This window comes from Halobacillus sp. BAB-2008 (assembly GCF_000328325.1).
Taxonomy (GTDB): domain Bacteria; phylum Bacillota; class Bacilli; order Bacillales; family Halobacillaceae; genus Halobacillus.
Genome location: NZ_ANPF01000015.1, coordinates 1 through 43,388 on the forward strand (window position 1 = coordinate 1; position 43,388 = coordinate 43,388).

The 43,388-nt window shown below is 46.3% G+C and carries 41 protein-coding genes and 2 pseudogenes; 35 read left to right on the forward strand and 8 right to left on the reverse strand.

What is annotated here, in order from left to right; translation table 11 throughout:
* Positions 1-30: 30 nt before the first annotated feature.
* Both D479_RS04480 and D479_RS04485 read right to left on the reverse strand, forming a co-directional pair.
* A complete protein-coding gene (locus D479_RS04480) occupies positions 31-336 on the reverse strand; it encodes a DUF3870 domain-containing protein (RefSeq protein ID WP_008634146.1) in 306 nt (101 codons plus the stop codon).
* A gap of 18 nt (positions 337-354) precedes the next feature.
* Positions 355-1,371, reverse strand: coding sequence for a DctP family TRAP transporter solute-binding subunit (locus D479_RS04485; RefSeq protein WP_008634147.1), 1,017 nt, complete (start codon positions 1,369-1,371; stop codon positions 355-357).
* Between the two features lie 96 nt (positions 1,372-1,467).
* Here D479_RS04485 and D479_RS04490 point away from each other — a divergent pair, with 96 nt between their 5' ends.
* The 9 genes and pseudogenes from D479_RS04490 to D479_RS04525 all read left to right on the forward strand — a co-directional run.
* The gene (locus D479_RS04490) at positions 1,468-3,060 is read left to right on the forward strand and encodes a sensor histidine kinase (RefSeq protein ID WP_008634148.1); all 1,593 of its coding nucleotides are present in this window, start codon (positions 1,468-1,470) and stop codon (positions 3,058-3,060) included.
* Positions 3,057-3,739, forward strand: a pseudogene (locus tag D479_RS04495) (response regulator). The gene D479_RS04490 and the pseudogene D479_RS04495 overlap by 4 nt, the downstream one beginning before the upstream one ends.
* Positions 3,740-3,755: 16 nt before the next feature.
* A complete protein-coding gene (locus D479_RS04500; RefSeq protein WP_008634149.1) occupies positions 3,756-4,310 on the forward strand; it encodes a GNAT family protein in 555 nt (184 codons plus the stop codon).
* Positions 4,311-4,444: 134 nt separating this feature from the next.
* A complete protein-coding gene (locus tag D479_RS21005) occupies positions 4,445-4,612 on the forward strand; it encodes a hypothetical protein (RefSeq protein ID WP_241210912.1) in 168 nt (55 codons plus the stop codon).
* Between the two features lie 8 nt (positions 4,613-4,620).
* The gene (locus D479_RS04505; RefSeq protein ID WP_241210911.1) at positions 4,621-5,433 is read left to right on the forward strand and encodes a TAXI family TRAP transporter solute-binding subunit; all 813 of its coding nucleotides are present in this window, start codon (positions 4,621-4,623) and stop codon (positions 5,431-5,433) included.
* Positions 5,430-5,945: a DUF1850 domain-containing protein gene (locus D479_RS19800; RefSeq protein WP_008634151.1), complete on the forward strand. Its 516-nt coding sequence runs from the start codon at positions 5,430-5,432 to the stop codon at positions 5,943-5,945. Before D479_RS04505 ends, D479_RS19800 begins: the two co-directional genes overlap by 4 nt.
* Before the next feature lie 15 nt (positions 5,946-5,960).
* Positions 5,961-8,111, forward strand: coding sequence for a TRAP transporter permease (locus D479_RS04515; RefSeq protein ID WP_008634152.1), 2,151 nt, complete (start codon positions 5,961-5,963; stop codon positions 8,109-8,111).
* A gap of 19 nt (positions 8,112-8,130) precedes the next feature.
* Positions 8,131-8,922 carry an SDR family oxidoreductase gene (locus D479_RS04520; RefSeq protein ID WP_008634153.1) on the forward strand — a complete coding sequence of 264 codons (792 nt, stop codon included), beginning with the start codon at positions 8,131-8,133 and terminating at the stop codon, positions 8,920-8,922.
* 93 nt (positions 8,923-9,015) lie between these two features.
* Positions 9,016-9,540: pseudogene (locus D479_RS04525) on the forward strand (GNAT family protein); the annotation flags it as partial.
* Between the two features lie 63 nt (positions 9,541-9,603).
* On the opposite strand, the gene ald reads toward D479_RS04525, so the two are convergent.
* Positions 9,604-10,734: an alanine dehydrogenase gene (ald, locus tag D479_RS04530; protein WP_008634155.1), complete on the reverse strand. Its 1,131-nt coding sequence runs from the start codon at positions 10,732-10,734 to the stop codon at positions 9,604-9,606.
* 106 nt (positions 10,735-10,840) lie between these two features.
* A complete protein-coding gene (locus D479_RS04535) occupies positions 10,841-12,091 on the reverse strand; it encodes a helix-turn-helix domain-containing protein (protein ID WP_008634156.1) in 1,251 nt (416 codons plus the stop codon).
* A 239-nt stretch (positions 12,092-12,330) separates the two neighbouring features.
* Between D479_RS04535 and D479_RS04540 the strand changes: the two genes are divergently transcribed.
* The 13 genes from D479_RS04540 (at position 12,331) to D479_RS04600 (ending at position 25,631) form a co-directional block, all read left to right on the forward strand.
* Positions 12,331-13,404, forward strand: coding sequence for a hypothetical protein (locus D479_RS04540; protein WP_008634157.1), 1,074 nt, complete (start codon positions 12,331-12,333; stop codon positions 13,402-13,404).
* 143 nt (positions 13,405-13,547) lie between these two features.
* Positions 13,548-14,519: a BadF/BadG/BcrA/BcrD ATPase family protein gene (locus tag D479_RS04545; RefSeq protein ID WP_008634164.1), complete on the forward strand. Its 972-nt coding sequence runs from the start codon at positions 13,548-13,550 to the stop codon at positions 14,517-14,519.
* Positions 14,516-15,421, forward strand: a complete 906-nt coding sequence (murQ, locus tag D479_RS04550; protein ID WP_008634167.1) for an N-acetylmuramic acid 6-phosphate etherase — start codon at positions 14,516-14,518, stop codon at positions 15,419-15,421. Before D479_RS04545 ends, murQ begins: the two co-directional genes overlap by 4 nt.
* Before the next feature lie 90 nt (positions 15,422-15,511).
* Complete coding sequence (locus D479_RS04555) at positions 15,512-16,843, forward strand: extracellular solute-binding protein (RefSeq protein WP_039870803.1); 1,332 nt, start codon at positions 15,512-15,514, stop codon at positions 16,841-16,843.
* A gap of 93 nt (positions 16,844-16,936) precedes the next feature.
* A complete protein-coding gene (locus tag D479_RS04560; protein WP_008634172.1) occupies positions 16,937-17,830 on the forward strand; it encodes a sugar ABC transporter permease in 894 nt (297 codons plus the stop codon).
* 19 nt (positions 17,831-17,849) lie between these two features.
* Positions 17,850-18,686 (forward strand): carbohydrate ABC transporter permease, encoded by an 837-nt coding sequence (locus D479_RS04565; RefSeq protein ID WP_008634174.1) that lies wholly within the window; start codon positions 17,850-17,852, stop codon positions 18,684-18,686.
* A 14-nt stretch (positions 18,687-18,700) separates the two neighbouring features.
* Positions 18,701-19,600, forward strand: coding sequence for a MurR/RpiR family transcriptional regulator (locus tag D479_RS04570; protein ID WP_026578181.1), 900 nt, complete (start codon positions 18,701-18,703; stop codon positions 19,598-19,600).
* Between the two features lie 18 nt (positions 19,601-19,618).
* Positions 19,619-21,022, forward strand: coding sequence for an FAD-linked oxidase C-terminal domain-containing protein (locus tag D479_RS04575; protein ID WP_008634177.1), 1,404 nt, complete (start codon positions 19,619-19,621; stop codon positions 21,020-21,022).
* Positions 21,015-22,307 (forward strand): (Fe-S)-binding protein, encoded by a 1,293-nt coding sequence (locus D479_RS04580; protein WP_008634179.1) that lies wholly within the window; start codon positions 21,015-21,017, stop codon positions 22,305-22,307. Before D479_RS04575 ends, D479_RS04580 begins: the two co-directional genes overlap by 8 nt.
* A gap of 103 nt (positions 22,308-22,410) precedes the next feature.
* Entirely contained in the window at positions 22,411-23,097 is a 687-nt protein-coding gene (locus tag D479_RS04585) for a response regulator transcription factor (protein WP_008634181.1), read from the forward strand.
* Positions 23,094-24,446 (forward strand): HAMP domain-containing sensor histidine kinase, encoded by a 1,353-nt coding sequence (locus D479_RS04590; protein ID WP_008634183.1) that lies wholly within the window; start codon positions 23,094-23,096, stop codon positions 24,444-24,446. Before D479_RS04585 ends, D479_RS04590 begins: the two co-directional genes overlap by 4 nt.
* Positions 24,447-24,479: 33 nt before the next feature.
* Positions 24,480-25,022 carry a PepSY domain-containing protein gene (locus D479_RS04595; protein WP_008634184.1) on the forward strand — a complete coding sequence of 181 codons (543 nt, stop codon included), beginning with the start codon at positions 24,480-24,482 and terminating at the stop codon, positions 25,020-25,022.
* Between the two features lie 90 nt (positions 25,023-25,112).
* Entirely contained in the window at positions 25,113-25,631 is a 519-nt protein-coding gene (locus D479_RS04600) for a PepSY domain-containing protein (protein ID WP_008634185.1), read from the forward strand.
* A gap of 32 nt (positions 25,632-25,663) precedes the next feature.
* Here D479_RS04600 and D479_RS04605 read toward each other — a convergent pair whose 3' ends face one another.
* Complete coding sequence (locus D479_RS04605; protein WP_008634191.1) at positions 25,664-26,521, reverse strand: STAS domain-containing protein; 858 nt, start codon at positions 26,519-26,521, stop codon at positions 25,664-25,666.
* Positions 26,522-26,785: 264 nt separating this feature from the next.
* Here D479_RS04605 and D479_RS04610 point away from each other — a divergent pair, with 264 nt between their 5' ends.
* The 3 genes from D479_RS04610 to D479_RS04620 all read left to right on the forward strand — a co-directional run bounded on the left by D479_RS04610 (position 26,786) and on the right by D479_RS04620 (position 29,068).
* Complete coding sequence (locus tag D479_RS04610; protein ID WP_008634193.1) at positions 26,786-27,574, forward strand: glutamine ABC transporter substrate-binding protein; 789 nt, start codon at positions 26,786-26,788, stop codon at positions 27,572-27,574.
* A 115-nt stretch (positions 27,575-27,689) separates the two neighbouring features.
* Entirely contained in the window at positions 27,690-28,346 is a 657-nt protein-coding gene (locus D479_RS04615; RefSeq protein ID WP_008634195.1) for an amino acid ABC transporter permease, read from the forward strand.
* Positions 28,346-29,068: an amino acid ABC transporter ATP-binding protein gene (locus tag D479_RS04620; protein ID WP_008634196.1), complete on the forward strand. Its 723-nt coding sequence runs from the start codon at positions 28,346-28,348 to the stop codon at positions 29,066-29,068. Before D479_RS04615 ends, D479_RS04620 begins: the two co-directional genes overlap by 1 nt.
* Positions 29,069-29,192: 124 nt before the next feature.
* Here the strand turns inward: D479_RS04620 and D479_RS04625 are convergent, their stop codons facing one another.
* Entirely contained in the window at positions 29,193-30,164 is a 972-nt protein-coding gene (locus tag D479_RS04625) for a sodium:calcium antiporter (RefSeq protein ID WP_008634197.1), read from the reverse strand.
* A 295-nt stretch (positions 30,165-30,459) separates the two neighbouring features.
* Positions 30,460-31,671, reverse strand: coding sequence for a S8 family peptidase (locus D479_RS04630; RefSeq protein ID WP_008634198.1), 1,212 nt, complete (start codon positions 31,669-31,671; stop codon positions 30,460-30,462).
* Positions 31,672-31,918: 247 nt separating this feature from the next.
* Here D479_RS04630 and D479_RS04635 point away from each other — a divergent pair, with 247 nt between their 5' ends.
* The 4 genes from D479_RS04635 to D479_RS04650 all read left to right on the forward strand — a co-directional run bounded on the left by D479_RS04635 (position 31,919) and on the right by D479_RS04650 (position 36,765).
* Positions 31,919-33,655: a carbon starvation protein A gene (locus D479_RS04635; RefSeq protein WP_008634199.1), complete on the forward strand. Its 1,737-nt coding sequence runs from the start codon at positions 31,919-31,921 to the stop codon at positions 33,653-33,655.
* Between the two features lie 12 nt (positions 33,656-33,667).
* On the forward strand, positions 33,668-33,940 hold the full coding sequence (locus tag D479_RS04640; protein ID WP_035388322.1) for a cory-CC-star protein: 273 nt from the start codon (positions 33,668-33,670) through the stop codon (positions 33,938-33,940).
* An 11-nt stretch (positions 33,941-33,951) separates the two neighbouring features.
* Complete coding sequence (locus tag D479_RS04645; RefSeq protein ID WP_008634212.1) at positions 33,952-34,896, forward strand: ArsA family ATPase; 945 nt, start codon at positions 33,952-33,954, stop codon at positions 34,894-34,896.
* Positions 34,897-35,064: 168 nt separating this feature from the next.
* On the forward strand, positions 35,065-36,765 hold the full coding sequence (locus D479_RS04650; protein ID WP_008634214.1) for a methyl-accepting chemotaxis protein: 1,701 nt from the start codon (positions 35,065-35,067) through the stop codon (positions 36,763-36,765).
* A 31-nt stretch (positions 36,766-36,796) separates the two neighbouring features.
* Here D479_RS04650 and D479_RS04655 read toward each other — a convergent pair whose 3' ends face one another.
* Positions 36,797-38,182 (reverse strand): MATE family efflux transporter, encoded by a 1,386-nt coding sequence (locus D479_RS04655; protein ID WP_008634216.1) that lies wholly within the window; start codon positions 38,180-38,182, stop codon positions 36,797-36,799.
* A gap of 237 nt (positions 38,183-38,419) precedes the next feature.
* Between D479_RS04655 and D479_RS04660 the strand changes: the two genes are divergently transcribed.
* The 6 genes from D479_RS04660 to D479_RS04685 all read left to right on the forward strand — a co-directional run bounded on the left by D479_RS04660 (position 38,420) and on the right by D479_RS04685 (position 43,383).
* A complete protein-coding gene (locus D479_RS04660; RefSeq protein ID WP_008634218.1) occupies positions 38,420-39,310 on the forward strand; it encodes a cupin domain-containing protein in 891 nt (296 codons plus the stop codon).
* Between the two features lie 102 nt (positions 39,311-39,412).
* Positions 39,413-40,114, forward strand: coding sequence for an ABC transporter ATP-binding protein (locus tag D479_RS04665; protein ID WP_008634220.1), 702 nt, complete (start codon positions 39,413-39,415; stop codon positions 40,112-40,114).
* Positions 40,111-41,478 (forward strand): ABC transporter permease, encoded by a 1,368-nt coding sequence (locus tag D479_RS04670; RefSeq protein WP_008634223.1) that lies wholly within the window; start codon positions 40,111-40,113, stop codon positions 41,476-41,478. The genes D479_RS04665 and D479_RS04670 overlap by 4 nt, the downstream gene beginning before the upstream one ends.
* Positions 41,479-41,620: 142 nt before the next feature.
* Positions 41,621-42,646, forward strand: a complete 1,026-nt coding sequence (locus tag D479_RS04675) for an SEC-C metal-binding domain-containing protein (RefSeq protein WP_008634230.1) — start codon at positions 41,621-41,623, stop codon at positions 42,644-42,646.
* A 41-nt stretch (positions 42,647-42,687) separates the two neighbouring features.
* Entirely contained in the window at positions 42,688-42,903 is a 216-nt protein-coding gene (locus tag D479_RS04680) for a hypothetical protein (RefSeq protein ID WP_008634232.1), read from the forward strand.
* An 18-nt stretch (positions 42,904-42,921) separates the two neighbouring features.
* Positions 42,922-43,383, forward strand: a complete 462-nt coding sequence (locus D479_RS04685) for a hypothetical protein (protein ID WP_008634234.1) — start codon at positions 42,922-42,924, stop codon at positions 43,381-43,383.
* Positions 43,384-43,388: the final 5 nt, after the last annotated feature.

Below are 43,388 nucleotides of genomic sequence, written 5' to 3' on the forward strand. Positions count from 1 at the left end.
TTTACTATTGCCCGGGCAATGGTGCTTTTGTCAGTGATGGAGCTGATATTGTTTGTAAGAGTCTTTCAAGGCAGCTTCAAGAGCGTTGCCGGCTTTACCGAGGTATCCTTCTCTGAGGCTCGCAACAGGTTCTTCCGTGCCGTCTTTCAGGCTGTATCCTTTTAGGAGAGATTTTATATATTCCCTGCCATGATCGGTTGCCAGGGTACAGGAAGCATCAATAATTACCCCGTATTTCCTGTCAATCTCCAGTGTCAATGTCAACGACTCGGAGATGTGATTGGCAGCCATACCTCCGGGGAGCTTTGCGTGTCCCGCTACAAAAATGGTTTTCATTCTATTCCGCCTCTTTCTTCATTTGTTTTCGGTTAACGTGGAAGGACGTCTGTAAACAGCTTCCATCGCCTTCTGCCACTCTTCCCTTTCAGCGGGGGTCAAGTAATGAATCTCAATGGATTCGTCCCTTTTCATCTGCCTCAGATAAGCGTCATTCATTTCAATGGAATGACGTTCGATCCACGCCGTCGTTTCTTCCATAGTTTCGGTCAGTATTTGCTGATGGCTGTCCGTTAACTGTTCCCAAAAGTCTTCATTCATCAACACCACATATCCTAAATACCCATGGTTGCTGATGGTCATGTGTGCTTGTTCTATGTAAAGTTTCTTGGTGTAAATGTTGGAGATTGTATTTTCCTGTCCATCAATGAAGTCGACCTCCAGATTGTTGTAAGTTTCATTGAATGGGAGCTCGCTTGTGCTTGCTCCAAGCGCTTCGAACTGAGCTTTAAGTACTGGACTCGGCATGATCCGGAAGTGCATTTGCTCAAAATCTTCCGGCATGATTAGTGGATGCTTGTTGCTCGTTATCTGTTTAAACCCGTTATACCAGAAGGTCATTCCTTTTAAACCGTCCTCTTCTAACTCTCCGAGCAGTGCTTCACCGGTCGCTCCTTCATATATGGCTTTAACCTCGCTTACATTACGGAAAGCGAAAGGAAGATCGAGAATCTGCCAGCTTGGGAAGTGGATGGTCATTTTGGATGTTGCCGGCGCAATCATTTGGACGTGGCCGCTTTTTAATGCCTCATATTCATTCTTGTCATTGTACAGAGAGCCGTTGGAATATACATTTACTTTTATCTTGCCGGCAGAACGCTCCTCCACAAGCTCGGCGAACTTTCTTGCAGCCATTCCCTTCGGTGTGTTTTCTGCTGCAACATGACTGAAGTTGATAACAACCGCTTCCTTTAATTCTTCCTGTTCGTCGTCATATTCAAGCGACTGGGCAGTCTCACTGAAATCCCGGCCGAAGAATAATGCTGAAGCGATTCCGAGAAAGAGAAGCAGGGCAATCGCCAGAAATGATTTCAATGAGAATCCCCCTCTTGAAATCGTTTACAACAGTGTACCATAGATTTACTTTTAAGTGATACACTAGAAGAAGTGATGGAGTGAAGGAGCTTATGTATGCCAGTGAAACAAATGCCGATCCGGTGGAAGATTACCATTCTGTCTTTTGGGATTGTCCTGTTCTCCATCTTAATCGGAGGAATCGTCATTATCGGTAATGCCGTCAAGTCGCAGGAGGAGTCTTTAGGGGAACGGTCCCTTATGACAGGTAGAACGGTCGCTAACCTGCCGGCAATAGAAGATGGGTTGAGAGAATCAGAAGGGTGGAAAGTCATTAACCCGATTGTCGAACAAATCCGGATGGTCAATCAATCAGATTACATCGTCGTTTTGAACATGAATCGTATCCGCTACTCCCATCCCATGGTTTCCAAACTCGGGACAGCTTCTGCCGGGAAGGATGAAGGGCCTGCCTTCGCAGAACACAGCTATGTCTCCAAAGCCAAGGGTGATTCAGGGATTGCCGTACGAGGATTCGTCCCCGTCATGAATGAGAATCATGAACAGATCGGGGTAGTCATCGTCGGGAACCTGCTTCCTTCCTGGTTTGATATTCTTGGGGTGGTTAAAGGGGAGATATTGTTCGTATTACTTCTAACTTTGAGCTTCGGCATCGTCGGTTCCTGGATGCTCGCCCGCCATTTGAAAGAAGGGACCTATCGTCTTGAGCCTCATGAAATTGTTCAGCTGCTCGTAGAACGAACAGCTGCCTTTCAGGCGATGAATGAAGGGATCATTGCCATTGACAAGGAAGGCCGGATCACTATCATGAATGAGAAAGCAAAAGCCATCCTTTCTCTACAGGGAGATTACCTGAATCAGCATTGGAAGCGTGTTATTCCGGATGTAGGAATTGTCCATTCATTAGTGACCGGGGAGCAGGTAAGAAACAAAGAAGTTCGAATGGATCAGACAGTTATTCTAAGTACTTCCATACCGATTAGGATTGAGGAGGAAATCGTCGGAGCTGTCATGGTATTTCAAGACCGTACGGAAGTAAAAGAGCTCGCTGAAGAACTGACGGGAGTCAAAGCGTTTGTGGATGCGTTAAGAATACAGAACCATGAACACCTGAATAAACTACATACCATTGCAGGGTTGATTCAACTGGACAAGAGAGAAGAGGCGTTGGATTTTGTTTTTGATACATCGGAAAATCAGGAACGTTTATCCGGGTTCCTCATGCAGCGTTTTCCTCATTACAGCATTGCCGGTCTGCTTCTCAGTAAAATATCGAGAGGTCTGGAGCTTGGAATCGAGGTTACATTGGATGACTACAGTGAAATGCACGTTTTTCCTCCTTTATTGGATCAGCACGATTTCGTCATTATAATCGGCAACTTGATTGAGAACGCCTTCCAATCGTTTGACGGAATCTATAAAGAACAGAAATGGTTGGATATTTCTGTGATTCAGGGGCGATGTTCCTGTGTGATCTCAGTAGAAGACAACGGCAGAGGAATGACAGAAGAGGAACGGATTCGGATGTTCGACAAAGGGTTTACAACGAAGGAGACGGGATCCGGAATCGGTCTGTTTTTGGTGAAACAGATCGTGGAGAAGGGACGCGGGGACTGGGAGGTTGTTACCAAACCTGGAGAAGGAACGAGTGTCTTGTTAACCATACCGATGGAAGGAGAGGTATCATGAGTGTGAAGCCAGTAATTAATGTGTTGTTAATTGAGGATGATCCGATGGTGCAGGAAGTCAATCGCCAGTTCATTGAGCAGGTGACTCCCTTTCAAGTCATCGCGACAGCAGGGAATGGGAGAGAAGGAGTGGAACTGGCTGAGAAGTTGTCTCCGGATCTGATTGTACTGGATGTGTATATGCCGGAGAAAGATGGGAAGCAGACCATCAAGGAAATCAGGCGCATGCCTTTCCCTCCGATATCATTGTCATCTCAGCAGCGAAGGAGAAAGAGACGGTACGGGCTATGCTGCGGTACGGGGTGCATGATTACATTATGAAACCTTTCAAGTTTGAAAGGCTTCAGCAGGCATTGCTGTCTTACCATTCTTATTACAGCAAAACAACCGGTGAGGGGGACTTGGGTCAAGATCAGTTGGACACCTTTTTAAAAAGAGAAAAAAAGACTAGAAACGAAACACTGCCCAAAGGGTTGAATGAGAAGACGCTGGACCAAGTCCAGGAGTATATACAAAGTCGATTGGACGCTCTGTCTGCGGAAGAAGTTGCGGACGGACTGGGTATGGCACGCGTGACTGCTCGACGTTATTTGGAGTATCTTCAAAAGCAGGGCGTGGTTACTTTGGATCTTCAGTACGGAGGTGTGGGAAGACCAGTCAACCGCTATCGCTATAATTAGAAGGAGAGAGAATGATATGGGAGACTTCCCGAAGCTCGTAACAGAACGTTTGGTTTTAAGAGAAGTATCGGATGGAGACGCAGGAGATATGTTGGAATACCTGTCGGATGAAGAGGTGGTTGCACACCTCGGATTAGCTCCATCGATCACAGTTGCTGATGCCCGGAAGGAAGTGGCATGGTACCGAAAGATTAGAAAAGAAGGTACCGGCATCCGGTGGGGAGTGACAAGGAGAGAAGACGATAAGGTCATTGGTAGCTGTGGTTATCTCCATTGGAAGAAGGAGCATTATCGTGCCGAAATCGGCTTTGAATTAAGCAGATCTCATTGGAAAAAAGGAATTGCTTCAGAAGCACTGGAGGCCGTCCTTGATTATGGATTTGAAACGCTGGGTTTAGAACGGGTGGAGGCATTGATTGAACCGGATAATACTGCCTCCAGACAGATGGTCACCCGTCATGGTTTCATGAAGGAAGGAGTGCTCAGGAATTATGAATATACACTTGGGAAATTTGATGATCTTTGCATATATTCCATATTGAAAGGTGACAAAAGACTATATAAAAGATAAGGCGGTTCCAGAAAAGGAGTCGTCTATTTTTATGACCAAAAAGACCAAAATGTCCAATATGGTCAAAAGGTTCCCTTCCCTTAATGAAAGCGTTATCATAATTTTTAGAAAATTAAGAAACGGAGGATGGTTTGATGAAGAAATACATATGGTCTGCAGTCATGTTTTTATCGTTGGTACTTCTTGCTGCTTGCGGCGGGGGATCGGAAGGGGCTTCTGGAGAAGGTGGAGACGGTGCGGAATCGATTGTCTTTGGCACAGGTGTACATCGGGTTCCTATTATCCGATCGGAGGTGCTTTAAAGCCTGTCCTGGAAGAAAGTGAATTAATCAGCAACGTGACGGTCGAATCCACAGGAGCATCTGTGGCTAACATTCAGAATATCAAGGACAGCCTGAATCAAATGGCCACGATCATGAGTGATGTCGGCTATGACGCGATAGAAGGAATAGGGCAGTTTGAAGGGAATTCCGTCGACGTCCAAGCCATGGCAGGCATGTATCCGAACGTGGTACAGATTGTGGCTTTGAAAAGCAGCGGTATTTCCACGGTTGAAGATTTGAAGGGGAAGAAAGTCGGTGTCGGTAAGGTAGGATCCGGAGTAGAGCAAAGTGCGAAGAAGGTGCTGGAAGCGGTCGATCTTAGTTATGATGACTTATCCAAGGTCACCCATACCGGCTATGCGGACAGTGTGCAGGAAATGAAAAACGGCAACCTGGATGCCGCCTTCTTTACGTCCGGCGTACCCAACAGCAACATCACTGATTTAATGCAGCAGACGGATATTACTTTCGTCGAAATCAGTGGAGCGACGGCGGATGCATTGATGGAGAAGTATCCTTTCTATAAACCGTATACGATCGAAGCCGGCGACGAGGCTGTTTATGACTTGTCTGACGCAGTGGAAACGGTAGGCATCCAGAACATGATCATCGTTTCTAAGGATTTGAGCGAGGACGTCGTCTATGATATGACGAAGCGCTACTACGACTATCTTGGTTCAGAGGAAGTGTCCATTGGTGTACTGAAGCAGTTGGAACGTGAAGAAATCGCAAAAGGCTTGATTGCACCTCTTCATCCTGGGGCGAAAAAATTCTATGAAGAAGAAGGCATTCTGGAGTGAAGGGGAAGGGCATCAACAGGGTGCCCTTTTTTCCATCGATGACCGGATATGTCCGAGCAGTAAATGTCGCTGCTGTCTGTTTTCTTCTTCTGACATTACAAGTCCATACGCTTACCGTTTCTTCGGAAAGCATGGAGGAGTGTTTTTTTATAAAGGATGGTACGGAGCTGTCCATCCGGTGGACACATTCCGTAGAAAATGAAGATTGGGAAGAGACGTTTCTCATGGAACAGGATAAAATCCGATTGATTAATACAAGGTTTAAAACCTTCGGGGCGGGTGTGCCCAATGATATTGGTACAGAGACATATGTGAAGGACGGCTGGGTCTACATGGAAGGGATCTCCCGAAACATTGGTGAACAACTGATCGTCCGGACGGGGGATCGAACCAACCATCGTCTGCGCATAGGAAACCGGGAGCAGTTGGACTTAGCGTCGGGGGAAGCCTTTAAGATAGCAGGGAATGAGATCTCCCTCTTGTCCATGCTCGTTCGAAATACTATTAAATAAGTAGAGGTGAAAATCATGAACAAGCAGGAAGTAGATGGGAATTTCGATAGAGAAAGTACGACGAGGAGTGCCATTGCCAAACCGATCGCTTTGACGGTATCTGTATTGGCTGTCGCTTTATCTATTTTTCATTTATATACGTCTTATGCAGGGTCTCTGGTAGATATTAAACAGAGGAGCATTCATTTATACACGTTGATGACATTAGGGTTTCTGATGTATCCATTCATCAAGAAGAAAGGGAGCAGAGGGATTCCATTCTATGATTACATAACGGCTGGATTGTCTTTATTTGTAGCAGTATATATGTTGATGACAGCCGAGCGCATTATTCAAACAGGCGGCCAAATTAACGACGTTGATTTCTATGTCGGAATCCTGATCCTCCTGCTTTTGTTTGATATAACAAGAAGGGTGACAGGGTGGGGGCTTTCGCTTTTGGGGCTGGGTTTTCTCATTTATGGCTTTTACGTCAAGCTGTCCGTGTATCCAGAATGGAATCCTGTCGTCATTCAAAGCGTTGCGAAACAAATCATTTCTCAGCTGATCTTCATAACGGAGGGGGTACTGGGTACAGCCGTTGGTGTATCTGCCAGTTACATTATTCTGTTCATTTTGTTCGGAGCGTTCCTTGGTCGGTCCGGCATGGGACAGTTATTTAATGATCTGGCACTAGCTGTAGCGGGACATACGAAGGGAGGCCCCGCGAAAGTAGCGGTCATTGCAAGCGGGTTTCTTGGTTCGATCAACGGTTCTGCCATAGCGAACGTTGTAACGACCGGAACGTTCACCATTCCTTTGATGAAGAAGATTGGTTATAAAAAAGATTTTGCCGGGGCAGTAGAGTCGGCAGCAAGTGTGGGCGGGCAGATTCTGCCGCCGATCATGGGTGCAGCGGCCTTTATTATGGCCGAAAACTTGAATGTCGCCTATACAAAAATCATTTTGGCGGGAATCATACCAGCCCTTCTGTTTTATGTCGGCATTCTGCTGCAAGTCCATTTCCGTGCATCGAAACGAGGGTTGAAAGGAATCCCTAAAAGTGAACTTCCTTCATTACGAGCCGTGCTGGCAGAAAGAGGTCATTTAATTGTTCCGATGTTGACACTGCTGTATCTCCTTTTCTCAGGGAAAACACCGTTTTATGCAGCATTCTGGTCCATTATTGCAACGGTTGTCATTGCGGGATCGAAGCGGATGATTCCGGTTATCCTTGGAGTATCGCTGTTCTTGATTTTTCAGCCTCAGCTGTCTGCTCTCCTATCAGGCGGGTCTATGCCGAACGTACGGGGAGACTGGTGGGAGCTGCTTCTCATTCTTGCTGTCCCGCTCGTTATAAATCTTTGGAGAAAGTGGCTGAAGATCGAAGGCGATGAAGTCACCATCATCGATTGCCTGAAGGCTCTGGAAGATGGAGCGAAGACCACTGTTCCGGTAGCCATTGCATGTGGAGCCGTAGGAATTGTGGTGGGTATTGCGTCCCTCACCGGTGTGGCGCTTGAGATTGCCAACAGCATTGTCAGTATCGGAAGCGCCGTGAACAGTCCGCTTATCCAATTGCTGATAACCTTGGTCCTTACGATGATTACATCCATTGTCCTGGGAATGGGGCTTCCAAGTATTCCAACCTATATTATTACAAGTACGATGGCAGCACCAATCCTGCTTCAGCTTCCATTGTATCGGGAATTGGCGGGATCTCCGGAAACAGCTACGTTTGTCGCCCACATGTTCGTTTTTTATTTCGGGATCTTTGCGAATATTACGCCGCCGGTTGCCCTTGCTGCCTTTGCTGGAGCCGGAATCGCAGGAGGAAATCCGAACAAAACCGGGTTCCAGGCTATGAAACTCGCGATTGCTGGATTCATTGTCCCGTTTATGTTCGTATTCTCTCATGAAATGCTGATGATTGATGCAACGGCAGGAAATATTCTTTTAATTACGATTACATCGTTAGCCGGAGTGTTCCTTCTTTCTGTCATGACGGAAGGTCATTTCAGACAAAGAGTGCCGTTCTGGCTGCGAGCAGTCGCTGGTATAGGAGCATTACTTCTTATCTATCCGGGTATTGTAACAGACATCATGGGGGTCGCTGCTCTGGCGCTTCTGCTTATTACCAGTTCTAAAAAGGAAAAGGCGATCCCGGAACAGCGCTCCGCTTTGTAGTAGAAAGGAGAATGGGAAGATGGATTTGAATTTGGAAGGGAAATCTGTCGTTGTTTTGGCTGCGAGCAAAGGATTAGGGAAGGCTGTAGCAACTGTTTATGCACAGGAAGGTGCGCACGTAGTGATTTCCAGCAGACAGGAAAAAGAATTGAAAAGGACCGTAGAGGGACTGAAAGAAGCAACAGGAAATGAGCACGTCCATTACCATGTTTGTGATGTCACCAAACCGGAAGATATTCGTAGTTTGATGGAAAGAACAGTGGAGCTGAACGGGAAAGTGGATGTGTTAATTAACAATGCCGGCGGTCCGCCGGCAGGAACGTTCGATGATTTCCATGATGAAGATTGGCAGCAGGCCTTCGAATTGAATTTATTGAGTTTCACGAGAGCCATTCGTGCAGTACTCCCTTCGATGAGGAAAGAGGGCGGTGGACGCATCGTCAATATTGCTTCTTCCTCCATCAAGCAGTCTCTCGATCATCTCATTCTGTCCAACACATTTCGTGCCGGTATCGTAGGCCTGTCAAAAAGCCTCTCCCAAGAGCTTGCACCGGATAATATATTGATCAACACCGTCGGCCCTGGCAGGATTGCGACAGAACGCGTCGAGCAATTAGATCAGAAGCGGGCGGATGAATCAGGCGTGTCTGTGGAAGAGTTGAAACAAAAGGCAGAGGGAGCCATTCCTCTGCAGAGATACGGGACACCGGAGGAATTCGCGGCATCTGTTGCCTTTATCGGCTCGTTTGCCAATACGTACATGACAGGGCAGGCCCTGGTCGTCGATGGCGGTTTAGTGAAAGCCTATTGAATACGGAAAACGTCCGAAAGTTTATTCTTCGGACGTTTTTTTATCCTTTTCTTTATTATTATAGTAGTAGGTAAAAGAAGGGAAGGATGCCAGGTGATTACATTACATGATTTTAGAAAGGAAGATTTCACTCAGCTTATCCAGTGGGTGAAATCTCCGGAGTTTCTGATGCAGTGGGCGGGTCCGACTTTCGATTATCCTTTAGATCGAGAGCAGCTTGAAGTTTATAGGAGGGGATCGAACAAAAAGGGTTCAGAAGTGCTCATCTTTAAAGCGGTGGACATGGAGAATGAGCGGGTCATCGGACATATTTCTCTCGGGAGGATCGATCATCATAATAAGTCGGCACGGATCGGGAAAGTATTAATTGGTGAAGAATCATCCAGAGGGAAAGGCTATGCCGGTCAAATGATCGACAGAGTTCTTGCTGTCGCCTTCGATGAACTGGAATTACACCGGGTCAGCTTAGGGGTCTTTGACTTCAACAAAGCAGCCATCTCCTGTTATGAGAAGGCAGGATTCATTAAGGAAGGGTTACATAGAGACAAACAAAAAGTGGGAGAGGAATATTGGAGCTTATGGGAGATGAGTATGCTGGAATCTGAGTGGCGGAGCAGACAATCGGAGATATATATATATACTGAATGGAAAAGCCCCGTCGGGAAGGACGGGGCTTTTGTGTCAGGCTTCTATGGTTTGACGAATGGCTTCACGAGCCGGTTTATATTCATAACCGAGATCGTTTGCTACTGCTTCATAAGTCAAGTGGCCGTTCGCTGTATTTAAACCGTGCTCGATGGCTGTATTTTCTTCTACTGCTTTCACGACACCCTTCGATGCGATTTGGACCGCATAAGGAATCGTCACGTTTGTAAGGGCGATGGTGGACGTACGTGGAACAGCTCCAGGGATGTTTGCGACAGCATAATGGAGGACGCCATGTTTCTCATAGATCGGCTCATCATGTGTCGTGATATGATCGACTGTTTCAAAGTTACCACCCTGGTCGATGGCGACGTCAACGATAACAGAGCCTGCTTTCATTTCCTTCACCATGTCCTCGGTTACGAGTTTCGGTGCTTTCGCTCCAGGAATCAAAACCGCGCCAATTACTAGATCCGCATTTTTAACTGATTCCGCGATATTGAAAGGATTCGACATTAACGTCTGGACATCTCCCCCGAACTGATCATCCAATTCACGGAGACGAGTAGGGTTTAAATCAAGAATGGTTACGTGTGCACCGAGACCGACTGCGATTTTCGCCGCGTTTGTTCCGACGATACCGCCTCCGATGATCACGACATTCCCGCGGGATACACCCGGCACCCCACTCAATAGAATTCCTTTACCGCCGAAAGATTTTTCTAAGTACTGTGCGCCTACTTGTGTAGCCATACGTCCGGCTACTTCACTCATTGGAGTAAGCAATGGAAGCTTATTATCTGCACTTACCGTTTCATAAGCGATCGCTGTCACTTCGTTATCCACCAAGGCTTTTGTTAAGCCCGGCTCAGCAGCGAGGTGAAGGTAGGTGAAAAGGATCAACCCTTTGCGGAAATATCCATATTCTGCAGGCAGTGGTTCTTTCACCTTCATTACCATCTCGGCCTGCTCCCAAACGGATGAAGCGCTTTCAATAATGGTTGCTCCGGATGCAATATATTCTTCGTCCGTGAAGTTGCTGCCAAGTCCAGCTTCTGTCTCGATCAACACTTTGTGCCCGGCTTTCAGCAGGTGAATAACACCGGATGGAGTAATGGCTACGCGGTTCTCGTTGTTTTTAATTTCTTTTGGAATACCGATAATCATGGGATAGGTCCACCTTTCGTAATCGAATGTAAGAAAAGTATATCTCGTCTGACTATTTTTTTGTTTAGGGGAAAGTGAAAAAATGAAAGAGAGGATTTGTGAAAAATCACAAATCCTCTCTTTCGCTTTCCTGTATCAACAAATCTAAATAAAGCATTGTCTTCTGGTTAGTATCCTTAAAATCAATATGGCCAATTTCGCGGATCCGTTTCAAGCGGTAATTCAGCGTGTTTGTGTGTATGTGCATGTGGGAAGCGGCTTTGTGAACATTGCTGTTCATCTCGAGAAAGACCTTTAATGTTTCCAATAGGGAAGAACGGTTTTGTTCGTCGTAAGCCTTCAATCTCATCAAGGAATCATTTTTATAGTTTTCCCGCTTCTGTAAGGAGGCGAGTTCGTTAATGAATTGATAAATACCGAGATCCTGATAGTTATCGACCTCTGCGAGCTTCACAGGAAACTGCTCTTTCAGCTCCAATACCTTCAACGCTTGTTTATAACTGTCCTTAATAGACTGTGGATTATCATAGACCAGTCCGAAAGCACCTTTTAAATCTTCAAATCCAAGCCTTTCCTTCATCTTTTGTGTGAATTCACGAATGAAGGCCTGGCTCATTTTGTTCGCATCTTCTAAGTTGTCGGTTCTCACAAGCAGGATGAGCTGGCGGTCATCAAATATACGGCTGATAATCTTTGTCTGCTGCAGTGTCTCCGATAAATAATAGGCATGACGCTCGACGGACTGGCTCGTGTCTTCTGTAAATTCAAAGACCGCAACACAAAGCTGACCGTACAAATGAAGGCCAAACCGCTTTGCCTGTTTATGAATATCCTCTGAATTGGTGGCGGCTCCGGTCAATAACTGCCAGAAGAATTCTTTTTCGTTTTCTTCGGATTTCTGCTTCTTCGCCTGCTGGCGCTGGAGGTGCTGGGCTACCATTTGAGCTGCTTCGCGAATAGTGGACAAATGATCCGTCGTTACGGTGACCTTATCTGTCTGTGCCCAAATGAAACCAAGGATTTCCTTGTTGTTGCGAACAGACACAGCCAGTCGATTACCTAGCCCAATAGAGTCTATACTGTCGACAATAATAGGTTCGCCGCTTTCGAACAGCTGGGACATGATTCCGTGTTTCCAAAGCCCGTTGACAACATGCTCTGGAACTTTACGCCGCATAATCGTAGCCGTTCGCGCATCGTCGACGTTGGACTCATGCTTGCTGTAGGAAACAATGTGATGGTTTGCATCTTCGATAGTCACGGGACAGCCAAGATTGTCGGCAATTTGATCCGCCATCCCCTCTGGAGAATCCAACATATCTTTATAGGGGTGGTGCTGACGTGTCGAATGTTTCATAGCCGTTCTCCTTCTATAACAATGGTTAGTTCTATTTTATCATGCTTTCTCAGAACAGACATCCGCATTTTTACACTTGATTTATTTGTGTAAATAAACGAACATATATGTTATGGTTTGTTTAAAATGACAAACATAAGAAAACGCATTCATGATAAGCTGAGGTAGTTCAACCGGTTTGAAAGCCTTTACATTTTGTTGAATCACCAGGTGAAGACAGAGTTGGGAGGATGTATGTTTTGATTAGGGTATTGAAAATTGCTAGTGCATTCATTGGAATCATTGTGGGAGCAGGATTTGCTTCCGGTCAGGAAATTCTTCAATATTTCACGAGTTTTGGTACGATCGGTACGATAGGAGCGGTCATTTCAACCGCGCTCTTTGCTTACCTTGGAATGATGCTTACAAAAATAGGGACACGCTTAAAGGCAAAATCTCATAAAGAAGCGATCTACCGCGTAAGCGGAAAATACTTAGGGGTCGTCGTTGATTACGTTATCATTTTCACTTTGTTCGGTATCGGAGTCGTCATGATTGCTGGTGCTGGATCGATACCTAGTCAGCAGTTCGGTCTTTCCCCGTTATTCGGCGTCATTCTTATGAGTGTTATCGTTCTGGCGACGGTTATGTTAAATGTAGAGAAAGTCATTCGGATCATCGGCAGCGTCACCCCATTCCTGGTCGTTTCGGTGGTCGGTGTATCGATATACAGCTTAATCACCATGGACGGGACGTTCTCCGAGTGGAACTCGGTTGCTCAGGAGCAGCCATCGGCCGTTTCCAATTGGTTCATGTCCTCCATTAATTATGTATCTTTGAACTTGGCATTAGGAGCTTCCATGTCTCTATTGATGGGAGGAAATGAAGACGATGAGCGCATTTCTTCTCTTGGCGGTCTTGTAGGTGGACTGGTCCTCGGTCTGATGATCGTATTGAGTCATCTAGCTATGTTCGCTCAAATAGAGGTCGTGGGCACGTATGATATGCCGATGCTGAAGATGGTGGACGATCTCTCTCCTGCCCTCGGAATCCTATATTCCATTATTCTATTCGGGATGGTATTCAATACCGCAGTGAGTATGTTCTTCTCCCTTTCCGCAAGGTTTACGACGGTCGGCACACCTGCCCACCGTAAGTTCGTTACTGTTTCCATCATAGCCGCATTTATCTTAAGCTTTGCAGGGTTTACAAAGCTTGTCAGTATCTTTTATCCGGTAATCGGATACATGGGAATATTTTTAATTCTGGCATTGATTACGGCTCCGTTTCGTTTAAAGCAGGAGATGCACAATCAAGAACGTCGTTCAGCATAGAAACAGGGTAGCCGGGGAATTCGAGTTCCCCGGCTTTTTGCTTTGTTATTTTTGAAATAAAATAACGGAATATAAAAAGGTATATTGACATAAAAATTCAATAAATCTATAATATAGTCAATCATTCCCATTGGAGGTCGTCTATGGAATATGTAATTGGAATAGACGGAGGAGGAACGAAAACGGCGTGTCTATTTATGGAAGCAGGGAAAACAACCAGCTCTCCGGATCCTATGGTAGTGGTAGGACCTGGAACGAATCCACATATCATTGGCTTTGAAAAGGCGTGGGGCCGGATTCAGTCTTTAATTTCGGAAGGTATGGAGCAATTCAGCATTGATCCACAGGAAGTTGCAGGAGTGGGAGTCGGTCTTGCGGGAGTCGGAAGAGCAGAAGATAAGCAGCAAATGAAGGCAATAGCCCAAAAAAAATTTTCAAATCAAATTTTTTCTGAAAATTGCCACTTGTTTATCGGATCGGACAGTCATGCGGCTTTAAGAGGTGCACTACCACCGCACGAGGAGTCGGGTATTCTTGTCATTTCAGGGACTGGTTCAAGCGCCATCGGAATTGCTCCGGACCACAGGCTGCATCGGTGTGGCGGCTGGGGGCATATCCTTGGTGATGAAGGAAGTGGATATTACATATCTTTGAAAGCGTTATCAGAAGTGACGAAGGCGGCAGATGGACGAAGAGGGGAAACCATTCTGACAGAACTGCTTCTGGAAAAGTGGCAGCTGGATAAACCGGAACAGCTGATCCGGTTTATCCATGAGGGAACTCGAATGGAAAAGCAGACAATCGCCGGTGTTGCAGAATGTGTTATTGCAGCCTCGGAGACGGGGGACAGTACGGCAACACGCATTTTGCATACAGCTGCGGAGGAATTGCTGCTTCATCTCTACTCTATAAGACGTAAAGGATTTAACACGATACCGGCAGTCGTGACGGCTGGATCAATTTTCACTCATTCCCATGTATTGAAGAAATACTTCGTCAGACAAATGGAGGAACGAGGATGGGGCAGGCATGTGGAAGCATACGGGCCTCCGGAATTTGGGGCAGCTTTACTGGCTCAGCCGTCCTTGGTAATAAAGGAGGGGGAGAATAGATGACAGATTCCTTGGCATCTTTGACGACGGAACAGAGAAATGAGCGAACAAGAGAACTCGATCGTATGACAACCGCAGAAATCCTTACGGTGATGAATGATGAAGATCAGAAAGTGGCATCCGCTGTAAGGCAGGTGCTGCCACAGATAACGAAAGCAGTAGATCGGATTGCGGAAGCCTTGAAGCGTGGGGGACGTCTTTTTTATGTAGGGGCAGGTACAAGCGGCCGCCTTGGCGTTTTGGATGCTTCTGAATGTCCACCGACATTTCAAGTGGACTACGATATGGTCCAGGCGGTCATGGCAGGCGGTGGGGAAGCTTTTCTTAAGGCGAAAGAAAACTCTGAGGACGATGAACGACAAGGAGAAGAGGATTTACAGAAGAAGAAAGTCTCCCCGATGGATGTGGTCGTCGGCATCACAGCAAGCGGCAGGACGCCTTATCCTATTGGTGCTCTGAAGGAGGCCCGCCGTATCGGTGCATTTACGGTTTCACTTTCTTGTAATGAAGCATCAGAAATCAGCACCTTCGCGGATTGTCCGATCGAAGTCATCGTCGGACCGGAAGTATTGACTGGTTCGACGCGGTTGAAATCAGCATCCGCTCATAAAATGGTGCTTAATATGCTCAGTACCGTCAGTATGGTGAAACTTGGCAAAGTCTATGAGAACTTGATGGTCGACGTCCACGCAAGCAACCATAAACTCCGTGAACGCGCGAAAAGCATTTTGATGGAAAGCACGAAGACGAAGTATGAAGAGGCGGAATCTGCTTTGGAACAAGCGGATATGCAGGTGAAACCGGCTATTTTAATGCTTTTAAAGTCTGTTTCTTATGAAGAAGCACAAACATTGCTAGCGGCTCATGAGGGGCAGCTGAGAGAAGCGCTGGAAACGAACAGTTGATTTGCAAACCATTCAATGGTTTCAAATAAATGACCAAAACAAAGGGGGAGCTTTGCTTTGAACAAGTGGCGGAACGTTTCATCTTGGTGGATGATAGGTATTCTGTTTGTATTCGTGGTGCTGGCTGGATGTGCTCCAGGGGCAGGATCAGATGAGTCGAGCGAGGAGGACTCAGGAGATGGTTCAGGAGAGGAAAGTTCATCCGGAGAAATTTCCGGCGAGCTGGAAATCCAGTATTTTGTCGGAGGCTACGGGGATTCGTGGTGGAAAGAAGTCATTGCAGATTTTCAGGAAGAATACCCGGATGTGACCATTACAGAACATGCCGGACCGAACATTAACGAAGAAATGAGATCACGCTGGGTATCCGACGATCCGCCTGATGTCGTTTACATTGACGGTGCCGGTTCCAGTGAAACACAAATGGTGGAAGACGGGCAGTTGATGAATTTGTCGGAATGGGTGAGCGGTATAGAGTTGGAAGACGGTTCCAAGCTGAACGAAAGCTTTATCGTCGACCCGGCTGACTATGACGGCGATATTTACAGCCTTCCATTAGTCTTCGATACATGGGGAACGTGGTATGACAATGCTTGGTTTGAAGAAAAAGGCTGGGATGTTCCGAAAGATTTCCCTGGCTTTATGGAAACGATGAAGACGATCAAGGACGAAGAGGATATCGCACCGTTCGTTACAACCGGTCAATATCCATATTATTTCCTTCGTGGTGTCCTTTACCCGGCATTCGGTGCAGCCGGTGGGGATGAACTATTAACGGATGTCATCACAGGAAAAGAAGGTGCGTGGACGAGTGAGCCGGTGCTGGAAGTGATGAAGAATGTGGAGCAGATGCAGAAGGATGGGCTGATCGATCCTGGATTTGGTGCGCTCAATCATACACAGTCCCAAATGAACTTCCTTCTCCATGATAATGCATTTATCCCGGTTGGTTTCTGGCTGCCGAATGAAATGGCCAATGACACACCGGAAGATTTCGAATACGGATTTATTCCATCTCCAATGCAGGCAGAGGGTGAACCATATGCGATCGTACCGGATCTTCGCCCACTGGCGATCGCAGAGAAGGCCGAAAATCCGGAAGCTGCCAAAGCGTTCGTTGAGTTCGTGTTTACGAAGGAATATGCGAAGAGCTTTTCTGAGCATACCGGTGCAATTATGAACCTTCAGGGAGTCGACCTTTCTTCCAGTGAGGAAGTCCCGCCGTTTCTTATTGAAGCGAACGAGATGATTAACGATCCGGAGCAGGTTCAAATCTATCAGAAACCGCATCCGATGAGCTCTGAATTGGAAACGCCTGTAAGTAATTCGCTGGTCTCTCTCATGCTGGGTAATATTACTGCGGAAGAATTCGTGGAGGAAGCAGAAAAAGCAGCTGCGGAATATCGTAAGAGTCTCGAGTAGGAATTTCAGCGGAATGTGGAGGATTCACTCTTCTGCATTCCCTTTTTCTTCCTTTGTCCAAGAAAGAATCTGAAAGAGAAAGAGGTGGGAAGGATGGTCCAGTCGAAGCGGCAGAGATATTTGTTTTTGGCGTTCTGCCTTGTTCCGACGTTTCTTTTGTTTGCGGTTTTCACCCTTTATCCCTTGTTCAACGGGCTTTATTATTCATTATTTAAATGGTCAGGTTCCTCTTCGATTGCTGAATTTGTCGGCTTTGATAATTATCGCCGGTTGTTCAGTGATGGAATTATCCCTGATACGATCCTCCATGATTATTTCCTCGTCGTTACGAAGGTAATCGGCATCATGGTACTAGCGACGTTCTTCGCGGTTGCGTTGACTCAGTTGAAAATTAAAGAAGCACCATTTTATCGGATCGTATTTTTCTTCCCAAATATTATGTCCGTCGTCGTTATCGGTATTCTCTGGATGTTCATCTACAACCCAAGCCTTGGTTTGGTAAACTCGGGGCTTGAATTTATCGGTCTTGAAAGCCTGCAGCGTCCATGGCTTGGAAGTGAAGACTGGGCTCTGCCGAGTCTGGTACTGCCGTCGATATGGGCCGGTATCGGCTTGTTCATGCTTATGCTCATGGGAGGAATTTCGAACATTTCGAAGAGCTACTATGAAGCGGCGGAGATAGACGGTGCGACCGAGTGGCAGCAATTTTGGAAAGTAACGCTTCCACTTATATGGCCACAGATCAAAATTTCGATCCTTTATATCATAATCACAACATTGAACGGCTCCTTCATCATCGTCCAGGTCATGACCCAGGGTGGACCGAACAATTCGACACATGTGATGGGGTCCTATTTATATGAGCAGGCATTCGTCAAATACAATTTCGGTTACGGGGCTACAATCGGGGTAATGATATTGATTCTGTCCCTCGTGACGGTACTTATCCTGCAGTTTTTTATGAGGCGGGAGAAAGTAGAGTATTAAACGACAGGAGGGGAATACCGTGCACAAAGGCAGTTTTTTCTCACGGACGATCGTCCGTGTCCCACTGATCATCTGGTCCTTGGCCGTTCTGTATCCGATTTTCTGGATGATTCTTGGTGCGTTCAAGTCGAATGCGGAGATATACCGAAATCCATGGGGGATTCCGGAGAGCTTCTCGTTTTCCAACTTCGTGGACGCCTGGAGTAACTATAATATAGATACAAGCGTATTCAACAGCTTCCTTGTCACAGGGCTTGGAGCGACGCTTACGTTAATGATGGCGATTCCGACATCTTATGCGCTCGAACGGATGGTTTTCCGTGGGAACCGTGTCTTGTTTACTTTATACATTTCTGCGATGATGATCCCAATGGTACTCGGATGGATTCCGTTGTTTTTCCTGCTCATGCAGCTGAATCTGCTTGATAACATCTTCGGATTGAGCATTGTCTATGCTGTCAGCCAACTGCCATTCAGCATTTTCGTACTTACGAGTTTCATGGCCACGATCCCAAAATCATTGGAAGAAGCGGCAGCTATCGACGGGATGTCTCCTTACGGTGTCTTGTGGAAAGTGATCACGCCGTTGTCTACTACCGGAATTATTACCGTAACGATTATGAATATGATTCAGTTCTGGAATGAATATTTTATGGCATTGATTTTTCTCCAGACAGAAGAAAACTATACATTGGCACTGGCTATTGACTTTATTAGTAACGAAACCCAGTATACCAATGCCTGGGGAACATTATTTGCGAGTCTCGTCATCGCTATCATTCCGGTCATCGTTCTTTATGCGATTTTCCAACGCCGGATTGTGAAAGGGATGACGGAAGGAGCTATTAAAGGATAAGAGTGGTGATGATCATGAAAGCTTCGCTTACAGGCGGTCTAGTCATGCTTAAAGAAATGAAGGATAAATTACCTCCTTCAGAAAGAAAAATTGCGGGCTTCATTCTGGATCAGCCGCATGAAGCGATACACTGCACAGCGTCTCAGCTCGGGGAGTTGAGTTCAACAAGCAGCGCGGCTGTCATCCGCCTCTGCAAATCACTTGGTTTAAAGGGGCTTCAGGAGTTGAAACTTCGAATCTCCGGTGACCTGCAGAAGAAACCGGAGGAACAGTACCGGGATATTCAGCCCGGAGAGCCTTCGGATTTAATTGTAGAGAAAGTAACTAACAACAGTGTGCAGGCAATTAAGGAAACCACCGAGCTGGTCGATTACAAGACCCTGTCTGAAGCCATAAAGTTTTTGAAAAATGCCGAGAGAATTCATTTTTTCGGTGTTGGTGCGTCGGGCATTATTGCTCAGGATGCCCAACAGAAGTTCATGCGCATGAATAAGGCTACTTCGGCATTCAACGATTTACATAATGCTGCCATGAACATCGCGAACGTTTCTGACCGGGATGTGGTTTTCGGTATTTCCTTCTCCGGGGAGACATACGAAACAGCCAAAGTTATGGAAATTGCTAAACGAAAAGGAGCCAAAACGATCAGCCTCACAAGATATGGACAGTCTCCGGTTACAGCCTGTGCTGATGTTTCGCTGTATATATCCGCCTCTAGAGAGATTCCAGCACCTTTCCGCAGCGGTGCTACATCCTCGCGGCTTGCCCAGCTCCACATGATCGATATTCTTTTTGTCAATCTTGTCACAGAACAATGGGGAGAAGCATCGGATTACTTTGAGGAAATAACCGAAGTCATTAATGATTTGAAAGGAAAGCCGTCTCTGAAAAACGTCAAATCTATGAAGCAATGACCAGGGAGGTTGGATAGAATGAAAGATTGGTTGAGGGAACTCCAGCAGATTCTGCCGGAAGAAAGAATTCTCACATCGGCCGCCGATCGTTACAGCTACAGTTTTGACGCATCCTTCGGTGAATATATGCCCGAAGCCGTCGTCCAGGTGAAGAAGAAAGAGGAAGTAGCAGCTGTCTTGAAGGTGGCGAACCGCTGTCGTGTACCGGTTTATCCAAGGGGATCGGGTACTTGTCTAAGTGGCGGTCCTCTTCCTGTCTATGGAGGAATCGTTCTTGATATGTCCCAATGGCCTGCGGTGATCGAAATGCAGCCTTATGATTTGACTGTAGACGTTACGCCGAGTGTGAAGACCGTGGATATTAATGCGGAGGCTGCGGAGCATGGTTTAATGTACGCTCCTGATCCAAGCAGTGCTCATGTTGCGACAATCGGCGGCAACCTTGCGGAGAATTCCGGCGGGCCCCGGGGCTTGAAGTATGGTGTGACGAAGGATCACGTTCTCGGCCTTGAAGTAGTGACACCGGAGGGGGAAATAATCAGAACCGGTGGCCGGACGATTAAGAACGTGACAGGTTTCGATCTTACGAAGCTGATAGTCGGGTCGGAAGGAACGCTTGCGGTCATTGTCGGAGCGACCTTGAAGCTGATGCCGAAACCGAAAGCTGTACAAACGATGATGGTCGCATTCCAAGAGGTGAGGAAAGCAGGAGAGGCGATTTCACGGACGCTCACTTCCGGGATTCTACCAGCTAAGATGGAATTTATGGACCAGGCCTGTATCGTCGCTGTCGAGAACTTCCAGCCTGTCGGTCTTCCCGTCGATGCTGCTGCCATCGTCATCATTGAGCTTGACGGTCATCCGGAAACGCTTCGGGTGGAACGCGGGCTTGTCGAAGAAATCATGCTGGATGTCGGTGCTGTGGAAATCATCATCCCTAAAACCGAAGAGGAAGCAGCTGCCATCTGGCACGCAAGAAAACAAGTATCCCCTGCAATCGCCAAAATCAAACCGACCAAAGTCTCGGAAGACGCTACCGTTCCCAGAAGCAAAATTCCTGACTTCATCGACCGGTTACATACAATAAAAGAAAAATATCAAGTCGAAGTTGTCGCATTCGGACATGCAGGAGATGGAAACCTCCACCCAAATGTACTATGTGACAAAAGGGATAAGGAAGAGATGAAGCGTGCAGAAGCTGCAGTGGAAGCCATGTTTGAAGCTGCACTGGAACTCGGAGGTACATTGTCAGGAGAACACGGGATAGGCACGATGAAAGCTCCCTTCATGGAGGCAGAGCTCGGAGCAGTCGGTCTTGAGATGATGAAACGCATCAAGGACAGTTGGGACCCGAATGGAATTCTTAACCCGGGAAAGATCTTTCCAGAGAAGGGTCAGAAGCTGGTGTTGACAGATGAGTGAACAATTGAAAGAAAGGTTGTCCTATGACAGGACCATTGATTGTGTCCAGTGCGGCTATTGCCTCCCAGCCTGTCCGACATATGAAACGATGGAGAAAGAAACGCACTCGCCAAGGGGAAGGATCAATCTGATTAAAATGGTGGCAGAAGGAAAAGCGGCAGTAGAGGAATTGAAAGAACCGATTGAGAAATGCCTTGGCTGTATGGCCTGTACAGTCGTCTGTCCCACTAACGTCCAGTACGGAGAGCTTTTGGAAAGTGCAAAGACGGTCATGGAAGAAGAAACAGGAAAGCCCCGCCCGCAAAGATGGATGGAAAGCTTCTTATACAAGGAGTTTTTTCCTTCCTCGAAGTGGATGGATTTCCTGGGAAATGCGGCGTGGCTCTATCAGAAGACGGGGATACAGAAAGCAGCTGGTCATTTCGGGCTCCTGAAGCGTATTTCCGAGCCGCTTGGACAGATGGAATCGGTGCTCCCGGCCATGCCGCCGCCGAATCTGCGTAAGCAGAGAGCGAATCGCTATGTAAGGATGCGCCCGGCTAAAGCTAAGGTTGGGTTTTTTAGAGGATGTATCATGGACAGCGTTTTTTTTGAATCCAATGAAAATACGCTCGAACTGCTCCTGCGAAGTGGAGCAGAGATCGTTATTCCTGAGCTGCAGACGTGCTGTGGGGCCCTTCATGGTCACTCCGGAAAAAAGGAAGAGGCGACGGAGCTGGCCAAGAGAAATATAGAAGCATTTGAGGAAGAGAACTTCGATTATATTGTGAATAATGCAGGAGGATGCGGAGCACGTTTAATCGAATATGCCACTCTTTTTGAAGAAGGAACAACATGGCACAAGCGGGCTCTCCAATTTACACATCGGGTGAAAGACATATCGGAAGTATTGGTGGAGATGGACGGCCTTATCTTTAATAAGTCGTTGGATGTGGCAGTTACTTATCAGCCATCCTGTCATTTGAGAAATGTTCAGAAGGTGACGAACGAACCCATCGATCTCTTAAAGCGTATTCCGGGGCTTACCTTAAAAGAGCTGGATCGACCGGAGTTCTGCTGCGGATCTGCGGGGGTATATAACATTGTCAACTATGAAGAGGCGATGGATATCCTGGATGTTAAAATGAAGGACGTTTGTCAGACGGGGCCGGACAGGATCATAACGTCCAACCCAGGCTGCCTCCTGCAGATGAAGCTTGGTGTCGAAAGGGAAGGAAAGAGTGGGGTGATGGATTCGGTTCACATCGTCGATCTGCTGATGGAAGCGGATCCGCTCCCGAAATAGTTTAAAGGCGATTCGTTTATCGAATCGTCTTTTCTTATGCGCGTTGATGGGTATGTCTGCTAGAATGATGCTAAACAATAAAAGGGAAAGAGGGATGAAGGTGATGAAAGCGGATATTCTCGTTATTGAAGATGAACAGAAAATTGCGCGTGTGCTTGAAATCGAACTCGAGTATGAAGGTTACACCGTGACAAAGGCACACGATGGAGCGGAGGGGATGGACCTTTTCCGTTCGAAGTCCTGGGACCTGGTTCTCCTTGATGTCATGCTTCCAAGTATGAGCGGTACCGATGTGCTGAAGCGAATAAGAAAGGGAGATACGGCAACTCCTGTAATTATGCTGACGGCTAAAGATAACGTCGAAGATAAAGTGACAGGGCTGGACCTTGGCGCAAACGATTATGTGACCAAGCCGTTTGATTTTGAAGAATTATTAGCAAGAATTCGAGCTGCTCTACGCTTCAAACCTGCTGATGAAACAGGCGAGCCGGGTTTGTCTCTTGCGGATCTTAAAGTAAATGAATCGACACATGAGGTGAGCCGCGGAGAGGATAAGATCGATTTGACCGCTAAAGAATTCGCGCTGCTCGTTTATTTATTGAAGAACAAGCGGCAGGTCTTGAACAGGGAGCAGCTTCTCGACGGGGTGTGGGGCTATGACTACTATGGAGATACGAATATCGTGGACGTCTATATTCGTTATCTTCGTAACAAAATGGACAAGAACTATGAACCGAAGCTGCTGCACACCGTCCGGGGCGTCGGTTATGTGTTAAAGGATCTGCGATGAAATTATCGAATAAAATCCACGTCTACACCACAATGCTGTTCACTGTCTTACTGGTCCTGATCAGCCTGTCTGTTTATTTCACGTTCAGCCATATCAGTTACGACAGCGACTTGGAACAAACGCGTCTCGAGGCAGAGCGTATCGCTGCCGGTATCAACGAACAGGAGAGCACTTCCCTGTCCACAGACCTTCTCAGGGCTTATGTACCGGCAAACGGTATGATTAGAATCATACGCCGAAACGGACAAGCGGAAACGGTGGCGGCAGGCAGTCAGCAGGACCTCGCTGATCAGGAGTACCGGTATTATCAGGGAGAACAGGTGGAAGTAGAGAAATACGACGAAACACCTCACGCTGTAGCTGCTGTTCCGGTTCTCTGGATGAATGGAGAAGTGGCGTCTCTGCAATTGACGCAGAGTCTTGCTTCAACGTCGTCCAACTTAGAAGTTTTAAGACTAGTGCTTTTGGTCGTTACCATTCTTGCTATCCTTCCACTTTTTCTTTCTGCGCGCATCCTTAGCAACCTAATAACGAAGCCGATCGTATCGCTTACCGATACGATGCAGGAAATCAGGGGAAGTGGAGAGTTCAAGCAGATTGAGACAGAGAAGCAGTCCAAGGATGAACTTGATCAGATGGCGGATGCCTTTAATCAAATGATCATACAGCTCGAGCGAAATTATGAACGTCAAGAGCAGTTCGTATCCAACGCATCCCATGAATTGAAAACACCATTGACTGTTATTGAATCCTATTCCAGCTTACTGAAACGTCGTGGGAATAAAGACGAGAAACTCTTCCGTGAATCTATAGAGGCAATCTATTCTGAGGCGAAGCAAATGAGAGCACTGACTCAGCAGCTGCTTTTATTGGCGAAACAAGAGGAGCACTGGAATGTGAAGAAGGAGAATATACCGCTGGTTTCGTTACTTGAGTCAACGGTAGTCTCCTTTGAAAAAGCCTATAGTCGACAGGTGCGCTTACTTTCAGATAGTGCCGTAACCGTATATACAGACGAACAGAAGCTGAAGCAGCTGCTTTATATCTTAATGGACAATGCAAAAAAATACAGCGACGAAGCAATCGCTGTTTTTGTCAAACAGCACAGTAGTAAGGTCATTATCGATGTGGTTGATGAAGGGATTGGAATGACGGGTCAGGAACTTGAACACGTGTTCGACCGATTCTATCAGGTTGATCAATCCCGCTCGGAAGGATATGGCCTTGGGTTATCCCTTGCACAGGAGCTTGCCGAGGCAATTGGGGCGGAACTGAAGTTGACGAGTATTAAAGGGAAAGGCACGACGGCTTCAATAATCCTTGCCCATTCTCAGAAGAATCTCAGATAACTCCTATACAATGAGAAGAACAGGAGGGATCCTATGTCAAAATTATGGAAGTTATTGTTGTCAACAGTCGGCCTGCTCCTTTTCCTTCTCCTTGGCTGGCAGATGATTAATGACCGTTCCAGTGCAGAGCCATTAACTGATAACGATGTCCGCACGAAAGTGGAAGACCAGTACAGTGGAGAAGTGAGCCGAATAATAGCTGAGGATGACCACTATACAGCCACTGTTCAAACAGCTGCAGGGACGTATGAAGTCACGGTGCTGAAAGTAGATGGAAGTATTGCCAATGTGCAGAGGGTCGCTGGAAGCGACACTGCAGATCAACAGCAGAAGGAAGAGTCGTCTGACCCACCTGAGGAAAACAGTCCATCCTCTGAAACTAAGACAATTTCCGAGCAGGAAGCGGAAAGGCTAGCATTAGCGGAAGTAGACGGAGAGGTAGATGACGTGGACCTCGAAGAGAATGACGGAACTATCTATTATTTAGTAGAAATTGAACAAAAGGATGAGCGAGAAGCAACCGTCCAGGTACACGCCGTGACAGGAGAGGTCATGTCCGTGAGTTGGGACGATTAATCGGTTCTCATGAAATTCTCATTTTATACTCCATTTGTTCTCATCTTGCCTGGATATAGTGTAAGTAGATAAAACAAAGGAGGAAACAAAATGAAGAAAACATGGATGATTTCTGGAGTGGCAGGGGTAATGATTCTGGGCGGTGCATTCGGTGTCAGTGCGGTAAGTAACGATGGTCAATGGTCTGATAAGAACGTCAAAGTATCCCAGAAACAGGCAGAAGATACGGCGGTTAAAGAAGTGGAAGGTTTGGAAATCACTAAAGTAGAAAAAGATGTAGACGACGGTGTACAGAAGTATGAAGTGAAAGGAATGACCAAAGACGGCCAGGAAATGGACGTAGACATTCACGCAGAATCCGGAGAAGTGTTGGAAGTGGATCGTGAGGATTCGGACAGTGATTCTGATCAAGTATCCGCAGCTGATTTGAAGGTGGACCAAGCGACTGCTGAAAAGACTGCAGAACAGGAAACCGGCGGGACCATTACAGAATCAGAGGTTGATGACGGCCACTTTGAATTCGAGCTTGTCGATGATACCCACGAATACGATGTTACGGTGGATGGACAAACAGGAGAAGTCATTGAATATGAAAAGGAAAAGAAATAATAAAAAGAAAAACCTCGTCCAGTGACGAGGTTTTATTGTTTCTCTACTAAAGAAAATCCGATAGACGAGAGAGCTGCTTCCAAATTAACAACGGTTCTCGCTTTTAGTTTGTTGAACTTTACATTTTCCACTTCGCGCTGGGCGATCGCCGGGGTAATACCTGTCATTAGTGCTTCAATTCCCATTAATTCCAGGGAATGAACGAGCTTCGCCAGCACGTCCGGGAAAAGATCATCCAAAATGACCAGCCCGGACAAATCAATGATGAAATAATCAATGTCCTTCTCCGCCCCGTATCGAAGGGTAGTGTCCATAATCTTTTTCGCCCGTCGTTCATCAATAATTCCTTGGATAGTCAAAATCGATACACCCTTTGTAATCGGTATGATCGGGACATTTAGCAAAGCCATATTATACTGCGTTTGATCCAATTCGATTATATGGGAGAGAACGTCAGCGATAGATTTCAGGAAACGAATGTCTTCCTGCTCAAATACCTTTTCCTCGGAATCCATTACACAAAGGGTACCGAACGTGTTGCCATCAACATCCGTAAGCTCCACGCCGAGAAACCCTCTTTTGCGCAGCTCATCCGTAACTGCCAAGTCTTTCGTCCGTGCTTCCTGCATTAAATTTTCTGTGGTCATTGCTTTATTGCGGCTGTTTAATATAAACCGACAGTATGTACCTCCGTAATCCACCGTATATCCCTCGTTGATGATACCTTCATCTCTGTTATAAGAACTAAGCACAGTCATGGTTGTATCATCTTTTTTAGCAATATAGGCAGTTTGGACGTCCAGATGTTCGCTGATAATATGGAACATTTTCCTGGAAGCGGTCCTTAAGGACTGGAAATCTGTCGTATCCAACTTGTACTCGTTAGGCATGATTACCCTTCCTCTATTAGAAATTAAAAGTCCAATATTCCCCACTACCCTTTGGTGAAATCTTTAAACGACTTTTTTTGACTTTTTTTAGTTTAATAACGAGGAAAGCCGATGAAAAAGTCGTAAATATGAGAAAAATGTCTTCCTGACATCTAAATTAGGTGAATATCCAATAATAAGGCTGAAAACAAATAATTCAGAAAATTTTAATTATTATTTATATTTGAGATAATGGGGAAGCGATCTTTCATAAGGGGGAGAAAAATGAAAAAGAAGTGGGTCTTATTAATTACGATTTTTGCTATGGTATCTATTCTTGCCGCTTGTGGCGGGGATGAAGATGCTTCCGGCGACTCTGGTGAAACGTACACCGTCGCTACCGATAACAACTTCGTTCCGTTTGAGTTTATGAATGAAGAGACAGGCGAAATGGAAGGCTTCGATATCGATCTTATTAAAGCGGTCGCAGATGAAGCAGGTTTCAACGTGGATATCGAATCCATGAAATTTGATGGTGTCGTAGCGGGCATGCAGTCCGGCCGCTATGATATTGGTATTGCCGGTATGACAATTACGGAAGAGCGTAAAGAATCGATTGCTTTCTCCGATCCATACTATGATGCCGGCTTAATGATAGCAGTCAATGGAGATAACGAAGAAATCCAATCGGAGGATGACCTTGCTGGTAAAAAGGTGGGAACTCGTTCCGGTACGACCAGTGAAACATATCTGAAAGAGAACCATCCGGATGCCGAGCTCGTTACGTTCCCCGGCATTGTTGAAGCGTATTTGGATTTGGAATCCGGTCGTTTAGATGCCGTCATGTACGATGTGCCAAACGTACAGTATTATGTGGCAAACGATGCAGAGAATTTGAAGACCGCTGGAGATATTCTCCAGGGAGAGCAGTACGGGATAGCCTTTCCGAAGGACTCCGAGCTTGTAGAAGATGTGAATGAAGCGCTCCAGACGTTGATTGACAACGGAACGTATGACGACATTTATGAAGAGTGGTTCGGAGAGCGTAAATACGGAACGGAATCATCAGAGTAACAGACACTATTATGACCAAGCTGATCAAGAGGAGCGTAACAAGTGGCCGGCTTGTTACGCTTTCTTTAACGTACGGCATCGACTGAATTACAAAACTTAAGGAGCGGTCTCTCATATGGAGTTTATAACAGAATCCCATTATTACCGTGTCATGCCTTTCCTGCTTGAAGGTCTGGTATGGACATTGATCATAACATTCGTCGGTCTGATTTTCGGTTTTATCCTGGGCGCAGTTTTCGGCTTTGCCCGTCTTTCCAAGAACAAACTGGTGTATGGCATTGCTACCGTCTACGTCGAAGCCGTTCGCGGGACGCCGATTCTTGCACAGATATTATTCATTTATTTCGGGATATCTGATTTGACAGGAATCAACATCGATAAAATCACTGCATCTATCATTGCGATCGCTATCAATGCAGGAGCTTATATTGCTGAAATCGTCCGCGGTGCCGTTTACTCCATTGATAAGGGACAGGAAGAAGCGGGGCGTTCCATCGGCCTGACGAGAAACCAAACGATGCGGTACATTATTTGGCCGCAAGCTTTCAGGCGAATGATTCCGCCTCTCGGTAACCAATTCGTGATAAGTCTGAAAGATACTTCTTTATTCTCTGTCATAGCCGTAGGGGAGCTGTTGTATATGGGGCAGCAATACTACGGAATGACCTTTCAGCCGTTTCAGGCACTGACGATGGTTTGTGTGATGTACTTGATCATCACTGTACCAACAGCTGTTTATTTAAGGAGAGTGGAAAGGAGACTGGACGTCTGATGATTACTGTGAAAGATTTACATAAATCGTTTGGTTCCAACGAAGTACTGAAAGGAATTAACACAGAAATCGATGAAAAAGAGGTCGTATGTGTCATAGGACCATCTGGATCGGGGAAAAGCACCTTCCTTCGCTGTTTGAACCTCCTGGAAGAAGTGACGTCGGGGGATGTGTATATTGAGGGTGATAATCTTACGGATTCTAAAGTGAATATCAATGATGTGCGATCACGGGTTGGGATGGTATTCCAACACTTTAACTTATTTCCACATAAGACCGTTCTTGAGAATATAACGATCGGTCCAATGAAAGTGAAAAAGATGAAGAAAGCAGCGGCTGAGGCAATTGCCCGTCCCCTGCTGGAGAAAGTCGGCTTGGCCGATAAGGCGAATGTTTATCCGGAGAGTCTTTCCGGTGGACAAAAGCAGCGGGTAGCCATTGCCCGGTCTTTGGCTATGGAGCCGAAAATTATGTTGTTTGATGAGCCGACATCGGCCCTCGATCCTGAACTCGTCGGTGATGTCCTTGCTGTTATGAAGGAGCTTGCGAAAGAAGGGATGACGATGGTCGTCGTGACTCATGAAATGGGATTCGCAAGGGAGGTTGGAGATAGGGTGTTGTTCATGGATGAAGGTATCATCATGGAAGAGGGACTGCCTGCAGATATTTTCAGCAACCCTCAAAACCCAAGGACACAGGAATTTTTAAGCAAAGTTTTATAGCATTTCAAAAACATGCGTAAGAGTAGGGAGAAGTATCGGGTGTATTGCCGCCCGATATTTCTCCCTTTCTGTTCTTTCTCTAGAACGTAAGAAAAGACACAGGGAGACTGTGTCTTTTCTGCGGTCAAAATAGATTGTAAGAAGTAATGAAGTACATCAGAATTATTAAAAGCGATGGCGCTGCATAATAAAAACTATTGGTTCGCGGCTTGCGTCCGATCGTCAAAACGGTCAACAAAAGCATGGCTACGCTCAACAGCGCAATCGGAAGGTGAGAAGAGCTTAAAACGGTCAGAATTGCTCCTTTTGTATAGAAAACATCCGTTACTGCAAGAAGCTGTAAGTTGAACAGGTTACTCCCGAGGATTGACCCCACGGCCATCCCGTAATTAGCCATTCGAAATGCAACGAGGACGGTCACCAATTCAGGAAGCGAAGTGGAAGCAGCTATGAGGAAACTTCCTACGAAGCTTGAACTCATTCCTGTCTGCTGGGCTAGCTGGTCTCCGAAGATCGACAAGGCACTACCTGCTGCAAAAACAACGACGGCTGCAACACCGAAGCCGATACTGGCCCCTTTAAGCGTATAATCTTTGCCTGCGGCGGCAGCCTCGTCCATCTCCTCTTCTTCCTCTTCGGAGTTCCCGAAGAATTTCATCGTAACCACATAGAGGGCAACGAGGACGAACATTTCCCATCCAATATGGAGAAGTGACGCTTGAAACGGAAGAATAAGGGACAGAACGACAACCATTGTGAGAACGATTCCTGCAATGGCAGAAGGCAGGTGCTGCTTCTGATTGATGGTGTTAAACATTCTTTTTCTCCGGTAAATCATATCGACGACAGCAAGGATTAATAGATTGAACGTATTACTTCCAAGCATGTTTCCGACGGCGATGTCGGGGTTGTCAATATAGACGGCCGTTAAGCTTGTTGTCAGCTCAGGCAGGGATGTTGCTCCTGCTATAAGAAAAGTACCGACAACAGCACCGCTGAGCGAAGACTTTCGACTGATCACATCTCCGAAACGGTTTAATTGGACTGCCGCATACACGACAATCACAGCGGATAAGGCAAATAAGAAAAATACCAAAGTAAATCCTCCTTTTGATAACTTTCAGAGCCTTGATCACAAAAAAACAGACCTCGGCCCTGATGGCCAAGGTCTTGCGTACTAGTTGATAGTTTGATGGACCGAGTGCCGCAGCACTGGAATGACGATCCAACAATCCGTATTATACGGCCGCTACTCCCCTTGTTGATTCTAATATAGCCGAGGTAGAAGTCGGCGTCAATAGATAAGTGTCGATACCCACTGTACAATCGTCTCTAAATTAAAAAGAGCCTCAAGTTTCCTTGAGGCCCTACGGAGGCTGTTAAGAATCCGTTTAATAGTTTACGGCGTTATAAGAGTTGATCAACCCGTGCTGGAAGTAAGAACCTGTCCCGCTGATCGGATCCGCTGTTTGTTCGATTGCTGCCCGTATATTGCTGTTTGAACGTCCTTGAGAAGCAAGGAGTCCTGCAAGTCCGGCAACGTGTGGCGAAGCCATGGACGTTCCGGAAAGGTAGGCGTACCCTCCATTAGGAACGGTGGATGCAATGTCTACACCAGGAGCGGTGACGTCCACCCATGTTCCATAGTTTGAAAAGGAGGCTTTACGATTATATCGGTCGACAGCTCCGACCGCGATCACATTATCATAGGATGCCGGCTCGAACGTCGTTCTTACTCCGTCGTTTCCAGCAGCAGCGATAATGACAGATCCTTTATTCCATGCATAATTCACAGCGTCTTCGAGTGTTTGGGTATCACAATTACATCCGAGGGAAAGGTTAATGACTTCTGCCCCTTGATCAGCAGAATAGCGGATGGCGTTGGCGATATTGTTCAATGAGCCGCTGCCATTGGCATCTAAGGCGCGGACGGCAAGGATTTTAGTATTGGGAGCCATTCCTGCGACACCGCTTCCGTTGTTCGTCTGTGCTGCAGCTGTCCCTGCTACGTGAGTACCGTGATTATTCAAGTCCATCGGATCATAGTCATTATCAACGAAATCATAGCCCTTTATCGTTTTGTTTTTTAGATCAGGATGGTTATAGTCTACTCCGGAGTCTACGATGGCAATTTCCTGGTTACTGCTCCCCCGGGTGATATCCCAAGCGGCTTCGGTGTTCGTGTTCTGAGGTCCATATTGATAGCCGGAGTAGTAGGTGTCATTCGGCGTCCATGTGACATCGAATATGTAGTTAGGTTCTGCGTATTCGACATTCGGGTTATTGTTCAAGGCTTTTACGACTGCATCCACGTTGCCGACTTCGAGAACTTTCACATTTGAATCAACGACCTTTTTTTCTTCCTTCGCTTTTTCTGCACCGAAGGCTTGAAGCTGTTTGCTGCTCAACGTTTTCCCTTCTTTGAATTTAACGACGACTTCTCCTTTAACGTAGTCCCCTTTTTGGACATCTGTCTGTACCTTCATTTCTTTCTTCAATGGTTCCGGCGTCTGATCGGCGAAGACTTGTCCTGTTGTCGGAATCAGTGCAAGACTTGCAGCCAGGGATAAGGTTGCTAATTTCTTAAACTTTTTCAACTTCATGAAACATTCCTCCTTGATAAGATATATATAAGTAATTCGAAAGAATCAGGAAAAACCCTCTCAAATAGGGGTTGGGATAGTGGCAGGGAAAAAGAGGGGGTAACATGCATTTTTTGACACATACTTTCCCAAGTCGTCGAAAATCCTTTTGTTATCTGATTTATCTGTAAATTTATTGGGGTATTACCTGTTTCTGGTGTATAATACCAACTATAATGAAAGCGTGTACATTAAGAGGAGGGATTGTGTGAGTGGTATTTGGCTTGCGGTTGTAGGCAGCTTCGTGTTTTTTCTGGGTTATCGCTATTATTCGAGATTCATAGCAGACAAAATTTACAGGTTGGATCCAAACTATGTAACGCCTGCCCATCAATATAAAGATGGTGTCGATTTCGTCCCAACCAATAAGTTTATCTTATGGGGGCATCACTTCACTTCCGTAGCAGGCGCAGCGCCAATCGTAGGACCAGCAATCGCTGTTTACTGGGGATGGCTTCCAGCAGTGTTATGGGTGCTTCTCGGTACCGTTTTCGCGGCCGGCGTACATGACTTCGGTACGCTTGTTCTATCCGTGCGGAACAAAGGCCAGTCAATCGGCACACTTGCCAGCAAGTTGATCGGTCAGCGGGCAAAGGTCTTATTCCTATTCATCATCTTATTGTTGGTGTTGATGGTTAACGCTGTCTTCGCCTGGGTGATCGCCAACCTTTTCATTTCTTTTCCTGCCAGTGTCCTGTCCGTATTTATTCAAATCCCGTTAGCAGTATGGATCGGTTATCACGTGTATAAAAGACAGGGAAATATGCTGCTTCCATCCGTTGTCGCTCTTGCTGTCATGTATGTTTCTGCAATCGTAGCCAGCTACGTTCCTGCTCTGCAAATTGATCTCGTCCGCTATTTTGGAGGAGAAGGTGCAGAAACAATTTTCGGTTTGAATGCAACATCCATGTCCTTCTTTGTCTGGATTGTTGTTCTGATGGTTTATGTGTACATTGCATCCACTTTGCCTGTATGGAAACTATTGCAGCCGAGGGATTATATTAATTCCCACCAACTTATTGTCGGGCTAGGTCTGCTTTATCTCGGCCTTTTGTTCACCAACCCTGAAATTACGGCTCCTGTGACCAATGGTGCTGCGGACACTTCCTGGTTTCCACTATTATTCATCACGATCGCCTGTGGAGCGATTTCCGGTTTCCATGGACTTGTATCCTCGGGGACCTCTTCCAAACAGTTGAATAATGAAAAAGATGCACGATTTGTCGGGTATCTGGGATCGGTTGGTGAAGGTGCACTCGCTCTTGTCGCTATCATCGCAGTTATCACATTCTTCCCGACCAGGGGAGAATTCACAGCAACGTACAGTGGGTTTGCCGAAGCGAGCAATGCAGGCCTCGGTGTATTTATTCAAGGTGCCGGCCAGCTGGCGTCGGGACTAGGTATTCCCGCTTCTGTCGCTTCTACGATCGTATCTGTCATTGTTGTAAGCTTTGCGGCTACAACGCTGGATTCATCCGTCCGTCTGATGCGATACATTATTGCAGAGCTTGGATCGGAATATAATGTTACTCCGCTTACAAAGACACATGCAGCGACAACGCTTGCCGTCGTGTCCAGTGCGGCTCTCACATTAATTCCGCAAGGACCAAAAGGGTTTGGATCTGGTGGTTACCTGCTTTGGCCGTTGTTCGGTACATCCAATCAGCTGCTCGCAGGCATCAGTCTTCTCCTTGTATCCATTTGGCTGAAGAGGCAGGGGAGAAATTACCTGCCGACGATCATTCCTATGGTATTCCTTATGTTTATGACATTATGGGCCATGATCACCCAGGTTTTCATGGAATGGGCACCGTGGGCGGAAAGCAGTGATTGGATGCTCTTCACCTTCGGGGCAATTATTCTTGTATTTACGTTATGGATCTTGTTGACAGCTGTTTCCACCCTTACCGGCAGGAATAAGGATTCTATTGAAAAAAGTGCATAAAAGTTTGGAGGGATGTCGGCAGTGAAGAAAAGCTACTCCATTAAACGCCTGATACAAATGTATGATGAAATGCTGCGGGTTCCTCATAAGCGTGAAATTGCAAGGGAGCTGAGGCAGGAGGAGGACTTGTTTCTTCTCCTGATTTATTCAGACATGCTGGGGATTCCAAACCCTGCCTTTTACTACACGCTCGAGCTGTATCCTCATATCGTGGAGAAATTCCATGATTGGCATCTCCGGATGGGTATGGAGAAATCACCTCTGGAGGGAATCCGCTGCTGTTGAGGAGGGGTAAGATGACAAGTATAGAGAAGAACAAAATCATTTTTGTAGGAGGAAAAGGAGGAGTGGGAAAGTCGACGACGGCAGCAGCTCTCGCACTAAGTTACACGAGCCGTGGTTATCGGACACTCGTTGTCTCCACAGATCCAGCTCACAACTTAGGTGATATTTTTCATAAGCAATTAGAAAATAGTAAAAAGCCGCTGATGGATGGCTTGTGGGGATTAGAGATCGATCCAGGGAAGGAAGCGAAGCGGTATATTCAAGGAGTGAAAAATAACCTGAAGGGACTCGTTCATGCGAAAATGATCGAGGAAGTACATAGACAAATCGATCTTGCTTCTTCTACCCCCGGGGCAGAAGAAGCGGCACTGTTCGATAAGCTGATATCCATTATGATCGAGGAGAAGGATTTCGATAAGATCATTTTTGACACAGCCCCAACCGGGCACACGATCCGTCTCCTTACTCTGCCGGAAATGATGACCGTTTGGGTGGACGGGCTGTTGGAAAGGCGGAAGAAAGTGAATGATACCTATACGCAGCTGCTTCATGATGGAGAACCTGTGGAAGATCCGATATACGAGGTGCTGCAGGAGCGGCGCGAGAAGTTTGCCAAAGCCCGAGGAATTATCCTTGATGAAGATAAGACGGGCTTCCTGTTTGTTTTAAATCCGGAGCGCCTTCCAATTCTTGAAACAAAGCAGGCAGTCCGTCAGTTGGACACCTACGACATCCGTGTCCATACGCTGGTAGTTAACAAAGTGCTTCCGCCTGATGCAGACGGAAGCTTTCTTGAACGTAGAAGAAAGCAGGAACAGATGTACATGCAGGACATCGGTGAGATTTTCAAGGAACAACGGCTTTTGAAGATTCCTTTATTCACGGAAGACATTGCGGACCTGGATCAATTGCAGGCATTTTCCAGACAGTTTGATCAAGAGAACCTATCCGTATAAACCGGACTTTTCAGAGTCCGGTTTATTTTTTATTTCGTAGTCGAAAAGTATTAAGTCATTATCCATAAATAGAACTATATTATCAGAAATTTCCGCCGATATAAGAAAGAGTGTAAATAGGTGATACCAACCTACTCAATCTTAAGGAAAGGAAAGTGAAGCAGATTTATGAACCCTAAAAAGTCGCTGCGGGCGCAGCTGTTTCTTAACTTCTTGATTCCTATTGTTATATTAGGAGTCCTTGTTTTTGGATTTGTCAAAGTGTTGTCCAGCCATATCATTGATTCCTATCTTGTTCCTCAATTTGAAAGCACACTGGAAGACACGGGGAATGAACTTGTTCAGGCGGTCGATGATTACCGCATACTTCAGGCGATCCGCAATCCCGAAGGAAATCATGCGGGTTTATTAAAAACCATGGACTCTATCGTAGAGGACAATGATAAACTCAAGCATGCTTATATCCTTACACAAAAGGAAGGGAAAGGTTACTCCGTTAGCAGAAATGGAAGCGGAGAAATGATGGTGGAGTCGCCCCTTACGAAAGAACAAAAGCAGGCTCTGGATAACAAACAGACAGTCATGACAGATTTCTATAAAGACCCGGTAGACGGAGACACGCATAAATCAATAGTTATCCCATTGGAAAATTCGGATGCCGTTGCAGGGGTGGATATGGATGGTTCATTCATTATGACCCTTGAAAACAGTATCAACGTCTTCCTTATTGCTTTCCTAATCCTTGCATTACTGCTCGGCGCGTTGTTTGCATACGTCTTTGGAGGAAGACTGAATAAGTCCATCCAAATTCTTCTGGGATCAATGAAGCGAATTCGTGATGGGGATTTGACAGGCCGTGTGGAAGTGAAGAGGCAGGACGAAATCGGTCAGCTTGCCAACGCAGTTAATGACATGGTGGACGGCCTTCGTTCTTTGGTGAAGCGTGTATCTCAGGCATCTAATGACGTAGCAGGACGAAGTATGGAGCTGACTCACTCCGCCAATGAAGTAAAAGAAGGAAGCGGTCAGGTGGCTTCCACCATGCAGGAACTTTCCTCAGGAGCAGAATCCCAGGCGAACAGTTCCGGCAATCTTTCCGTTATGATGGATCGGTTTACGCTGAAAATTAAGGAGGCAGATCAGACCGGCAAGGAAATAGCCGGTACGTCTCATGAGGTGCTTCAGATGACGGATGAAGGAAGGAAGCTGATGCAGCAGTCTGTTCATCAGATGAACAAGATTCATACTATTGTTAAAGATGCTGTGGACAAGGTGCAGGGATTGGAACATCAATCCAAGGAAATCACCAACCTGGTCCAAGTCATTCAGGCAATTGCCGACCAGACGAACCTCCTTTCCCTGAATGCTGCAATAGAAGCAGCAAGAGCAGGAGAACACGGAAAAGGATTTGCTGTCGTTGCGGGTGAAGTCCGCAAATTGGCAGAGCAAGTATCCTCATCTATAGGAAGCATTACGAAGATTGTACATACTATCCAGCAGGAATCTACGAATGTAGCGGGTTCTTTAGAGAGCGGGTATAAAGAGGTTACTACCGGGTCTGAGCAGCTTGAACAAACAGAGGGAACGTTCCTTACTATTCAAGGATCTGTGACGCAGATGTCTGAGCGAATTAAGCATATATCCACCCATCTGGAAGATATAACGACAGACAGCAGCCACATGAGTGCCTCAATTGAAGAGATTGCATCCGTCACAGAAGAAGCAGCTGCGAGCGTGGAGGAAGTGGCTGCCTCCACCAATCAAACGACGGTTTCAATGGAGGAGGTTTCTGCCAGTGCGCAGCAGCTGTCGGAGCTTTCTGAGCAATTAAGTGGAAACGTGCGTGAGTTCAAGACAGATTTGAGATGAAGAAAACCTGTGCTTTGGAGGCACAGGTTTTTTATGCATGGTTTTTTTTCTTTAACTCAGTATCATGGTTATTTTGGTGAACGAATGATTTCTTGTACCAGGTCCTTCCCCTCCACCTTCGCAGCATAAGCAGTCCGCGCAGCCATTCGTCGACAATAAAGGCGATCCATATACCGATCAGCCCGTAGGAAAGCGGAAGACCGAGCAGCCAGGCGATCGTGACTTGGACCCCCCACATGGAAAGAATACCGATGACGACGGGATAACGAACATCGCCTGCCGCTCTTAGAGAATTGATGACGACAAGATTGAACGCCCTCCCTGGTTCCAGTAGGATACTGAGCAGCAGTAAGGTCCCGCCCGATGCAATAATTAATGGGTCGTCCGTAAACAAACCGAGCAGGATATCGCTTGAGAAGTAGAAAACGACAGCGACTACAATCGAGACAGCAATCGCAAGCTTCAGACTGCGCATGCACTGCCTGTATGCCTGCTCGGTTTCCTTTGCTCCTATATGATGGCCAATCAGAATTTGTGTGCCCTGGCCGATTGCGACTGAGAAAAGGAATATGAACATCATCAAATTTTGAGCGTACACCTTGGTTGTGAGAGCAGTCGCACCCATCTGTGCGACGAAGTACGTAATGACCATCTGGCTTGCATTGTACGATAATTGTTCTCCCGCTGATGGAATTCCGATATTCAGTAAACTTTTGATATGCTTGATTTCATAACGGTAGAGGGCTGTCCAAGGAAGAGAACCCGACACGCGTTTCACTAATAGGAGAAAGAGCACGATGAATCCTAAACCACGGGAAACGGCGGTAGAGACGGCTACTCCCTGGACGCCGTAAACAGGCAGCCCGAACGGTCCGAAAATGACAATGTAGTTTCCTATTACGTTGACAATATTCATGCCGATCGTGACATACATCGTATCCTTTGTATGCCCATAACTCCTCAGAATAGCGCCTGCTGTCATGAGCAATGCTTGGACAAAAATCAATCCACCGACGATATTCATATAATCGACAGCTTCCCCCATAAGCTGGGCAGGAAGGTCCATTACGGCAAGAATAGGCTCACTGAAAAGAAATAAGCCGAAACTTAAGAGAAGCGAGAACCACAAGTTCACGCTGAGGGAAGTAACGGAAATGGCTCCTGCCTCTTTCGGTTTTCCGGCTCCTAGGTTTTGAGCAACAAGGATAGCCGCTCCCGTTGCAATAAATCCGAACATGACGATGATAACGGAAAGGATCTGGTTGGCTACCCCTACAGCGGCGACTGCCTCATCCGAATATTGACTGAGCATGAGGGTATCGGCGTTCCCCATCAGCATATGTAGAAGCACTTCGATGAAAATAGGCCATGTGAGCGTAAACAGTGTCAGTTTCTTAACATCTTTTTCATGAGTCATGACAGGACTCCTTTACACATATATTGGGGCAAACGTTTGCATGAATAAAATAATGAACGCTTCCTACTAAAACTATAGAAAGATTCCTTCCCCGTCAATATAAAAATGGTTCCGCTTACAAAAATGTTAAAAAAAGAATGATCCTTATGGGAAGGAAGTAGGTAATCTTGAAAATGACGGACACTTGGGCACAGGTTGCATAGGATATGGGAGATCATGGATCGAGGAGATGATAGTATGTATCCGAACAGTCATAGGTCGTACCAGAGCCCGGCGCATCCGTCCGTCTATAGACAGGATGGTTCTGAACAAATGCTGAACGGCCTTAAAAATGCAATTAAGTCAGAGGCGGAAGCGGTAGACTTGTACACCCGACTGCTTGCATCAGCGCCGTCTTCTATGCACCAAGGGGAGATGCAGAAGTCGTTGGAAGAGGGGAACGACCGTTTGCAGCAAAGGACAGCGCTTTATATTCAGCTTGCAGGCAAACAGCCGGAATATAAGATTGAAAGGATGCCGTTTCATAGTTATCCGGAAGGTTTGATAAAAGCATATGAAGTAAATGTGCGTAATTATCAGATGGACCGCCAGCAATACTACACCAATCAGCATCCAACCATTCGTCAGTGGTTCGGGAGAGTATGCAATGACGAAGTCATTCAGGCGAATCGCCTGCAGACGCTCGCATATGATGGGAGATCGGAGGGCAAAGATTTTGGCAAGCAGCCTTATTTGCTTAATATCGATGAAGCGACGAAAGCGAATGACACATTTCGGACGGCGATATGGACGGGAGATCATCTGCAGGTAACGTTAATGAGCATCGGTGTCGGCGATGATATCGGCCTGGAAATCCATCCGGACGTCGATCAATTTCTACGTGTGGAAGAAGGGGAAGGACTCGTACAAATGGGGAGCACGAAAGAAACGGTTACATTTGAGGACAGAGCGTACGATGGTTATGCCATCATGGTCCCCGCCGGAACATGGCATAACTTAATCAATACAGGTGACAAACCGTTGAAGCTCTATTCCATCTATGCCCCGCCCCAGCATCCGTTTGGGACTGTGCACCAAACGAAAGCAGACGCTCTTGCAGCGGAATCCGGGAATCACGGATCAGCTTGAGAACTTCCTTAAGGGAAGTTCTTTTTTTATGAAAATAAATGAAATGATCCCATCTTCCTCCTCGTCTTATGTAGTAGAAGAGGAAAAGGGAGGAAGGTAAACGTGATTGTCATACGTGGTTTGGCACATTCTTTTTATGTCGGAAAGAAAAATAGTCGTCAGGAAATACCTGTGTTGAAAGGGATTGATCTTAAAATCAATAAAGGGGAAATTGTTGCAGTCATCGGCAAGAGTGGTTCAGGCAAGTCCACACTTCTGAATTTGTTAAGCGGATATATTAAGCCACTGCAAGGGGATATTGTACTTAATGGTACAGACGTTACTGCTTTATCAGAAGGCGATTGGGCTACGTTTCGTGCAGAGAATCTGGGATTCATTTTCCAAAGCTTTCAATTGATTCCGAGTATGACAGCCTTTCAAAATATTGAACTCCCGCTTGTCATGAAGGGGATCAATGAGGCTGACAGAGGGGCGATTGTCAAATCAATGCTTGCGAAAGTCGGCCTTGACGACTATGCAGAGCATTATCCGTCCGAACTGTCTGGAGGACAGCAGCAGCGGGTATCCGTGGCACGGGCGCTCATAGTCGAGCCCCCCATTATCTTAGCGGACGAGCCTACCGGAAGCCTGGATCAGGAAACAGAAGACGAACTGCTTTCTTTTGTTAAACAATTGAATGAAGAAGAAGGAATCACCTTCGTTCTGATTACTCATGATGAAGAAGTGGCTTCCGTTGCGGACAGGGTCATCCGTCTGGAAGATGGCTCGGTCGTTGAACGATTGGATAAGGGGGCGATCCGATGAAGTGGAAAGACAGGTTCCGATTTATCCGGCAGAACATGAAGAAAAACAGATCCCGTGTTGCGATGACCATGCTTGCGACAGCGATCGGCTGCGCGTTCCTTATCATACTTGCTTCCGTAGGTATTGGGGCGCAGAAATATATTGTCGATGATTTGATGAAGGATAGGGCTGTTACGGAAGTTTCCATCTTTGGGAAATCAGAAGTGGCCGAGGGAGAGAATCCTGCACTCACACAGCAGGACGTCGATCGTCTGGAGGAACTGGATGGGGTAAAAGCCGTCTCCCGTTCTACGATAGTGGAGAACCCGTCTGTAACTAAACTTGGAGACTATGAAGTCCAACCTTCTGTGGAAATGGTGGATTTTAATTCTGAGGAGAAGGCTGGATTGAAGCTGGCTGAAGGACGCATGCCGGCGAAAGAAAATGAAGTGCTGGTCGGCTATCACTTCGACAAACTACTCGTCAATCAGGAGGAAGGGGCGGATAAAGAGCTTTATGATTCCGATGGACTTGTTAAAAAACAGAATCGCTATGATGAACCGGTATTAGGGAAGTCAGCAGACATTGAAATAGAACAGATCAAAGAAGGGGAGCGCGTAACGAACATGTATCCCGTTACGATTGTAGGTGTGGCGGAAGAACCTGCACGGGATTGGGAAGTAGGAAATGAAGTATTAATCTCTGAATCCATGCTTGAGAAAATCGAAGCATTTACCGGTACGAAGAACGGTGCGCAAATACAGACAGCGATGAGCGATGACGAGATTGCACTGCTCCAGGATCTAAACGAACCTCGTTCTTTCAGTGAAGTCAATGTCATTGCCGGAAGCCTGGAACAGGTGGAGAACGTAACAGAGGAATTGAAGAAAGAAGGGTATAATGTTTATTCCGTAACCGAGCAGATTGATGAAGTGAATGTCGTTTTTGCAGTCATCAAGACCGGTCTTGTCATCATCGGAACTATTGCTCTTCTAATCGCGTCCATCGGTATATTCAATACGATGTCCATGGCCGTAACGGAACGGACACAGGATATCGGCATCATGAAAGCGATCGGCGGTCACCCGAAGATGATTCGAAGTATCTTTTTAATGGAAAGTGGCTGCATTGGTTTGATCGGTGCCTTAGCAGGTGTCCTCGCTGCTTACGCTGTCAGCATTGGTATTAACTTTATTCTGCCTTTGGTAATGAAACAAGTGTTTGAGGAAACGCCGGAGGCAGCGATTCAGTTGTCCTTTATCCCACCCTATCTAGCAGTCGCCTGTGTCATTATCAGCATCGGCATTGCTATGATATCAGGATGGAAGCCTGCGAACAAGGCAACGAGGATTGATGTTCTGCGTGCGCTCAGAAGGGATATATAGCTGTCAGGATAGGTCCTTGCACCCCGATTTCCATTAGGAGTGCAGGGTCCTTTTTCTTAGATTTTTTTAAGAATTTTTGCATGTTCGGTCAATATCCGTTACCCTAGTAGAGTTGACGTTTAGAATTAGGAGAGGAATTAATATGAGTAAGATCAAACGGAATGACCCATGCCCTTGTGGAAGTGGGAAAAAATATAAGAAATGTTGTATGAATAAGAACGTAGAGGGATTAGGTTCTGTATCGCTCCATGAAGAGCTGAACAATCATTACAGTCACTTGATGGCTTATGTGAACCGCAACTACCCGAATTTGGCTCCGCTGGAGCAAAAAGAGACCCAGGAAGAAGAAATCGAAGCGGCCTTCCGAATGGTGCAGAAGGTCTTTATGGAAGAACAGGAGAATGGCGGCACGATCTTCGATGAGTTCTTTGAGAAGAAAAAGAAAAAAATAAACCGACCTTCCACGCTTGCTTCTATGGAAGAGTGGAAGCAGCCGAAGACCGGCATTTTTAAAATTGTCAACGTTGACGCTGCTCAAAGTGTCACCGTCGAGGACGTTTGGACGAAGGAACTGTTGGAAGTCAATCAGCAGGGGATTCCTCTTAAGGAAGAGAACTATGCGCGCATGCCTTACTGCATTGGTATCCTTCTGAAGTGGGGACCGGTCTTTAACTTCATTCCATTGTCCATCCCTAATTATGAGGAATCCTACCTTTCCTTCCGAGAACAGCTGGAAGAGAATTATGCTGCATCAGAAGCATCCTCCATCGAGGCTTATCTGGAAGAGACATTTATTGAATCCCTGAGAAAATGGATGTTCATGAACGGGGAGCAGCAGGTGCAGACAGAAGAGCAGGCAAAAGCAGCTCCTTCCAATGAAAACGATGAAGTGCTGGAGTTGTTGCAGCTGGATATGGATGATCAAGAAGCGGTTGATCGACTGGAGAGAGCATGGCTGTCTTATAAAGAAGCAGAGCAGCCGAATCTTAGAAAGCCTGAAGTCGTCGCTGCAGCGCTTGAGCATATGTTTGTCACAACGACGTACTTCCGGGAAGAGACACAAAAAGTTACAAAGAAAGCTGTTGCTGAAAAATATGGGGTAAGCCCAAGCAGCATGACAAACCGGATCAATCAACTGAAAGAGTATTTTGACACGATTACAGAATAAAACTTCTGGAAAGACACCTGGATACAGGTGTCTTTTTTTGGATGAAAAAGCTTACCGCACAGGAAATCCCTAAATACGAAGAAAGATACGCAATGGATAAAAAGGAAAATCAAGATAATCCGTTGGCCTTGGGCAGAGGGGCATCCTGTTCAATCAGCCAAATTTGCGGACAGTCAACCAGGCATAAGGATAAAGGACAAAAAAGAGCCCGCCATTTGATGCCAGGCTCTTTTTTGTCCTTCTTCTGCATAGGGTAAGGAAGGAGGGGGGAAGAAATGAAAAGGAAGAAGCAGCCTGCATTAATCCTCTTCATTCTGTTCTTATTGCTGACACTGATAGCTGCCGGAGCATTTTTCATTATGACAAGGCCGAGTTATCAAGCTGAACGAGTGGTCGATGAGTTTTATACGTTGGAGCAGGAAGGCGAGTACAATAAGTCATGGGAATTGTTACATACCAGCATACAGGAGAAATTTGCGAAAGGACCATACATCCAAGACCGATCCCACGTATTCATGAACCACTTCGGTGCGGACACTTTCACCTTTACGATAGACGGCAAGAAGAAAAGAGATAACTGGAAGATGGAGAAGGATGGGGAGCCGTTTGGTGTTGTCTACGAAATGGTGGTCACACAGACGTACCATGGTAAATACGGACACTTCCTTTTTACACAATTCGTTTACGTTACGAAGGAAGAAGGGGAATGGCGTATCCTATGGGATTATAATAAGTGAGCCTC

Excerpts from the sequence above, each read along its gene's own strand:
- D479_RS04480 (WP_008634146.1), bottom strand. The coding sequence starts at position 336 with ATGAAAACCATTTTTGTAGCGGGACACGCAAAGCTCCCCGGAGGTATG.
- D479_RS04490 (WP_008634148.1), top strand. The coding sequence starts at position 1,468 with ATGCCAGTGAAACAAATGCCGATCCGGTGGAAGATTACCATTCTGTCT.
- D479_RS04500 (WP_008634149.1), top strand. The coding sequence starts at position 3,756 with ATGGGAGACTTCCCGAAGCTCGTAACAGAACGTTTGGTTTTAAGAGAA.
- D479_RS21005 (WP_241210912.1), top strand. The coding sequence starts at position 4,445 with ATGAAGAAATACATATGGTCTGCAGTCATGTTTTTATCGTTGGTACTT.
- D479_RS04515 (WP_008634152.1), top strand. The coding sequence starts at position 5,961 with ATGAACAAGCAGGAAGTAGATGGGAATTTCGATAGAGAAAGTACGACG.
- D479_RS04520 (WP_008634153.1), top strand. The coding sequence starts at position 8,131 with ATGGATTTGAATTTGGAAGGGAAATCTGTCGTTGTTTTGGCTGCGAGC.
- ald (WP_008634155.1), bottom strand. The coding sequence starts at position 10,734 with ATGATTATCGGTATTCCAAAAGAAATTAAAAACAACGAGAACCGCGTA.
- D479_RS04535 (WP_008634156.1), bottom strand. The coding sequence starts at position 12,091 with ATGAAACATTCGACACGTCAGCACCACCCCTATAAAGATATGTTGGAT.
- D479_RS04545 (WP_008634164.1), top strand. The coding sequence starts at position 13,548 with ATGGAATATGTAATTGGAATAGACGGAGGAGGAACGAAAACGGCGTGT.
- murQ (WP_008634167.1), top strand. The coding sequence starts at position 14,516 with ATGACAGATTCCTTGGCATCTTTGACGACGGAACAGAGAAATGAGCGA.
- D479_RS04555 (WP_039870803.1), top strand. The coding sequence starts at position 15,512 with ATGATAGGTATTCTGTTTGTATTCGTGGTGCTGGCTGGATGTGCTCCA.
- D479_RS04560 (WP_008634172.1), top strand. The coding sequence starts at position 16,937 with ATGGTCCAGTCGAAGCGGCAGAGATATTTGTTTTTGGCGTTCTGCCTT.
- D479_RS04570 (WP_026578181.1), top strand. The coding sequence starts at position 18,701 with ATGAAAGCTTCGCTTACAGGCGGTCTAGTCATGCTTAAAGAAATGAAG.
- D479_RS04575 (WP_008634177.1), top strand. The coding sequence starts at position 19,619 with ATGAAAGATTGGTTGAGGGAACTCCAGCAGATTCTGCCGGAAGAAAGA.
- D479_RS04580 (WP_008634179.1), top strand. The coding sequence starts at position 21,015 with ATGAGTGAACAATTGAAAGAAAGGTTGTCCTATGACAGGACCATTGAT.
- D479_RS04585 (WP_008634181.1), top strand. The coding sequence starts at position 22,411 with ATGAAAGCGGATATTCTCGTTATTGAAGATGAACAGAAAATTGCGCGT.
- D479_RS04590 (WP_008634183.1), top strand. The coding sequence starts at position 23,094 with ATGAAATTATCGAATAAAATCCACGTCTACACCACAATGCTGTTCACT.
- D479_RS04595 (WP_008634184.1), top strand. The coding sequence starts at position 24,480 with ATGTCAAAATTATGGAAGTTATTGTTGTCAACAGTCGGCCTGCTCCTT.
- D479_RS04600 (WP_008634185.1), top strand. The coding sequence starts at position 25,113 with ATGAAGAAAACATGGATGATTTCTGGAGTGGCAGGGGTAATGATTCTG.
- D479_RS04605 (WP_008634191.1), bottom strand. The coding sequence starts at position 26,521 with ATGCCTAACGAGTACAAGTTGGATACGACAGATTTCCAGTCCTTAAGG.
- D479_RS04610 (WP_008634193.1), top strand. The coding sequence starts at position 26,786 with ATGAAAAAGAAGTGGGTCTTATTAATTACGATTTTTGCTATGGTATCT.
- D479_RS04615 (WP_008634195.1), top strand. The coding sequence starts at position 27,690 with ATGGAGTTTATAACAGAATCCCATTATTACCGTGTCATGCCTTTCCTG.
- D479_RS04620 (WP_008634196.1), top strand. The coding sequence starts at position 28,346 with ATGATTACTGTGAAAGATTTACATAAATCGTTTGGTTCCAACGAAGTA.
- D479_RS04630 (WP_008634198.1), bottom strand. The coding sequence starts at position 31,671 with ATGAAGTTGAAAAAGTTTAAGAAATTAGCAACCTTATCCCTGGCTGCA.
- D479_RS04640 (WP_035388322.1), top strand. The coding sequence starts at position 33,668 with ATGTCGGCAGTGAAGAAAAGCTACTCCATTAAACGCCTGATACAAATG.
- D479_RS04645 (WP_008634212.1), top strand. The coding sequence starts at position 33,952 with ATGACAAGTATAGAGAAGAACAAAATCATTTTTGTAGGAGGAAAAGGA.
- D479_RS04650 (WP_008634214.1), top strand. The coding sequence starts at position 35,065 with ATGAACCCTAAAAAGTCGCTGCGGGCGCAGCTGTTTCTTAACTTCTTG.
- D479_RS04655 (WP_008634216.1), bottom strand. The coding sequence starts at position 38,182 with ATGACTCATGAAAAAGATGTTAAGAAACTGACACTGTTTACGCTCACA.
- D479_RS04660 (WP_008634218.1), top strand. The coding sequence starts at position 38,420 with ATGTATCCGAACAGTCATAGGTCGTACCAGAGCCCGGCGCATCCGTCC.
- D479_RS04670 (WP_008634223.1), top strand. The coding sequence starts at position 40,111 with ATGAAGTGGAAAGACAGGTTCCGATTTATCCGGCAGAACATGAAGAAA.
- D479_RS04675 (WP_008634230.1), top strand. The coding sequence starts at position 41,621 with ATGAGTAAGATCAAACGGAATGACCCATGCCCTTGTGGAAGTGGGAAA.
- D479_RS04680 (WP_008634232.1), top strand. The coding sequence starts at position 42,688 with ATGAAAAAGCTTACCGCACAGGAAATCCCTAAATACGAAGAAAGATAC.
- D479_RS04685 (WP_008634234.1), top strand. The coding sequence starts at position 42,922 with ATGAAAAGGAAGAAGCAGCCTGCATTAATCCTCTTCATTCTGTTCTTA.